We start from the raw sequence: 56,116 nt of genomic DNA, 5'->3' as shown, positions 1-56,116 counted from the left end.
GTGGCCCGGAAAAACCGGCCGGGCTGAGCCACGGCAACTTCCTGCGCCCGACGGTGCTGGCGGATGTCGACAACCGGATGCGCGTCGCGCAGGAGGAGATCTTCGGGCCGGTGGCCTGCCTGCTGCCGTTCAAATCGGAAGAAGACGGCCTGCGCATGGCCAACGACGTGGAGTACGGCCTGGCATCCTATATCTGGACGCAGGATGTGAGCAAGGTTCTGCGCCTGGCCCGCAATATTGAAGCGGGCATGGTTTTCGTCAACACCCAAAACGTACGCGATCTGCGCCAGCCGTTCGGTGGCGTGAAATCCTCCGGCACCGGCCGCGAGGGCGGCGAATACAGCTTTGAGGTGTTCGCCGAGATGAAGAACGTGTGCATTTCCATGGGGGACCACCCCATCCCGAAATGGGGCGTCTAAGCCTCAGGCCACAACAAAAACGAAAGAGATGAGAACGATGACGATAAAACTTACCACCCATGCTGTCCCTGCTCCCGACGTTGTGCGCTGTGCCTATATGGAAATTCAGGTAACGAACCTTAAAGCGGCGCGCGAATTCTACGTCGACATTCTTGGCCTGGTGGTCACCGCCGAGGATGAGAAAACCCTGTACCTGCGTTCGATGGAAGAGTTTATTCACCATAACCTGGTGCTGCGCGAAGGCCCGGTGGCCGCCGTTGCGGCCTTTGCTTTCCGCGTGCGCACGCCGGAAGACGTCGACCGCGCCGAAGCCTATTTCAACGCCTTGGGCTGCCGTACCGAGCGCCGGGTGAAGGGCTTCGTCAAAGGCATCGGCGATTCGGTGCGGGTTGAAGATCCGCTCGGCTTTCCGTACGAGTTTTTCTACGACGTGCAGCACGTCGAACGCCTGGCCTGGCGTTACGATCTCTACACGCCGGGCGCGCTGGTGCGCCTCGATCACTTTAACCAAATTACGCCCGACGTCCCGCGAGCCGTGGAATACATCCAGGGGCTGGGCTTCCGCGTGACGGAAGATATCCGCGATGAAAACGGCGTGGTTTACGCCGCCTGGATGCGCCGCAAAGCCACGGTGCATGATACCGCGATGACCGGCGGGGCCGGGCCGCGCATGCACCATATCGCCTTCGCCACCCATGAAAAGCACAACATTTTGGCCATTTGCGACAAGCTCGGCGCGCTGCGTAAATCCGATTTGATCGAACGCGGCCCCGGCCGCCACGGCGTCTCCAACGCCTTCTATCTCTATCTGCGCGATCCCGATGGACACCGGGTGGAGATCTATACCCAGGATTACTACACCGGCGATCCGGATAACCCGACCGTGACCTGGGATGTGCACGACAACCAGCGCCGCGACTGGTGGGGTAACCCGGTGGTGCCGAGCTGGTACACCGAAGGATCGCAAGTGTTGGATCTCGACGGCAGGCCGCAGCCGGTCATCGAACGCAGTGCGCCAAGCGAAATGGCCGTCACCATCGGCGCAGACGGTTTTTCCTACACCCGCGAGGGCGATACGGAAAAAGGCTTCAAGCTCGGCAACACCCTGTAACCACCGCCGCGCGGGCGGCTTGCCCGCGCAAATTCGCCGTTCGGAGATTGCTATGCCGCATTTTTATGCTGAATGCACCAACAACATCCGCGAAGAGGCCGACCTTCCCGCCCTGTTCGCCAGGGTCAATCAGGCGCTGGCGGACACCGGCATCTTCCCGCTGGCCGGGGTACGCAGCCGCGCCCTCTGGCTGGACACCTGGCAGATGGCCGACGGCAAGCAGGATTACGCCTTCGTGCATATGACGCTGAAGATCGGCCACGGCCGCAGTCTGGAAAGCCGCGAGCAGGTCGGCGAGATGCTGTTCGCGCTGATCAAGGAACACTTTGCCGCGTTGATGGCCAGCCGTTATCTGGCGCTGTCCTTCACCCTTGAAGAGCTGGATCCGGTGCTGAATTACAAGCAGAACAATGTCCATGCGCTATTTCGCAAAGAGTAAGGGGCCGTAAATGTTGGATAAAGAGCTGATTAGCCGCGCCGTGCAGCGCTTGCACCAGGCGGAGCAAAGCCGCGAACAGATCCGCGCGCTGTCGCTGGATCATCCCGAGATCACCCTTGAAGACGCTTATGCCATTCAGCGGCAGTGGGTGGCGCTGAAGATCGCCGAAGGTCGTACGCTGAAGGGCCATAAGATCGGCCTGACCTCGCGCGCCATGCAGGTCAGCTCGCAGATCACCGAACCGGATTTCGGTGCGCTGCTGGACGACATGTTCTTCAACGACGGCAGCGACATTCCTGTCGATCGTTTTATCGTGCCGCGCGTTGAGGTGGAGCTGGCGTTCGTGTTGGCCAAACCGCTGCGCGGGCCGAACTGCACGCTGTTCGACGTGTACAACGCCACCGATTACGTCATTCCGGCGCTGGAGATCATCGATGCGCGCAGCCATAACGTCGATCCGCAGACCCAGCGGCCGCGCAAGGTGTTCGACACCATTTCCGATAATGCCGCCAACGCCGGGGTGGTGATGGGCGGCCGGCCGATCAAACCGGACGCGCTGGACCTGCGTTGGATCAGTGCGTTGCTGTACCGCAACGGGGTGATCGAAGAGTCCGGGGTGGCGGCGGCGGTGCTCAATCATCCGGCCAACGGCGTCGCCTGGCTGGCCAACAAGCTGTTCCCGTATGACGTAGAGCTGGAGGCCGGCCAGGTGATCCTCGGCGGTTCCTTTACCCGGCCGGTGCCCGCGCGGCGCGGCGATACCTTCCACGTCGATTACGGCCCGATGGGTTGTATCAGCTGCCGGTTCGTTTAAGGGGGTTCAATGTTAACCAACCATTTCAAACGGGCGTTGCAGGAAAAGCGCCCGCAGATTGGCCTGTGGCTGGGTCTGTGCAGCAGCTACAGCGCGGAGCTGTTGGCCGGTGCCGATTTCGACTGGTTGCTGATCGACGGCGAACACGCGCCCAACAACGTGCAGACGGTGCTGGGCCAGTTGCAGGCGATCGCGCCTTACCCGAGCCACCCGGTGGTGCGCCCGCCGTGGAACGATGCGGTGATCATCAAACAACTGCTGGACGTCGGTGCGCAAACCCTGCTGATCCCGATGATTCAGAATGCCGAACAAGCGCGCGAGGCGGTGCGAGCCACCCGCTATCCGCCGCACGGCGTACGTGGCGTAGGCAGTGCGCTGGCGCGGGCTTCTCGCTGGAATCGGGTACCGGATTACCTGCAGCAGGCCGATGCGCAGATGTGCGTGCTGGTGCAGATCGAGACCCGCGAGGCGGTGAAAAATCTGGACGCCATTCTGCAGGTGGAAGGCGTCGATGGGGTGTTTATCGGCCCGGCGGATCTGAGCGCCGACATGGGGTTTGCCGGCAACCCGCAGCACCCCGAAGTGCAACGCACCATTGACGACGCCATCGCGCGCATCAGCGCGGCCGGCAAAGCGCCGGGTATCCTGATGGCAAATCCGCAGTTGGCGCAGCATTACCTGGCCTCCGGCGCGCTGTTTGTAGCCGTTGGGGTGGACACCACCTTGCTGGCGCGTGCGGCGGAATCCCTGGCGAGCCGTTTTAAACAGGATCTGCCGCCGGCGCAACCGCCATCCCCGGGCGTTTATTAGGCCGTATCCCTTAATTGATCGCCAGCGGCGCTCACGCAATTCAGGGGCGCAGCCTATGTTACCGGACACAACCCTATCGGAGCCACCATGAGCAACGTCGATTCGCTGCCGCCGGCCAACCCGGCGCAGCAACATAAAGCGTTAACCGCCGCCGAGCAATCGGTGATTAAAAAGCTGTTTCGGCGACTGATTATCTTCCTGTTCGTGCTGTTTGTTTTCTCTTTCCTCGACCGCATCAACATCGGTTTCGCCGGGCTGACGATGGGCAAGGATCTCGGCCTCAGTTCGACCATGTTTGGCCTGGCGGCGACGCTGTTTTACGTCACCTATGTGATCTTCGGCATTCCCAGCAATATCATGCTCGGGATCGTCGGCGCGCGGCGCTGGATCGCTACCATCATGGTGCTGTGGGGCATAGCTTCGACCTGCACGTTGTTCGCCACCGGCCCGACCAGCCTGTACGTGCTGCGCATGATCGTCGGCATCACCGAGGCCGGTTTCCTGCCCGGCATTCTGGTGTATCTCACCTACTGGTTCCCGGCGTTTTACCGCGCCCGTGCCAACGCGCTGTTTATGATCGCCATGCCGGTGACGATGGCGATCGGTTCCCTGGTATCGGGCTACATTCTGGCGCTGGACGGGGTGATGAACCTCAAGGGCTGGCAATGGCTGTTCCTGTTGGAAGGCATTCCTTCGGTGTTGCTGGGCGTGGTGGTGTGGTTCTATCTCGACGATACGCCGGCCAAGGCCAAATGGCTGACCGACGAAGAAAAAACCAGCCTGAAGGCGATGATGGACGCCGACAAGTTGCAACTGGTGCCGCCGAACGGGCCGCGCAGCCACCGGGCTATGCAGCAGCGCAGCCTGTGGCGTGAGGTGTTCACTCCGATCGTACTGATGTACACGCTGGCCTATTTTTGCCTGACCAACACCCTGAGCGCCATCAACATCTGGACGCCGCAGATCCTGCAGAGCTTCAACCAGGGCAGCAGCAATATCGTGATCGGCATTCTGGCGGCGATCCCGCAGATCTGCACCATCGCCGGCATGGTGTGGTGGAGCAAACGATCGGATCGCCTACAGGAGCGCAAGCGGCATACCGCGCTGCCCTACCTGTTTGCCGCCGCCGGCTGGTTGCTGGCTTCCGCCACCGATCACAGCCTGATTCAACTGCTCGGGATCGTCATGGCTTCGGTGGGGTCTTTCACCGCGATGGCGATCTTCTGGACCACGCCGGATCAATCCATCAGCCTGGAGGCGCGCGCGATAGGGATCGCGGTGATCAACGCCACCGGCAATATAGGATCGGCGGTCGGCCCGCTGTTGATCGGTTGGCTTAAGGATCTGACCGGCAGCTTTAACGCCGGGCTGTATTTCGTGGCGGCGCTGTTGGTCATCGGGGCGTTGATCGTCTGGCGCATTCCGATGCAGGGCTCGCGTCCGCGGGCCACGCCATAAGCCTGATAAGGCTTGAGTTTGATGACAAAGTTGTCTTTGAACCCGAGATACCCGGGCCTGGCGCACCGAGGGGCGCTCTCCCTAATAACGGGCTTTGTCAGCAGTCTGAAGCCTGATAAAAGGCTTATCACTGATCTCATCGCTGAGGGAGGATGCTGTGCAGAAAAGTACCGGCTTTATCGCCAATATCGACATCTGCAAAGAGTACGATGCGCGCTACGCCGCCGATGAGGTGCATTACGAAACCTTCGCCGGGCTGGCGGCGTTTTTTGGCCGCGACATGCAGGTGCACTGGCACGACCGTTTCTTCCAGGTACATTTCCTGGAAACCGGCAAGATTGAGCTGCAACTGGATAGCCAGCACTATTCGGTGCAGGCGCCGCTGTTTATCCTGACGCCGCCCTCGGTACCGCATGCGTTCTTCACCGAGCCGGTCAGTGATGGCCACGTGCTGACGGTGCGCCAGGAGCTGATTTGGCCGCTGCTGGAGCGGCTGTATCCCGGCAGCAATCTGGCGCTCGATATGCCGGGCATCTGTCTGTCGATGGCGGATGCCCCGCAGGAGCTGGCGGCGCTGAGCCATTACTGGGCACTGATCCGCCGTGAATTCGGCCAGCAACTGGCCGGCCGCGAGCAGACGCTGGCGCTGCTGGCGCAGGCGGTGTTTACCCTGCTGCTGCGCAATGCCGCGTTGGAAGATACCGCCACCAGCGGGGTGCGCGGCGAGCTGAAATTGTTCCAGCGCTTCAACAAAATGGTGGATGAACGCTTCCGCGATCACCTGCCGGTGCCTGAGTATGCGCGGGCGCTGGGGGTGACCGAATCACGGTTGAACGATCTGTGCCGCCGCTTCGCCAACCAGCCCCCCAAACGGCTGATCTTCGACAGGCTGCTGCGCGAGGCCAAGCGCATGCTGCTGTTCAGCGCCTGTACCGTGCATGAGACCGCCTATAGCCTGGGGTTCAAGGACCCGGCCTATTTCGCCCGTTTTTTCAATCGGCTGGAAGGCTGTTCGCCTTCGACCTATCGCGCCGCACAACATCCCCTTTCGTAACCTGGATCACAATTCGCAGCGATTGCGGCAAATCCGCCTGAAAAGTACCGGCGATTGCCGCAAAAGTCTCTTCTCGAAACCCGTTCCCGGGGCTTCAATTAAGCAACCAAAAAGAAACATTAATTTAACAAAAAACGAATCCACAGACGAGGATCACCCGATGAAACCAGAAGACTTTCGTGCCGACAGCAAACGCCCGTTCACCGGCGCCGAATACCTGAAAAGCCTGCAGGACGGCCGCGAAATCTATATCTACGGCGAGCGGGTGAAGGACGTCACCACCCACCCGGCGTTCCGCAATGCGGCGGCTTCGGTCGGTCAACTGTACGATGCGCTGCACGATCCGGTCAGCCAGGATCGCCTGTGCTGGAATACCGACACCGGCAACGGCGGCTACACCCACAAGTTCTTCCGCTACGCCCGCAGCCCGGAAGAAATGCGCCAACAGCGTGACGCCATCGCCGACTGGTCGCGCCAGACCTACGGCTGGATGGGGCGCACCCCGGATTACAAGGCGGCCTTCGGCTGCGCTTTGGGGGCTTACCCGGAGTTTTACGGTCAGTTCGCCGATAACGCCCGCCATTGGTACAAACGCATTCAGGAAACCGGCCTGTACTTTAACCACGCCATCGTCAACCCGCCGATTGACCGCCACAAACCGGTCAACGAAGTGAAAGACGTTTACATCCAGGTGGAGAAAGAGACCGACGCCGGCATTATCGTCAGCGGCGCCAAGGTGGTGGCGACCAACTCGGCGCTGACCCACTACAACTTTATCGGCTTCGGCTCCGCCCAGGTGATGGGCGATAACCCGGATTTTGCGCTGATGTTTGTGGCGCCGATGGATGCCGAAGGGGTGAAACTTATCTCCCGCGCCTCCTATGAGCTGGTGGCCGGCGCGACCGGATCGCCGTTCGATTACCCGCTCTCGAGCCGTTTTGACGAGAACGATGCGATCCTGATTATGGATCACGTATTGATCCCCTGGGAAAACGTGCTGATCTACCGCGATTTCGATCGTTGTCGCCGTTGGAGCACCCAGGGCGGTTTCGCCCGGCTGTTCCCGCTGCAGGCCTGCGTGCGCCTGGCGGTGAAGATGGACTTTATCACCGCGCTGCTGCAAAAGAGCCTGTCCTGCACCGGCGTGCTGGAGTTCCGTGGCGTGCAGGCCGATCTCGGCGAAGTGGTGGCCTGGCGCAACCTGTTCTGGTCGTTGAGCGATGCGATGTGCGCGGAGTCCACAAAATGGGAAAACGGTGCCTATCTGCCGGATTCCGCCGCGTTGCAGACCTACCGCGTGATGGCACCGATGGCCTACACCAAGGTGAAGCACATTATCGAGAAGAACGTCACCAGCGGGCTGATTTATCTGCCGTCCAGCGTGCGCGACATGAACAACCCGGAGATCGACAAATACCTGGCTCGTTATGTGCGCGGATCGGACGGTATGGATCACGTCGAACGCATCAAGATCCTCAAGCTGATGTGGGATGCGATCGGCAGCGAGTTCGGCGGCCGTCATGAGCTGTATGAGATCAACTATGCCGGCAGTCAGGATGAGATCCGCCTGCAGTGTCTGCGCCACGCGCAGGGATCCGGCACCATGGATCAGATGATGCAGATGGTCGACAAGTGCCTGTCCGATTACGATCAGCACGGCTGGAAAGTGCCGCACCTGCATAACAATGGCGATATTAATCAGCTGGATAATCTGCTGAAGTAATTCAGGAGGAGGGTTGTATGTCTCAGGAAAATGAACACCGTCTGCGGTTTCGCGACGCCATGGCCAACCTGTCTGCCGCGGTGAATATTGTGACGACCGACGGCCCGGCGGGGCGCTGCGGCATCACCGCCACGGCGGTCTGCTCGGTGACCGACACGCCGCCGACGCTGCTGGTATGCATTAACCGCAACAGCGCGATGAACCCGGTCTTCCAGGAGAATCAGCGGCTGTGCGTCAACGTGCTGAACCACGAGCAGGAGCTGATGGCACGCCATTTCGCCGGCATGACCGACGTCAGCATGGAGGAGCGCTTCCTGCTGGAGGAGTGGCAAAGCGGCCCGTTGGGCCAGCCGATCCTGCGCAATACGCTGGCCAGCCTGGAAGGGGAGATCGCGCAGATCCAGAGCATCGGCACCCATCAGGTGTATCTGGTGCAGATCCGCCAGATCCTGGTGAACGCCGCCGGTAACGGTCTGATCTACTTCAAACGCAACTTCCACCCGGTGATGCACGAAATGACCCTGGCGTGAGTGTTGGCGGGGCGAGCAGGCTCGCCCCGACATTCACTCGGCGGCGCTAGCTTTTGTTGGCCGCCAAATCCCCCACCAGCCGGTTAACCGGATCGCTCATATTGGTGAATTTGGTCAGTTCTGAACGGGTTACCACCACGAAGACGCCGATATTTTTCTGCGGGATCATCGCCATATAGGTAATAAAGCCGCCGCCGCCGCCGGTTTTCTGAATAATGCCCGGCAGGCCGTCCTTCGGTGCCATATACACCCAACCCAATCCCAACGCGCTTGCTTCACCCGGCACGTCCATGCCTTTCAGCGACACCAGATCGTTGCGCTGGAAGTACATGGTTTGTTCGCTGGCGGCCGTCGATTTGCGTGCGCCGGCGGTGTTGGAAGAGAGGAACTGTTGCATCCAGCGCTGCATGTCGCGTGGGGTGGAATAAACCCCGCCGCTGCCGCCGGCTGCGGTGGTATCGCGGCAGGCGCTTGGCCCGGCCGCCGCCACCATCAGGCGCGAGCACTGTTCGGCGCTGGGGGTAAGGGTGGTGTCGACCATGCCCAGCGGCGCGGTGATTTTTTCGCGCAGCAGAGCGCTATAAGGTTTGTTTGCCGCTCGCGACAAAGCGTCTGCCAGCAGATCATAGGCCAGGTTGGAATAGGCGGCGCGCACGCCCGGCGGCACTGTGACGTTGGCGTGTTCGAGCCACTGCCAGCGCTGTGCCTTGGTCGGCCAGGTGAACACCGGCGTTTTCGCCGGTTTTTGGCCCGGTTGTTCGCGCGGCAGCGAGCTGGTGTGAGTCGCCAGGCTCAGCAGGGTGATGGGTTGGCGCGAATTATAGGCCGGCACGGAGGCGCCCGGTGGGGCGTATTTTCGCAGCGGATCGGTCAGCTTGACCCGGCCTTCCGCCGCCATTTTGACCATCACTTCACTGGTCATCAGCTTGGTGATCGAGGCGATGCGGATCAGCGAATCCGGGCGCGGGCGCAGATCGTTGCCCGGCTTGGTATCGCCAAAGCTGCGGTTAACCACCTGATTGTTATCAATCACCACCAGCGCCATGCCGGTGGCGCCGCTGTTGAAGAAAATGTGTTCGGCATACTGGTCGACGATTTGCGAGGCCAGTTGCGGGTCGGCGGCTTGAGCGGCCAGTGGCGCGGCGCACAGGCTCAGCGCCAGCAATGAAGCGCGGAAAGAGTTCTTCAACGATCGTTATCCATGTTAAAAGGCTGCAGGGAGAGGGCCCGGACCGTGGCGTAACACGGCCTATACCCGTCGTCTTTCAAGCTGCGGCGTTGTTACCTGCGCTCGCTGCAACTTGAAAGCCATAGGGTGCAATGTGCTGCCAGTGTAATGTGCCTTGGCCCCTGCTGCATGTGGAAAAAAGAGCGGTCCGTCAAAAATTTTTACCCTTGCCCCCGCCGTACCGAAACGGCCTATTGCGCGCGGGTAAAGATGGCGATCACTTCATCCAGATGCGCTTTCATGGCCTTGCGTGCGCCGCGCACGTCACGCGCCTCGATCGCCTCCAGGATCGCCCTATGTTCCTGTTCTGAACGGTGCGGCATATCGTCCGGCGTATAGTGACGTTGCAGCACGCGGAACATGCTGCCGTAGCGGTGGCCGAGCAGGTGGCCGATAACGAACGCGTAGGCGGGGTTGCCGCTGGCCTGGGCAATGCGGATATGGAACAGCCGGTCGCCGGGGTGGGTGGCCGATCCGGCGCGGTTATCGCGGCAGTTTTGCTCATAGGCCGCCCGAATGCCCGCCAGCTCTTCGTCGGTGGCATGGCGTGCCGCCAGTGCGGCGGTTTCCGGTTCGATCAACAAACGGGTTTGCAGCAGCGAGAACGGTGGCAACTCGGCGTTAAAATCCAGCTCGATATTCAGTTCGTCATCGATTTCCGCCCATTGGTCGCGCCCAGCCTGCGCCATTACCGGTTCCTGCGAGGCCAAAATCGGCGCCTGCGCCCGAACGATTACCCCGTTACCGACTTTCACGTCGACCAGACCAATCACTTCCAGCGCAATCAGCGCCTCGCGTACCGAAGCGCGGCTGACCTGTAACTGCTGGGCCAGATCCCGCTCGGACGGCAGGCGGCTGCCCGGGGGGAATTCGTTGTTTTCGATGAGCCGCTTTAATTGATCGGCTATCTGTCTGTAAATACGAGGATTTTCCAGTCGGGTAATGGGCATGGGTTACCTTGAGCTGTTTAGCGATAAGTGATTCAGCGCACAGTTATTAGTCAACTTGCTTGAGTAATGGTTAATCAAGTGTAAAAAGTTGGTTAATCAAAAATGCTGTTTTAACTGTGTCTCATAACATTCTCACCAAACGATAACGCGTAAAGCGTCTTTTGTCATGTTAAAGGCCTGACCTTTAACCGCCTTTAATGGCCTGACCATTGGACCTTTAGGCCAAGGGAGCAAAAATGAATTTAACCGGGAAACGCGTACTGATCACCGCCGCCGGACAGGGGATCGGTTTCAGCACCGCCAGGCTGTTCGCCGAGGCGGGCGCTGAAGTGATCGCCACCGATATCAACATCGGCCAACTGCAGGGGCTGCCCGGCATCCAGGCGCTGACGCTTGACGTAACCGATCCGGCTGCGATAGCCGCTGCGGCGGAAACCCTCGGGCCCGTCGACGTGTTGTTTAACTGCGCAGGCGTGGTGCACAGCGGATCGATTTTGGAATGCAGCGAAGCGCAGTGGGCGTTCGCCAACGAGCTGAACGTGACAGCGATGTTCCGCATGATCCGCGCCTTCCTGCCCGGCATGCTGGCGCGTAAAAACGGCTCGATTATCAATATGTCTTCGGTCGCCTCAAGCGTGAAAGGGGTGCCGAACCGCTTTGCTTACAGCACCACCAAGGCGGCGGTGATTGGCCTGACGCGTTCGGTGGCGGCGGATTACGTTACCCAGGGCATTCGCTGTAACGCCATCTGCCCCGGCACGGTGGAATCGCCGTCGTTGCGCCAGCGCATTGCCGAGCAGGCGCGTGAACAGGGACGCAGCGAAGAAGAGGTGTATCAGGCGTTTGTCGCCCGCCAGCCGATTGGCCGCATCGGCACTACTGCCGAGATTGCCCAGTTGGCGCTGTATCTGGCCTCGGACGCCAGCTCTTATACCACCGGCACGGTGCAGATTATCGACGGCGGCTGGAGCAACTGATTTTTACGTTTTGCGGCGTCGACGAAGGCGCTTCTACGGAGGATTGAGGAATCTATGAAACTTTTACGCTATGGCGCACCGGGGCAAGAGCGGCCGGGGGTATTGGACAATAACGGCCAGATCCGCGACCTTTCGCAGCATATCGCCGATGTCAGCGGTGAAGCGCTGCTGCCGGCGTCACTGGAAAAGCTGCGTGCCTTGGATATCAACCAACTGCCGCTGGTCGAGGGGCAACCGCGCCTGGGGCCGTGCGTCGGCCAGATCGGCAAGTTTATCTGCATTGGCCTCAATTACGCCGATCACGCGGCGGAAACCGGTGCGGCGATCCCCGGCGAACCTGTGGTGTTCAGCAAATGGACCAGCGCGGTGGTGGGGCCAAACGACGACGTGCAAATTCCGCGCGATTCGGTCAAAACCGACTGGGAAGTGGAGCTGGGCGTGATCATCGGCCAGGGCGGGCGTTATATCAGTGAGCAGGATGCCCTGCGCCACGTCGCCGGTTATTGCGTCATTAACGACGTTTCCGAGCGTGAATTCCAGATTGAGCGTGGCGGCACCTGGGACAAGGGCAAAGGCTGCGACACCTTCGGCCCCACTGGCCCCTGGCTGGTCACCGCCGATGAAATTGCCGATCCTCACCGCCTGAACCTGTGGCTGGAGGTGGACGGCAAACGCTATCAGGACGGCAACACCGGCACCATGATCTTCCGCATTCCGCACATCATCAGCTACCTGAGTCGCTTTATGAGCCTGCAGCCGGGGGATGTGATCTCCACCGGCACGCCACCGGGCGTGGGCATGGGGCAGAAGCCGCAACCCATCTACCTGAAGGCCGGGCAGACGATGCGTCTGGGCATCGAGGGATTGGGTGAACAACGTCAAACAACCGTACAGGCCTGATGGGGAGCCGCACCATGACGACGATTACCGCACTGCGGGTTGAAGATATTCGTTTCCCCACTTCGCTGGGGCTGGACGGATCCGACGCGATGAATCCGGATCCGGACTATTCGGCGGCGTACGTGATCCTGGAAACCGACCACGCCGATCTGCGCGGCCACGGGCTGACCTTTACCATCGGCCGCGGCAACGAGATCTGCTGCGCGGCGATCCGCGCGCTGGAGCATCAGATTGTCGGCGTCCGGCTTGAGGAGATCGCCGCCGATATGGGCGCGTTTTGGCGGCGTTTTACCGGCGACAGCCAACTGCGCTGGATTGGGCCGGACAAGGGCGCGATTCACCTGGCGACCGGGGCGGTGGTGAACGCGGTATGGGATCTGTGGGCCAAATCCGTGGGCAAACCGGTGTGGCGGCTGGTGGCGGAGATGTCGCCGGAGGAACTGGTGCGCTGCATCGATTTCCGTTACATCACCGACTGCATTACGCCGCAGGAGGCGCTCAACCTGCTGAAGCAGCGGGCCGAGGGCAAAGAACAGCGCCTGGCGCGGCTGCTGGAGGACGGTTATCCGTGCTACACCACCTCCGCCGGCTGGCTGGGTTACCCGGACGACAAACTGCGTCGGCTGTGCCAGGAAGCGGTCGACGCCGGTTTCTCCTACCTGAAGCTGAAAGTGGGCCGCGACCTGGAAGACGATATCCGCCGCGTGCGTATCGCCCGCGAGGTGATCGGCCCCGATCGTCAACTGATGATCGACGCCAACCAGGTGTGGGAAGTGAACGACGCCATTCCGTGGGTGAAGCACCTGGCGTTCGCCAAACCCTGGTTTATCGAAGAACCGACCAGCCCGGACGACGTTGAGGGGCATCGCCGCATCCGTGAAGGGATCCATCCGGTCAAGGTCGCCACCGGCGAGATGTGCCAGAACCGCATTATGTTCAAGCAGTTCATCATGCGCGGGGCGATTGACGTGGTGCAGATCGACGCCTGCCGCCTTGGCGGGGTCAACGAGGTGTTGGCGGTGATGCTGATGGCGGCGAAATACAACCTGCCGGTGTGCCCGCATGCCGGTGGCGTGGGGTTGTGCGAATACGTGCAGCATCTGTCGATGATCGACTACCTGTGCATCGCCGGTACCCACGACGGGCGAGTGATCGAATACGTTGACCACCTGCATGAGCATTTTATTCATCCTTGCGACATCCGGGGCGCAGCCTACATGCCGCCGCAACACCCTGGGTATTCGATCGAGATGCATCCTGCGTCGATCGAACAGTACCGGTTTCGCGGTTGAAACGGGAGCACGGCATGCTGCGCATCGACGCTCACCAACACTATTGGCGCTACCGGCCGCAGGATTATCCGTGGATTAGCGAACAGATGGCGGTGCTGCGCCAGGACTACGGCCCGGCACAGCTCGAACCGCTGCTGGAACGCCACGGTTTCGACGGCGCGCTGGTGGTGCAGGCCCGCCAGTGCGAGCAGGAAACCCGGACGCTGCTGGCGCAGGTGCAGCAAAGCCGTGGCGTATCCGGCGTGGTGGGCTGGCTGGATATTGCTTCGCCACGGTTGCCGCAACGGCTTGATGAACTGCGCCAACAGCCGCTGCTGCGCGGCCTGCGCCATCTGGTTCAGGATGAGCCGCAACCGGCGGCCTGGCTGGAGCGGCAGGCGGTGCGGTGCGGCATGCAGGCGCTGCAGCGGCACGGTTATGTCTACGACATTCTGGTCACTCACCGGGATCTGGCGGCCGCGGCGCAGTTTGCCGCCCGGCACGACGATTACTGGCTGGTGCTGGATCATCTCGGCAAGCCGGATATCGCCCGTGGCGCGCAGCATTGGGCGCAGCAAATCAAACCGCTGGCGGCGTTGCCCCACGTGGCCTGCAAGCTGTCCGGATTGATTACCGAAGCGCCAGGCGGCGGTTGGCAGGCGCAGCAGCTGTTGCCGTTTTTTGAGGCGGCGCTGGAGGCATTCGGCCCGCAGCGGCTGATGTTCGGCTCCGATTGGCCGGTGTGTTTGCTGGCCGGCGATTACGGCCAGGTTTATCGCCTGTGCGAACAGGCCGTCGCCGCGCTGAGCCCCGCACAGCAGGCGGCAATTTGGGGCGGGACGGCCAGCCGCGTTTACAGCCTGACCAGGGGTTAGCTACGGATTAATGGAGTGAGTTATGGATTTGTATCTGAAAGAGAAAGTGGTGATCGTCACCGGCGGCGGTTCCGGCATCGGCGCGGCCATTTCCCGCCTGCTGGCGGAAGAAGGGGCGATTCCGGTGATTGTCACCAACGCGGAACCGGAGGCGGATTTCCTGACGGCACTGCGCCGGTTGCAGCCGCAGAGCGAAGTGATCATCACCGATCTCTGTGAAGAAAACGACTGCCGGCGAGCGGTGGCGCAAACCCTGGCAACCTTCGGCCGCCTCGACGGGTTGGTGAATAACGCCGGGGTGAACGACGGCGTCGGGCTGGAGGCGGGGCGAGAGGCGTTTGTCGGATCGCTGGAGAAAAACCTGATTCATTACTATCTGATGGCGCACCTGTGCCAGCAGGCGTTGCAAAGCAGCAAGGGGGCCATCGTCAACATCGCCTCCAAAACTGCGCTCAGCGGGCAGGGCGGCACCAGCGGTTATACCGCCGCCAAGGGAGCCGTACTGGCGTTGACGCGCGAGTGGGCGGTATCGCTGCGCCATGACGGGGTGCGAGTGAATGCCGTAGTTCCGGCGGAAGTGATCACGCCGCAGTATCAGCGCTGGATCAATACCTTCGAACAGCCGGAGCAGCAGCTTGAGAAAATTACCGCGCGCATTCCGTTCGAACAGCGGATGACCACGCCGCAGGAAATCGCCGACACCGTGGTGTTTTTGATCTCATCGCGGTCGTCGCACACCACCGGGCAGTGGCTGTCGGTGGACGGTGGCTACCTGCACCTTGATCGGGCGCTCACATGAACGGCTCTGCGGGTTTGCCGCGGCGCTTTTGCCAGGCGCTCGATCTGGTCGATTCACCGGCGCTGATTGAGGAGTATCAGCGCCACCACCAACGCATCTGGTCGGAAATTGCCGAACATCTGCACGAGCACGGCATCCTGGATATGGAGATTTACCGGCTGGGCACCCGGCTGTTCATGATCGTCGAGGTCAGCCCGGCGTTCGATGCCGGGCGGTTTGACGCCGCCGGTCTGAGCAATCCTCATGTGCAGCGCTGGGAAGCCCTGATGTGGAAATACCAGGTGGCCACCCCCTGGACGCCGCAGGGCGAAAAATGGGTGGCGATGGAGCGGATATTCTCTTTGCAACAGCAATAACAACATCTCACTACCCTACCCGAGGATATATCAATGCTTGCTGAAAAAAGTGCGGCCCCGCCACAGCTGGGCGTCAAGGCGACCTCCAATTTACGCTGGGCCTTTATCCTGGTCACCAGCCTGTTCTTTATGTGGGGGCTGTCGTATGGCTTGTTGGACGTATTGAATAAACACTTTCAGGAAACACTGCACGTGACCAAGGCGCAGTCGGGGTTATTGCAGGCGGCGTATTTCGGCGCTTATTTCCTGGTGGCGCTGCCCGCCGGCTATTTTATGGATAAGAAAGGCTACAAGGCCGGCATTCTGGTAGGGCTGTGTCTGTATGCGCTGGGGGCGCTGTTGTTTGTGCCGGCGGCCTCCGCCAACAGCTTCGGCGCCTTCCTGTTTGCGCTGTTTGTCATTGCCTGCGGCCTGGGTTGCCTGGAAACCGCCGCCAACCCTTACGCTACGGTGCTGGGCGATACGCAGGGCGCGGAACGGCGGCTCAACCTCGCCCAGTCTTTTAACGGCCTGGGACAGTTCATCGGGCCGATGATCGGCGGTACGCTGTTTTTCTCCGCAACCCAGGGGGCAAGCGGCGGTGACCAGAGCGCGGTGAAGGTGACTTATGTGGCGATCGCCGCGCTGGTACTGCTGATTGCCTTGCTGTTCAGCCGCACCCGATTGCCGGATATCCGTGAGGAAGAGCAGCCGGAACAGGGCGAAATCGCGCAAGGCTTGTGGCAGCACAAACACTTTGTCGGCGGGGTGATTACCCAGTTCTTCTACGTGGCGGCGCAGGTCGGCGTGGGGGCGTTCTTTATTAACTACGCCACCGAACACTGGAGCGACGTTTCCAACCAGAGCGCTTCCTACCTGCTCTCCATCGCCATGATTTGTTTTATGATTGGGCGCTTCTTCAGCACCTGGCTGATGGGCAGAGTGAAACCCGCCACGTTGCTGATGCTTTACTCGCTGATCAATATTCTGCTGTGCGGCGTGGTGATGCTCAGTATCGACGGGATCTCGGTGGTGGCGCTGATTGGCGTGTTCTTCTTTATGTCGATCATGTTCCCGACCATTTTCGCCCTGGGGGTGAAAAATATGGGCAAACACACCAAGCGCGCCAGTTCCTTTATGATCATGGCGATCGTCGGCGGTGCCATCATGCCTTACTTTATGGGGGCGCTGGCGGACAGGTACAGCACGGCGCTGTCGTACCTGCTGCCGTTGCTGTGTTTTGCCGTGGTGTTTGTCTACGGCATGCAGCAGCGCCGCCGCTAGACCCACGGCCCGCCGGCTCGGGCAGCGGCGGGCCGCAGGGTGCCATCAGGCTGCAGGTTCAGCCCTGATTTTTACCCTCGCGATAACCACCAATGCCAGACCTGTGGTGGCGCCGGCCATCAGGGCGTTGGTTACCAGACCATATTTATCGACAAGTTGCCCTCCTGTTACGGCGCCGAGAGAAATACCGATATTAAAGGTGGCGATATAGAGAGAGGTGGCGACCTCGATTGATCGGGGGGATGCGATCATCATCCAGGTCATCAGCGATACGGAAACCCCGCCATAGGCAAGCCCCCACAGCAGGGTAATAAGACCGCCGCTTACGGCGGTTGCTCCCCACCAGGAAAACAGGATGACGGCGGCAGTTAGCCCGAGGGCGATCAGCGCCAGCGTCGGGCGAAGGTGTTTTGCCGCTGCGCTGCCGGCAAGAAAATTTCCGGCAATGCCGGCGAGGCCGTAGGCGAACAGCAGCGGGCCAATCCAGTTGTCGTCAAAATGGGATACCCTCTGCAGCAGCGGTCGAATAAAGGTGAAAGCCATGAAATGGCCGGCGACCAACAAGGCTGTGACCAGGAGCCCCGCAAGCAGCTTTGGGTTTGCCAGTTGTTCGGCGAATTGCCCTAAAGTGACAGCGTGTTCCGCAGGCACCGATGGGAACGATCTGATGAGCAAGATTAGCGCCAGCAGAGCTAAAAGAGCCATCGCCAGAAAGGCGGTACGCCAGCCGAATGCATCACCTATAAATGCCCCTAAGGGCACGCCTAATACCGAAGCGGCCGCGACGCCGCCAAAAATTATCGATATTGCCAGACCTATGGAAGCTTGCGGTACCAACCGCCCCGCAATGCCCCCGGCAATGGCCCAAATTCCGCCCATGCAGAAACCGACGACGACGCGAGCGGCCAACAGCCCGTTCAGGCTGGCTGCCGTGGCCGAAGCAATATTAGCCGCAATCAGCAACACGAGAAGCCAGCGGAGGATCGTCCTGCGGTTAATCCCTCCGGAGGCGAGAACAACCAGTGGAGCAAAAAAGGCGGCCAGTAGGGCCGGCAATGAAATCATCAGGCCCGCCCGGCCAACCGTGGCGTTTAGCGTATCCGCAATGGGATTCAACAGGCCGACGGGTAACATTTCGGTGGTGACGACGGAAAATGTGGCGAGCCCGATTGAAAATACCGCCAACCAGGGGTTTGGGACGCTTGCCGGTTGCCCGGCGGCCTGGTGAGATGTGCTCATTAAATGTCCTCGTTTACTGGGTTTGATAGGGGGGCATGGGTGGACAGAACACAGTGTATACGCGCACTATCGGGTGATAAACTGGCCTTAATGAGCAACATTGGGGACAAAACGTGGCTAATTTAATGGCGATGCCGCTTGATAACCTGTCCGATCTGCTGGTGTTTGTGCGGGTCGCTGATGCGCGTAGTTTTACTCTGGCGGCCGAGAGGCTCGGCATATCCCGCTCGTCGGCGGGGAAAAGCGTTAATCGGCTGGAAGAGCGGTTGGCCACCCGGCTTCTGCACCGGACGACGCGCAGCGTGAGCCTGACCGAAGAAGGTCTGGTGTTTTATGAACATGCGCTGCGGATTCTGGCGGAGGTCGACGAAGCGGAAACGGCGATAAACCAGCGGCATCAAACGCCCAGAGGACGCTTGCGTATCGATCTTCCCGTCGCCTTTGGCCGTTTGCATATTTTACCGATTTTGAGGGATTTCCTGCTCCAATGGCCGGAAGTGGATGTAGAAGTGACGTTCTCCGATGACTACAGCGATCTGGTGCGCGAGGGGATCGATTTGGCTATCCGCATTGGCGGTAACGATGACAGCCGGCTGGTGCGTAAAGTCCTCGCACCGCACCGGTTGATAACCTGTGCTTCACCGCACTATTTGGCGAACCATGGCGTGCCTCAGACGCCGGACGATCTGGTTGATCACCATCGGTTGGTGTTCTCGCACCAGGGAATGCCGGTTCCCTGGCGCTATCAGGTAAATGGACAACATCGCGACGAACCTGTCGGCGGAAGAATGCGTTTCAACAACACCGAAGCATTGCGGGATTCGGCACTTGCAGGTTTGGGTTTGTGCCAACTCGGCGCTTTTCTGGTTGGTGAACAACTCTCGGCCGGCACGCTTGTGCCGGTACTGGAGAAATATTGCCGGGCTGAAGCGCCCATATGCGCCGTTTATCCCACCCGGCGCTATCTGTCGCCTAAAGTGAAACGATTCGTGGGGGCGATAGAAAGCCGATGGGGCGGCAAGGCCATTTGGGAACTGGCCTGACGCCAGCCGGCCATTTCCCGTCAGGCCGCATGCACGGATTTTTGCAGCAGACGGTAACCGCCGACGGCGACCAGCAATACCACCAGGCCGGCAGATATCGTAATGATGAACCCGGCTTTTACCCCGGCTTCATCGACAACCCATCCCGCCAGAGCGGCGCCGAGCGCTACGCCAATCCCCAGCCCGGTGATCATCCAGGTTAACCCTTCCGTTAACCGGGAGGGCGGAACGATATTTTCAACCAACCCCATCGCAATGATCATGGTCGGGGCAAAGAACAGGCCTGCGACAAATACCGTGGCTGCCAGGGTGAAAATATCCTCAACCAGCAGCAAGGGCAATGCGGTCATCGCCGTGGCCAGAGCGGCGTATAAAAACAGGCGGGGCAGAGGAACCGGGATTTTCATGGCGCCGAAAACCAACCCGGCCAGGCAAGAACCGATGGCGTAAACCGACAGCACCAGGCTGGCTGCGGCAGGTTGCCCAAGCTGTTCGGCAAAGGCGACGCTGATGACGTCGACGGTGCCGACAATGGTGCCCAACGCGACTAACGTCAGCACCAGTATCTGCATCGGCACCTGCTTGATGACGGAACCGCGAACCGTGCCGTCGTCAGGATAAACCGGCGGTTCGGAGCCTGTTTGCCAGACAAAGGCCGTGACGCCCATCGTCAGTAAAATGGCGGCGGCCAATGGCCCCGCCTCTGGAAAGATCGCTACGCTGAGGCCTACTGAAATGGGGGGGCCGATAATAAAACAGACTTCATCGAGCACGGACTCAAACGAAAATGCGGTGTGCAAGCGGGGTGTGCCACGCAAGATCTCAGTCCAGCGGGCTCTGACCATGGCCGGCATGCTGGGCATGCAGCCGGACACCGCCGCAAAGACGAACAGCGTCCAGTCGGGTGCCTGATAATGCGTACACAGCAGCAATGACAGCACGCCGACTACGCTGAGCGCGGTGACGCAGGGCAGCACGCGGCGCTGCCCCAGGCGATCAACCGCGCGTGAGATATGCGGCGCCAGCAGCGCCATGGAAAACGCAAAAGTCGCCGCTACGGCGCCGGCCAGCCAATAAGACCCCCGCAACTGTGCGAGCATGGTGATGATGCCGATCCCGAGCATGGAGAGAGGCAGGCGTGCGATGAGCCCGGCAAGGGAAAATGCCTTGGTGCCCGGCGTGCTGAAAAGCTCGAGGTAAGGGTTGGCCATAAAAACTCCAGAGTATTGATGGGTATATTTGGCCTCATTGACATACAAGGCGTATGTAAACCTAATTGACATACGCTACGTATGTCAATTATAACGTCATGACCCTAAGCCCGGAGCGTCAAAATGGCACGTAAAGCACGAACGGAAATGATTGAGGAAACGCGCAAAAAGCTGGTTGCGACCGCGCGTCAGCAATTTGGCCGCGTTGGGTATGCCGACACGGTGATGGATGAACTCACGGCGCAAGCCGGCATGACGCGCGGCGCGCTGTATCACCACTTTGGCGATAAAAAGGGGCTGTTTCTTGCCGTGGCGCAGGAAATCGATGCAGAAATGGACGCGCGCCTGGCCGATATTTCCGCCCATGCACCGGATAACTGGAGTGCATTCAAAGGGCGCTGCCGGGCTTATCTTGAGATGACGATGGCGCCGGAAGTGCAGCGTATTTTGCTGCGCGATTCGCCGTCGGTACTTGGTGCGGAGTATTTGCAGGCCGGCAAGTTGCAATGCGTTGCTTCGATGACCCGCATGCTGAAGACGTTGATGGAAGAAAAACATATTGCGCCGACCTCGCCCGAAGTGCTGGCGCATCTGATTAATGGCGGTTTGATGGACGCGGCTTTTTGGATCGCCAATCGCCCTGAGGACAAGCAAGCGCTGGCGCAGGCACTGGATGGGGTGGAACTGCTGCTGAACGGGTTGAAACCTTTGCGCACTCCGACGACGAGCGCATGAGGTTTCTCGCTTCCCCCCGCAAGTGATTACGGAGGGCTGCGGTCAGCTTGTCATGGGGTCACCGCGGCCTGCACGTTTTCCGCCAGTTGAATATTGTTGCGGCCGTTGTTTTTAGCCAGATACAGCGCCGCATCGGCCGCGCGGATCGCCGAGGCCACGTCAAGCTTGTCCAGCATGGCGATGCCGGCGCTGAGCGTGACGTTGGTCATCTCTAACTGGTTAAAACGGTGGGGGATTTTCAATTCCTGCACGCGCTGGCGCACTCGTTCAGCCAGTTGCGCGGCGTAATCTTCTCTGACGTTGGTCAGCAGCACCAGAAACTCTTCCCCGCCGTAGCGCACCACAATATCGCGCGAACGCACCGAGTCGCGGATGGCGATAGCCACTTGCACCAGCGCCTGATCGCCCATGGTGTGGCCATAGTTATCGTTATAGGCTTTGAAGTGGTCAATATCGAGCAACAGAACAAAATGGCGACCCGATTGGGACTCCGGCAACATATTGATCTTGTTCTCCAGGCCACGCCGATTATAAAGGCCGGTTAACGGATCGATCATGCTTAAATTACTGAACCTGTCTCGTTCGTTATACAGGTTAGCCACCAGCGTCTTGGTAAAGGCTTCGCTGCGCTTGAGCATGAGGTGATGGATTGAGAAAGCAATAATGGGCAGTACCGTGGTGAAAACTATCCGCACGGTATTGTGCATACCATCCAGAAATAGAATGACCAGCGCGGACGGAACGGCATGCAGACAAAAAGCGATAAAGTTATCGGTTAAGGCAATGGCGCTGATAAAGAACATACTGAACAGGCTAAGTAATAAGAAGCCTTGGTTATTCGGCGCATAATACTGACTTTTAATGTAAATATGCGCCGCCCACAGCAGGCCAATAACGCATGAAAACAGATTAAGCTTTTTGACGAATTGCTGCATGGATTGCAGGGTAAATAACAATGCAACCAGACAAAATAGCGGTATGGCTAATAAAGGTAGGGTAAATGCGGGTTTGCCCTGAAACGGAACCAATATTGTAAATATAGAAGAGGCCGCGTTCATCAATAAAAACAAAAACAATGATAAGCGGTGCTTGCTAGTCAGCAGTTCCTGATAAGAACGCGCGTTCATACGGAGTTCACTCTTTACAATATCGATCTGTCGAAAAATTAAGGTTAGAAAGATTCTTTCAGCGTGAATTAAACACCTGTATTACATGGTTTTTAATTGTAATTATTAGCACGCTACGGCGACTAAGAATTTTCTTATCGCAAACTATCATTTTTTCGCCGTTCTGTCATCCGCGTTTGGCCGCAGCGGTGAAAATGATGCGCGTTGAAAAAAAGTGTTATATGATATTGGTTATCATTATCACTTAAAGAGTAGGGTTATCATGATTGCAGCCATGATTACCGCATGTGGTTTGTGGGGCGTTAGCTGGTGCCTGGGCAACCGTTTGGCCAGCGCCTGGGGCGTTCTGTTGCCCTGCGCCTTGATGCCGTTACTGGCGTTGATCGACCTGGATATGATGCAATTGCGCACGCTAATCGTGATCGCCATGTTAGCGACGTTGGTGATGCTGTTTAACAGCCGCTGGCGTCACTATTTGCTGCTGCCTTCCTGCATGGCGCTGGCCGGTGGATTGGCGGCGGTCAGCCTGAATTTCAGCTTCGGTTAGAAACGCAAAAAGCCGCTTGAGCGGAGAGTCTTTGGTGCTATTTTTTTGGGGAACTTCAGAGGAACTGCGGGAGGGAACTCATCAATTGGTGCGAAGAGAGGGACTTGAACCCTCACGTCCGTAAGGACACTAACACCTGAAGCTAGCGCGTCTACCAATTCCGCCACCTTCGCACAGTCGATGTTGTTACTTTTAGATTTATATTACGTCGCCAGCTTGGTGCGAAGAGAGGGACTTGAACCCTCACGTCCGTAAGAACACTAACACCTGAAGCTAGCGCGTCTACCAATTCCGCCACCTTCGCATCGATGCTGCGTGCAATATAAATCATGTGGTTATTTGGTGCGAAGAGAGGGACTTGAACCCTCACGTCCGTAAGGACACTAACACCTGAAGCTAGCGCGTCTACCAATTCCGCCACCTTCGCATACCAGAAACATTACCGGAGTAACGTTACCACGGAGGCGAATTCTAGAGATTTTGGCGGGTACGTCAATAGTTATTTCCCTTGTTTGCGGGCGTTTGCTGGAAAAACAGCCATATCGCTGCTTTTAGGGTTTTCAAACAGCCCAATCAGCCAGTCAATCAATACTCTGACCCGTGGCGCGAGAAATCGGCCGGGCGGATACATGATGTAAATCGGCATCGGCGGCGGTGGTGTTTCCGCCAGCACTTCCACCAACTCCCCGTTTTCCAGCCACGGTGCCAACGAATAGTGCGCCGCCTGTATCAACCCCATGCCGGCGCGACAGCCGCTGGTGTAAGCATCGGCGCCGCTGACGCTCAGCCTGGCGGGCAGTTCGCGCCGTTCCACTTTCCCGTTGCGGCAAAATTCCAGCGGGTAATCACGGTTGTTGGCGAGGGAAAAATACCCCACCGCGCGGTGTTGCCGCAGGTCGTCAATGGACTGCGGAACGCCGAACGCCGCCAGGTAACCGGGAGAGGCGCAGGTTAACTGCGGCAGCATGGCGATGCGTCGCGCCACCAGGCTGTCGTCTTCGGTTTCCCAAGCGCGCAGCACGCAGTCCACGCCTTCACGCAGCAGATCCACGTGAGTGTCATTGGCGCCTAACGCCAGCGTAATGTCCGGATAGCGCTGATAAAAATCGTCCAGCGCCGGGATAACGATTTCACGTGCCAGCGAATGCGGCATATCGATACGCACCTTGCCGGAAGGTTGCAGCTTATGGCGGCTGAACAGCGTATCCGCTTCTTCCAGCGCGCCCAGTAGCTGTATGCAACGCTGATAATAGAGCGTGCCTTCGCTGGTCACCTGCACCTGACGGGTGGTGCGGATCAGCAGCCGTACGCCGAGGCGCTGCTCCAGCCGCTTCAGCACGTTGCTGACCGTGGCGCGCGGCAGTTGCAAGCGCTCGGCCGCCCGGCTGAAACTGCCCAGCTCGACGATACGGGTGAAAATACGCATGGCCTGAACCTGATCCATTTTACCGTCCGTGATTGTTAGCGATTTTTGAACAGTGATGAGTAATCTGCATTATTTATCTTTACAGGGTAAACAACCAGACTTTGTTGCGACACCACTCCGGTTTAAAAAAACAGCAAGAGGGCAGCACAATGCAACAGCGCACATTAGGGTTTAACGGGCCGGCCGTTTCCGCTCTGGGTTTGGGATGCATGGGAATGAGTGACTTTTATTCGACTGATTCCGATGAAAAAGAAGCCATTGCCACTTTGCATCGGGCACTGGAGCTGGGGGTAACCCTGCTGGATACCGCCGATATGTACGGGCCGCATACCAATGAGCAACTGATTGGCAAAGCGATCAAGGGCAAACGGGATCAGGTCTTTCTGGCCACTAAATTCGGCATTTTGCGCGATCCTACCGATCCCGCCGCACGGGGCGTCAGCAGCCGGCCGGAATATATTCGCCGCTCGGTGGAGGGCAGCCTGCAGCGGCTTGGGGTGGATGTGATCGATCTTTACTACCAGCATCGCGTGGATCCTGAGGTGCCGATTGAAGAGGTGGTGGGCACCATGGCGGACCTGATTAGCGAAGGTAAAATTCGTTATATCGGGCTGAGCGAGGCTTCGGTCGCCACGCTGGAGCGTGCGCACAAGGTGCACCCGATTACCGCATTGCAAACCGAATATTCGCTGTGGACGCGCGATGCCGAGCAGGGAACGTTGGCGGCCTGCTCGCGGCTGGGCATCGGCTTTGTGCCTTATAGCCCGCTGGGACGCGGTTTCCTGACCGGGGCGATCCAGAGGCCGGAGGATCTGGACGCCGACGATTTCCGCCGCAGTAATCCGCGCTTCCAGGGCGAGAACTTTGCCCGCAATCTGGCGCTGGTGGAAAAGGTCGCTGAGCTGGCGAACCGTAAAGGCGTCGCACCGTCACAGCTGGCGCTGGCCTGGGTATTGGCGCAGGGCGAACACATTGTGCCGATCCCGGGCACCAAGCGTCGCCGTTATCTGGAGGAGAATATCGCGGCGGCTGAGCTGACGCTGAGCGAGGCAGAACTGGCGGCGATTGAGGCGGTGTTCCCGTTCCAGGCGGCGTCGGGCCCGCGTTATGGCGCCGAGTCGATGACCTACATCAACGGCTAAAAAAAAGCGCAGCGTGAAAACGCTGCGCTTTTGGTCATGATATTCGGCGGGTAACCGTTACTTCTTTTTCTTCGCATCGCGCGGCGCGCGGGCGACGGTGGCTTGATACACCTTGAAGCGGCCGTTTTGCGCCAGCACTTCGTGGCTGCCGAAGGTGGCGTCCAAAATGTCCGGGTACGGCAGGAAGGCGTTGGCCACGATGCGCAGACGGCCGCCTATCGGCAGGTGTTTCAACGCACCGCGGATCAGGGTTTCGGCTGCGGTCAGGCTGGTTTGCAGGCCATCGTGGAACGGCGGGTTGGAGATGATCATGTCGAAACGGCCGGTAATGTCGGAATAGACGTTACTGACGATCACTTCGCCCTCGATACCGTTGGCGGCCAGCGTAGCGCGGCTGGATTCCACCGCGGCGGCGTTGACGTCGCTGAGCGTCAGCTTCACCTTAGGCGACAGCTTAGACAGCACCGAGGCCATGACGCCGGCGCCACAGCCCAGATCCAACACTTTGCCCTTCATGTGTTTTTCCAGGGTCGACAGCAGCAGTGAGCTGCCTACGTCCAACCCATCGCGGCTGAACACGCCCGGCAGGGTTTTCACTTCCAGATCGTGCAGCGGGTAGCTTTCCCACCAGTCGTCCAAATCAAATTCGGTTTGGGTATCCAGGCGACCGTGATACAGGCCACAGCGACGGGCGCTGTCGATTTTTACCAAGGTGGCGTAGTCTTCCATTATCTGTTCCGCACTGCGCACGCCGCTGCGGTTCTCGCCGACCACGAACACTTCTGCACCTACCGGCAGCAACGCCAGAATGTTGCACAGCTGGAACTGCGCTTCCTGTTTGCTCTTCGGCCAGTAGTAGATCAGCGTATCGCATTCGGCGACAAACTCGGCATCTACGGTCAGACCGAACTGCACGTTGTCACCCATCGCCCGGTTCAGTAACTGCCAGTGATGGTATTGTTGGGTATGGACACGTACATCCGCGGCTTCGAATTGGGCCGGCAGGCTGTCCTGCAGGTCACCGGCGAACAGAACGCGGCGTTCAATAAACTCATCACTGTGGCGCAGCATGACTTCACTGGCGGGGGTTAATGCAGACATCGGTTTTTTGCTCCTGGAAATTAAGCTGGGGATTATAGAGCTTTGTGGCGATATGTTCGACGGGTTTGTTGGCGCAGGCCGCGCGGGTTTGTTAGCATAGCGCGGCGCATGGCAGGCATGGCGCACCACAACGGGTAGCTCCTGACAGGAATCGGCATGGCATCAAAACGCGACTGGCTGTTACAACAACTGGGTATTACGCAGTGGACATTGCGCCGCCCGGGCGTGTTGCAGGGCGAAGTAGCGGTCAGCCTGCCGCCCGATGTGCGTTTGCTGGTGGTGGCGCAGCCACTGCCTGAGCATAACGATCCGCTGTTTTGCGACGTGTTGCGCAGCCTGGGGCTGACCCCGGCGCAAACCTACGGCCTGACGCCGGACCAGGTAGCGATGCTGCCTGAGGATACCGAATGCAACAGTTGGCGGCTGGGCGTCGCGGAGCCGCTCGCGGTGGCCGGCGCACAACTACACAGCCCGGCACTGGCCGAGCTTTCCCTCGACGCGAGTGCCAAGCGCGCACTCTGGCAGCAGATTTGTCATCATGAACACTATTTCTACCCTGACGGCGGCCGATCTGGCCACGGCCTTCAAGATTGAGCAGGCCAGCCACGCCTTTCCCTGGACGCAAGCCACTTTTAGCAGCAATCAGGGCGATCGTTACCTTAACCTGAAACTGGATGCCGAAGGGCAGATGGCGGGCTTCGCCATTACCCAGATCGTGCTCGACGAAGCGACGTTGTTCAATATCGCGATTCATCCCGACTGGCAGCGTCGCGGTTTCGGCCGTTTTCTGCTGGAAGCGCTGATTGCGCAGTTGGAAGCCCGTGGCGTCGTCACGCTGTGGCTTGAAGTGCGCGCCTCTAACCGTGCGGCCATTGCGCTGTACGAAGATCTCGGTTTTAACGAAGTGACTCTCCGCCGTAATTACTATCCGAGCGCCAACGGGCGTGAAGATGCGATAGTGATGGCGCTGCCGCTGGCCTAGCGGGTGTACCGAGCCTATCTTTCTCGCCGGGAAAAGCATTGATTGTCACCGGTTGACAAATCAGCGAAAATGCCCGGCTATTATCTTTTATTCACCGCTTTGCCTGGCGCCGTGCGCGGCGCGTTCTGATGATGTCGCAGGGCGGACTAACCGTAGAATCTGAAAAACATGTCTCCTAGTGAATTTGCCCGCGAAGTCTCGAAAAGAAGAACTTTCGCCATCATCTCGCACCCCGATGCCGGTAAAACTACCATTACCGAAAAGGTATTGCTGTTCGGACAGGCTATCCAGACCGCCGGTACGGTAAAAGGCCGTGGCTCGAACCAGCATGCCAAATCCGACTGGATGGAGATGGAAAAGCAGCGTGGTATCTCGATCACCACCTCGGTGATGCAGTTCCCGTACCGCGAATGTCTGGTTAACCTGCTTGACACCCCGGGGCACGAAGACTTCTCCGAAGATACTTACCGTACCCTGACCGCCGTGGACTGCTGTCTGATGGTGATTGACGCCGCGAAAGGCGTTGAAGATCGTACCCGCAAGCTGATGGAAGTCACCCGTCTGCGTGATACGCCGATCCTGACCTTTATGAACAAATTGGACCGTGATATCCGCGATCCGATGGAAGTGATGGATGAGGTTGAGCGTGAACTGAAAATCGCTTGCTCGCCAATCACCTGGCCTATCGGCTGCGGCAAGCTGTTTAAAGGGGTTTATCATCTGTACAAGGATGAAACCTACCTTTACCAGAGCGGCAAAGGCCACACCATTCAGGAAGTGCGCATCGTCAAAGGGTTGGACAACCCGGAACTGGACGTCGCGGTAGGCGAAGATCTGGCCGCGCAGTTGCGTGAAGAGCTGGAGCTGGTGAAAGGGGCCTCCCACGAGTTCGATCACGACGCTTTCATGAGCGGTGATTTGACGCCGGTATTCTTCGGTACCGCTTTGGGCAACTTCGGTGTGGACCACATGCTCGACGGCCTGGTGGCCTGGGCACCGGCGCCGATGTCGCGTCAAAGCAGCACCCGTGAAGTGGTGGCGGCGGAAGATAAATTCACCGGCTTCGTGTTCAAGATCCAGGCCAACATGGACCCTAAACACCGTGACCGCGTGGCCTTTATGCGTGTGGTTTCCGGCCGCTACGAGAAAGGCATGAAGCTGCGTCAGGTGCGCACCGGTAAAGACGTGGTGATCTCCGACGCCCTGACCTTTATGGCGGGTGACCGTTCGCACGTGGAAGAAGCCTATCCGGGCGATATCATTGGTTTGCACAACCACGGCACCATTCAGATCGGCGATACCTTCACTCAGGGTGAAGACATGAAGTTCACCGGTATTCCGAACTTCGCGCCGGAGCTGTTCCGCCGCATTCGTCTGCGCGATCCGCTGAAGCAAAAGCAGCTGCTGAAAGGTCTGGTGCAACTGTCCGAAGAAGGGGCGGTGCAGGTGTTCCGACCGATAGCCAACAACGATCTGATCGTTGGCGCGGTCGGTGTGCTGCAGTTCGAGGTAGTCGTCGCGCGCTTGAAAAGCGAATACAACGTGGAAGCCTTGTACGAGTCGGTCAACGTCTCGACTGCCCGTTGGGTTGAATGCAGTGACGTGAAAAAATTCGAAGAGTTCAAGCGCAAGTGTGAGCTTAACCTGGCGTTGGACGGCGGCGACAATCTGTCGTACATCGCGCCAACCATGGTTAACCTGAATATCACACAGGAACGCTACCCGGAAGTGGTGTTCCGCAAAACGCGCGAACATTGATAGAATAGCAGGGCGCCTTAGGGCGCCCTGTGTTATGTTGCCCGACCCTACTTCTGCTAATTAATAAATCCCCCTAATAATTTCCCTTTCCCCCGCTGCCGCCAGGATTTCATCGGTATTTCCTACGTTTTTCGCCCTATAGTCTATATTTAACAGGGGAGGGCGTATCCAATAAGCTTAATTCACTGCTTTTTACTTTTTAGGTAGAGAGTTATTCGGTGTTGTTGCCAATTGGAGACAGCTCGATCTGTTAAAGATCAGTGAGATAGCTAAAGTGTTGTTTTTACAGGTTGTCATTGTCGCTGATTGGCGACATATTTTAGGTTAAACAATGAGCTATTTTTTATTTATAATTGATTTTTAACGACATTTTAAGGTTGGCACAGGTGTTGCAATAATTCTTGTGTGACAGCAATCGTTTTAGCGTGAACGTTTGATCGTATAGAAGTCGTGAAGTATTTACTGAGTGGGCCGCATCATGGCGGCTGAAGGATCCGCAATCATTTGGATCCGCAACCAAAGGAAGAGATCGATGAAAAATACCAAATTTGCACAATCACTGATGGCTGTTGTTTTGGGTTCCGTACTGGTTAGTGGCAGCGCGCTGGCTGAAGATACGCTGCTCAATAAAGCGTCAAGTGCCGCCGACAGCGCGGGTGCCAAAATCGATAGCTCCATGAAAAAAGTCGACGGCTACATGGATGACAGCGCAACAACGGCTAAAGTTAAAAGTGCGCTGGTCGACGATAAAACTATCAAAAGCACCGACATCTCCGTGAAAACGGAAAAAGGCACCGTGACCCTGAGCGGTTTTGTCGGCAGCCAGGCGCAGGCCGAGCACGCGGTTGAAGTGGCCGGCAAAGTAGAAGGCGTCAAATCCGTCAGCGACAAGCTGCACGTGAAAGATGAAGCCAAACAGTCGGTGAAGGCTTACGCCGGTGACACCGCAACCACCAGCGAACTGAAAGCCAAACTGCTGGCTGATGACATCGTGCCTTCGCGCAACGTGAAAGTAGAGACCACCGACGGCGTGGTGCAGCTTTCCGGCGAAGTGAAAACCCAGGCGCAGGCTGAACGCGCAGAGAGCATCGCCAAGGCTATCGACGGCGTGAAAAGCGTCAAGAACGACCTGGTCGTGAAGCCTTAATTGAAGCAACGGTAGAACCAAGCTCTACAGGTAGGGGTTCAGCATGCTGAACCCATTGATTCTTTGGGTCATCACGGGCGCAACCTATTGCGCCCCTACGTAAGGAGAGGCTTATGTTTCGTTGGGGCATTATCTTTTTAGTCATTGCATTGATTGCTGCGGCGTTAGGTTTCGGGACGCTGGCGGGTACCGCAGCATGGGCCGCGAAAATCGTTTTCGTCGTGGGGATTATCCTGTTCCTGGTCAGCCTGTTTACCGGCCGCCGGCGTCTTTAGTTTTTCTCAAAGTGTAACAAAGCTTCATTCCTTTTCTTGCAGTAGGGAGGTGCGTCATGAACAGCGACATCATCCTCGGACGCTGGAAACAGCTGAAGGGTCAGGTATGTCAGGCCGTGGCGGAATGGTCCGGTAGTGACTGCATTTGGCTGATGGGAAGCAATGACTGCCTCTCTGGCGTACTGCAAGAGGATTACGGAAGAGAGCAAGACGAGGTATCCTCGGAAAAAACGTCTCACTGAGGATACAGGGTTGGGATACAGAATACCCATCACGCTCGGCAACATAGAACCGCTGGCGTATAAACCGTACCGGCCCGGTAAAATGGCGTTGGTATGTGAAGGGGGCGGGCAGCGCGGCATCTTTACCGCCGGCGTGCTGGACGAGTTTCAGCGTGCCCGCTTTAACCCTTTTGAGCTGATGATCGGCACTTCTGCCGGCGCGCAGAATCTCTCGGCCTTTATTTGCGGCCAGATGGGCTATGCACGGCGGGTCATCACCCGCTACACCACCACCGCTGACTTCTTTAATCCGCTGCGCTTTGTGCGCGGTGGGCACCTGATTGACCTCGACTGGCTGATCGACACGACTTCGCAGCAATTGCCGCTGGCGATGGACGTGGCGGAAAAGCACCTGATCGATGGCCGTGAATTCCTGATGTGCGCCTGCCGCAGCGATGACTTCGAACCGATTTACCTGCCGGCGCTGCGCGACAGTTGGCTGCCGGCGATCAAAGCCTCCAGCGCCATCCCCGGCTTTTACCGCATGGGCGTAGAGTTGGACGGCGTCAGCTATCAGGACGGCGGCATCAGCGACGCTATCCCGGTCGAAGAGGCCTACCGCCGCGGTGCCGATACCATTGTGGTGATCCGCACCGTGCCTTCTCAGATGTATTACACGCCGCAGTGGATGAAGCGCATGGAGCACTGGCTGAGCGAAAGCAGCCTGCAGCAGATGGTGCGCATCCTGCAACACCATGAGCAAAGCTATCACCGCATCCAGCAGTTTATTGAGAAACCGCCGGGCAAGCTGCGCATCTTTGAGATTTTCCCGCCCAAACCGCTGGCCAGCAATGCGTTGGGCAGTCGCTTGACGTCGCTGAATCAGGATTATCATCTGGGCCGCCGCTGCGGGCGCTACTTCCTGGCGACCGTCGGCCATTGGCTGATGCAACAAGAAGAACGGGACGGCGTCAAAGTGAAAAAGGCGCTGTCGCGGCGTCTGCTCCAGCCGGAAAATGTCAGAATGCCATCGCCGATCATTACCGATGTCAATCATCCGCATGGCCTTACTGCGCAACCGGAGGCCAACCTGGCCGCACCGAAAATTATCCTGCCGGGCGACGTGCCGCCAGGTGAAGGAGGCGCGCTGTGAGTCACGATTTTACCGACACCCACTGCCATTTCGATTTTCCACCCTTCAGCGGCCATGAGAGCGAGAGCCTGGCGCTGGCGGAACAGGCGGGGGTGCAGCGAATTATCGTGCCGACGGTGACTGCCGATCGTTTTGCGCGGGTGTTGAAGCTGGCGCGCGAGCATCAGCCGCTGTATGCCGCGCTGGGGTTGCACCCGCTGTATATTGCTCAGCATCAGGAGCCGCAGCTTGAGCAGTTGGCCGGGTTCCTGGCCAGTCGGCCGCCGAAGCTGGTGGCGGTCGGGGAGATAGGCCTCGATCTGTACATGGAAAATCCGCAGTTTGAGCGGCAGCAGCGGCTGTTGATTGCCCAGTTGAAGCTGGCGAAACAGCATGATCTGCCGGTGATCCTGCATTCCCGCCGCACGCACGATCAGCTGGCCGCCGCGCTGCGCCGCGTGCCGTTGCCGCGCCGTGGCGTGGTCCACGGTTTTGCCGGCAGCCTGTCTCAGGCGCAGGCGTTTATTCGTCTGGGCTATTACATTGGCGTCGGCGGCACCATCAGCTATGAGCGAGCGCAGAAAACCCGCAGCGTGATGGCCCAGTTGCCGCTGACCTCCCTGTTGCTGGAAACCGATGCGCCGGATATGCCGCTTTCCGGTTACCAGGGGCAACCTAACCGGCCTGAACGTGCCGCAGAGGTGTTCCGGATATTGTGCCAACTGCGCCCGGAATCCCCTGATGACATTGCCGCCCACCTGCAACACAACACCCGCGCCCTGTTTCGCTTCTGAACGATAAATGAGTTAAAAAACGTGACTCATGTCACGTTATAAGATTTTCATTTGCTTCCTGTTGTATATATTTGTGACATAAATCGGTGCGGGTGCTGCCCCGCTCCGTATAATCGCACCCCGAAATCACTCTTCAGCGGCCCTCTCGTTTCTACCGGGTAGGGATGCATTTCTTTTTCGCAACAGGGATACTTTGCATGCAACTCATCATGAGCCTGGTAGGAATGGCGGCACTGATCGCCATCGCCGTGCTGCTCTCCAGCAACCGTCGCGCCATCAAATTGCGCACCGTTGTCTGGGCATTCATCATTCAGGTGGCCATTGGCGCGTTGGTGCTGTACGTGCCGGTGGGCCGCAGCATTCTCGGCGGCATGTCGGCCGGCGTGGCTAACGTGATCGCCTACGGCAACCAGGGGATATCCTTTATCTTCGGCGGGCTGGTGTCCGACAAGATGTTCGAGGTGTTCGGTGGCGGCGGTTTCGTCTTCGCTCTGCGCGTGTTGCCGGTGATCGTGTTCTTCTCCTCGTTGATTGCCGTACTGTATTACCTGGGCATCATGCAACTGGTGATCCGCGTATTGGGTGGCGGTTTGCACAAACTGCTGGGCACCTCACGCACCGAATCGCTGTCGGCGACCGCCAATATTTTCGTCGGCCAGACCGAAGCCCCGCTGGTGGTGCGTCCGTATATTGCCACCATGACCCAGTCAGAACTTTTCGCCGTCATGTGCGGTGGTCTGGCCTCGGTGGCAGGTTCGGTGCTGGCCGGCTATGCCCAGATGGGCGTACCGCTGGAATACCTGATTGCGGCGTCGTTTATGGCTGCGCCGGGCGGGTTGTTGTTCGCCAAGCTGATGGTGCCGGAAACCGAACAAACCCACGATAAAGATGATGCGACGAAACTGATCGCCGAAGATGACCGCCCGGCCAACGTGATCGATGCGGCGGCGTCCGGCGCGGCATCCGGTATGCAGTTGGCGTTGAACGTCGGCGCCATGTTGCTGGCGTTTATCGCGCTGATCGCCTTGCTGAACGGCATTCTCGGCGGTATCGGCGGTTGGTTCGACTACCCGCAGCTGTCGCTGGAGTTGATGCTCGGTTGGGTCTTCTCGCCGATCGCCTTCCTGATTGGTGTCCCCTGGCATGAGGCGATGACCGCCGGTTCGTTTATCGGCCAGAAGATTATCGTCAACGAATTTGTCGCTTACATGAACTTCGGCGCCTATTTGCGTCCGGACGACGTGGTGGCGGCGGAAGGCTTGCAGGTGCTGTCGACACATACCAAGGCGATCATCTCCTTTGCGCTGTGCGGCTTTGCCAACCTGTCATCGGTGGCGATCCTGCTCGGCGGCCTGGGCAGCATGGCGCCGAACCGTCGTCACGATATCGCGCGCTTCGGCCTGAAGGCGGTCGCGGCCGGCACGCTCTCCAACCTGATGAGCGCCACCATCGCCGGGTTCTTTTTGGCGCTGTAAGCCAGGCAAGGTTCCGCAATGGCGCGCCAAGCCCTATTGCGGGACACCGCCTATACTCTAAGACGGGCACGCGATGTCGTGCTCGTCGTCTGCATCCGTTTCTTTAGCGAATTTGTGAACGATATCGCGTTATTTTGTGATGTTCTTCACATATAATTCCGGCCTGTTACAGTGTTATTTCATATAGTGTGACTCTGAGCGCGAATTGCCCCGGGCGATCGTGTTCAAATAGCTATTACTGACCCTGCACGATATGCAGGGCCAAGTGCGGTGAGAAGGATCTCAGTTGCCGCCGTGGGAACCCGTTCCCCAGCGCTATCTTCAAGGAACCAAGTCCGCTCGCCAACACCCAGGTTCGCAGTTGGAGAGTTTTATGACCGAATTAACCGCAGCAGCGCAACGTGCGCTGGCCCTGATGGATTTAACCACGCTGAACGATGACGACACCGATGAGAAAGTGATCGCGCTGTGTCGTCAGGCCAACAGCCCGGCTGGCCATACGGCGGCCATCTGCATTTATCCGCGCTTTATTCCGGTGGCGCGCAAGACTCTGCGTGAGCAAGGGACGCCGGACATCCGCATCGCAACCGTCACCAACTTTCCGCATGGCAACGACGATATCGACATCGCGCTGGCGGAAACCCGTGCGGCTATCGCCTATGGCGCCGATGAAGTTGACGTGGTGTTCCCGTACCGCGCATTGATCGCCGGTAATGAGCAGGTCGGTTTTGAACTGGTGAAGCAGTGCAAACAAGCCTGCCAGGCGGCCAATGTGCTGCTGAAAGTGATCATTGAAACCGGCGAGTTGAAGCAGGCTCATCTGATCCGCAAGGCATCGGAAATTGCCATCGACGCCGGTGCCGATTTTATCAAAACCTCTACCGGTAAAGTGCCGGTCAACGCCACGCTGGAAAGCGCAGAGCTGATGATGTCGGCGATCCACGATCTGGGCGTCGCCAAAACGGTGGGGTTCAAACCGGCCGGCGGTGTGCGCACGGCAGAAGATGCGCTGCATTATCTGCAACTTGCCGATCGTATTCTGGGTGAAGGCTGGGCGGATGCGCGTCATTTCCGTTTCGGTGCTTCCAGTCTGTTAGCCAGCCTGCTGACGACGCTGGGCCACAGCACCGCAGCGCCTGGCAGCGGTTACTGATCGATAACGTCGGCAAGGCGCGATGCAGCGCCTGCCTGCACCCTACATTCGCTCAATCAGGGGGATGCTTTGTTCCTGGCACAAGAAATTATTCGTAAAAAACGTGACGGTCAGCCGTTGACCGAGGCGGAAATCCGCTTTTTCATCAATGGGATCCGTGACAATGTGGTTTCCGAAGGTCAGATCGCCGCGCTGGCGATGACCATTTATTTCCACGATATGACCATGCCGGAGCGCGTGGCGCTTACCATGGCGATGCGTGATTCCGGCACCGTGCTGGATTGGAAAAGCCTGTCGTTGAACGGGCCCTTGGTCGACAAGCACTCCACCGGCGGCGTGGGCGATGTCACTTCGCTGATGCTCGGCCCGATGGTGGCCGCCTGCGGTGGCTACGTGCCGATGATTTCCGGCCGCGGTTTGGGCCATACCGGCGGTACGCTGGACAAGCTTGAGGCGATCCCGGGTTTTAACATTTTCCCGGACGACAACGCCTTCCGCAAAATTATTCAGGACGTTGGCGTGGCGATTATCGGCCAGACCAGCTCGTTGGCACCGGCGGACAAGCGTTTCTACGCCACCCGCGACATCACCGCCACCGTGGATTCGATCCCGCTGATTACCGCTTCTATTCTGGCGAAGAAGCTGGCGGAAGGGCTGGACGCGCTGGTAATGGACGTTAAAGTCGGCTCCGGCGCCTTTATGCCGACCTATGCGCTGTCGGCCGATCTGGCGCAGGCGATCGTCGGCGTGGCCAACGGCGCAGGATGCAAAACTACTGCGCTGCTGACCGACATGAATCAGGTGCTGGCCTCCAGTGCCGGCAATGCGGTGGAAGTGCGCGAAGCGGTGCGTTTCCTGACCGGCGAATACCGCAATCCGCGCCTGCTGGAAGTGACGATGGCGCTGTGCGTGGAAATGCTGCTTTCCGGCGGTCTGGCGAAAGATGACGCCGACGCGCGCGCCAAGCTGCAGGCGGTGCTGGACAATGGCAAAGCGGCAGAGGTGTTTGGCCGCATGGTGGCGGCGCAGCAGGGCCCGACCGATTTCGTTGAGCGCTACGACAGCTATCTGCCGGCCGCGACCCTGAGCAAGCCGGTTTACGCCGAAAAACAGGGCATTATCAGCGCGATGGACACCCGTGCGCTGGGCATGGCGGTGGTATCGCTGGGCGGCGGTCGTCGCCGCGCGACCGACAGTATCGATTACAGCGTCGGCCTGACCGGCATGGCGCGCCTGGGCGATAAAGTGGATACCCAGCAGCCGCTGGCGGTGATCCACTCCAACGACGAAGAGAGTTGGCAACAGGCGGCCGAAGCGGTACGCAGCGCTATGGTGCTGAGCGACAAAGCGCCGGAAGAAACGCCAGTGGTGTATAAGCGCATCACGGAATAATTAACGAATCAGGAGCGGCAGCGGCCTTTTCGCTGTCGCCCACAGCGTGAGAACACGCAGGAGAGCACAGATGAAACGCACATTTATTATGGTTCTAGACTCATTCGGCATTGGCGCAAGCGAAGACGCCGAGCGTTTTGGCGACAAGGGTTCCGATACTCTGGGCCACATTGCCGAGGTTTGCGCGCGCGGTGAAGCCAACGTTGGCCGTCAGGGCCCGCTGACCCTGCCTAACCTGAGCCGTCTGGGTCTGGGGAAAGCGGCGGAAGAATCCACCGGCACCTTCCCGCAGGGGCTGGACAGCAATGCGGATATTATCGGTGCCTACGCGCATGCGAGCGAACTGTCTTCCGGTAAAGATACGCCGTCAGGCCACTGGGAAATCGCCGGCGTGCCGGTCTTGTTCGATTGGGGTTATTTCAGCGACGAACACAACAGCTTCCCGCAGGAACTGCTGGACAAGCTGGTCGAGCGCGCCAATCTGCCGGGTTACCTCGGTAACTGTCACTCCTCCGGCACCGTGATCCTCGATCAACTCGGCGAAGAGCACATGAAAACCGGCAAGCCGATTTTCTATACCTCTGCCGACTCGGTGTTCCAGATTGCCTGTCACGAAGAGACCTTCGGCCTGGAGCGTCTGTATGAGCTGTGTGAAATCGCCCGTGAAGAATTGACCGAAGGCGGTTACAACATCGGCCGCGTGATCGCGCGCCCGTTCCTCGGCAACAAGCCGGGTGAGTTCCAGCGTACCGGCAACCGTCACGATTTGGCGGTAGAGCCGCCGGCACCTACCGTGCTGAAAAAACTGGTGGACGAGAAGGGCGGCGAAGTGGTGTCGATCGGTAAAATCGCCGATATCTACGCTAACGTCGGCATCACCAAAAAGGTGAAAGCCACCGGCATCGACGCACTGTTTGACGCGACCCTGATCGAAATGGAAAAAGCCGGTGACAACACCATCGTGTTCACCAACTTTGTTGATTTTGACTCCTCTTACGGCCACCGCCGCGACGTGGCGGGTTATGCCGCCGCGCTGGAGCTGTTCGACCGCCGCCTGCCGGAGCTGCTGAAATTGGTGAAAGACGAAGACATCATTATCTTCACCGCCGACCACGGCTGCGACCCGACCTGGCCGGGCACCGACCACACCCGTGAGCACATTCCGGTATTGGTTTACGGCCCGAAAGTGAAACCGGGCTCGCTGGGCCACCGTGAAACCTTTGCCGACATCGGCCAGACCGTTGCCAGTTACTTTGGCCTGTCACCGATGGATTACGGTAAGTCCATGTTCTAAGCCTTGTCTTTCGAGCCGCAGTCTTGTTGGCTGCGACTCGACATCCAAAGGCTTATACGTTTAACGTTTTTATTTAATACGATTTGAAGGAAGAGAATTATGGCTACGCCGCATATTAATGCTGAAATGGGTGATTTCGCTGACGTAGTACTGATGCCGGGCGATCCGCTGCGTGCAAAATACATCGCGGAAACCTTCCTGGAAAACGCGGTGGAAGTGAACAACGTGCGTGGCATGCTGGGCTTCACCGGGACCTATAAAGGCCGCAAAATCTCCGTAATGGGCCACGGTATGGGTATCCCGTCCTGCTCCATTTACGCGCGTGAACTGATTGCCGAGTTCGGCGTGAAGAAAATCATCCGCGTGGGTTCTTGCGGCGCAGTGCGCGACGATATCAAACTGCGCGACGTAGTGATCGGCATGGGCGCCTGCACCGATTCCAAAGTGAACCGCATGCGTTTTAAAGATCATGACTATGCGGCGATTGCCGACTTTGACATGGTGCGTAACGCGGTAGACGCTGCGGCGGCGCAAGGTATCCCGGCGCGCGTGGGCAACATCTTCTCCGCTGATCTGTTCTATACGCCGGATCCGGACATGTTCCAGGTGATGAAGAAGTACGGCATCCTGGGTGTAGAAATGGAAGCGGCCGGCATCTACGGCGTGGCGGCTGAGCTGTATGAAGAGTTCGGTTGTAAGGCGCTGACCATCTGTACCGTTTCCGACCACATTCTGCGTCACGAAGCCACCACCGCCGCAGAGCGCCAAACCACCTTTAACGAGATGATCGTTATCGCGCTGGAATCCGTGCTGTTGGGCGACAAAGAGTAACAATACTGCGGGCGCAGCATCCTGTTGCGCCCCTGTGCCAATCTATTCATCCTCCGCAAGGATTCTCTTCGAATGCTTTACCGTACAGGTAGTTGGCACCAGTAATCTATTCACCGATCTATTCACACATGAATAATGGCGAGCAAGTTATGCGCCTGGCTTAAGGGCGTTTCGTTTCTTCTTTATCCTGTGGCTTGTCGTCATCGTCGTCTTCCACCGTATTACCTTCTTCCAGCGGCGTATTGGCGGTCAGCAGATACGGCGATTGCTGCCAGCGGCTGCGGCGATGTTGCAGCAGAGTACGCGCCAGAATAATGCCGATGGCCAGCGCCAGCAGGATCATCAGACGCAGCAGGTTGGTGGTGTTATCCACCTGTTTGGATTCGGTCGCCAGCACGTGGGTGTCCAGCGTAATGCGGATAAAGCCTATCGGGCCGTCTTTACCCTGAATGGATTCCACCAACTGGTGATTGAAATAGCTGCCGGCACGTTTGCCGTCAAGTGACAGGCGATCGCGTATACTGATCTGTTCACCGGCGTGGGAAACCAGCGTGCCGTCCAACTGATAGACGCTGGCGTCCAGAATGCGGCTGTGGTCGGTAAGCTGTTTGAGGATGGCGTCTACGCGCTGGTTGTCGACGTCGCTGTCGTCATCGAGCAAAGGCGCCAGGCTGGAGGCCACCTGTTTGGTCAGCGTTTGCGCCAGTTCTTCCACCTGTTCGGATCGCGCCAACTGGTGACTCAGGCTAAAATAGGACGCGCCCTGCATCAATAGCACCAGCAAAGCCAGGCAAATCAGGATAATAGCGGTGCGGTGCAGGCGGAATTTCAGTTTAGCGCGAGCCATTCAGGTTCCTTGGGCATCTTGGACACTTTATGTTGCCAGAACCAATGGCGATAGGATAGCTTGATGCGTCGTTTTATCATGCAGCGTTTTTTCAGGAGTTAATGATGTCGAATAGTCTGACCTATTGCGATCTCCCGGCAGAGATCTCTCAATGGCCGGGTCTTCCCCTTTCGCTGAGCGGCGACGAAGTGATGCCGCTGGACTATCGGGCGGGCCATACCGGTTGGCTATTATATGGCAGGGAACTGGATAAAACGCGCATTACTCATTTCCAGCGCAAGCTGGGCGCGGCGATGGTGATCGTCACCGCCTGGTGCGTAGAGGATTATCAGGTCGTGCGTCTGGCGGGCACCCTCACGGCGCGCGCCAAAATACTGGCGGCGGAGAGCGGGCTGGACGTAGCGCCACTCGGCAAGATCCCTCATTTACGCACCCCTGGGCTGCTGGTGATGGACATGGACTCCACCGCGATCGAGATTGAATGCATCGACGAAATCGCCAAGCTGGCGGGTGTGGGTGATGAGGTGGCGGAAGTGACCGAACGCGCAATGCGCGGCGAGCTGGATTTTACCGCCAGCCTGCGTCAGCGCGTTGGCAAGCTGAAAGGCGCCGATGCCAATATCCTCAAACAGGTACGCGATGAACTGCCGCTGATGCCCGGGTTGATCAACCTGGTGCGCAAGCTGCAGGCGATGGACTGGCATGTGGCGATCGCTTCCGGCGGCTTCACATACTATGCCGAGTACCTGCGCGACAAACTGAAGCTGGTGGCGGTGGCGGCCAACGAGCTGGGGATCCGCGATGGCAAGCTGACCGGCGAAGTGCTGGGGCCGGTGGTTGACGCACAGTTCAAGGCCGATACGCTGGTCGCGCTGGCGGAAAAGCTGGGCATCCCGCCGCAGCAGACCGTGGCTATCGGCGACGGTGCCAACGATTTGAAAATGATACAGGTGGCCGGGCTGGGTATTGCCTACCATGCCAAACCGAAAGTGTATGACAAGGCGCAGGTGTCCATTCGCCATGCGGACCTGATGGGCGTGCTGTGCGTACTGACCGGCAGCCTGAAACACGAAGTTCGCTAAATATATCGACTAAGAGGTAATACGTGGCAAAAGCAGCAAAACGGGCGTTTGTATGTAATGAGTGCGGCGCAGATTATCCGCGCTGGCAGGGACAGTGCAGCGCTTGTCACGCCTGGAACAGCATTACAGAAGTTCGTCTGGCTGCGGTGTCCTCTTCTTCTCGCTCCGAGCGTTTAAGCGGCTATGCCGGCGATGCCGGCATCAGCAAAGTGCAAAAACTGTCGGACATCAGCCTGGACGAGTTGCCGCGTTTTTCTACCGGCTTTCTTGAGTTTGACCGCGTACTGGGCGGCGGCGTGGTGCCGGGCAGCGCGATCCTGATCGGCGGCAACCCCGGCGCCGGTAAAAGTACTCTGCTGTTGCAGGTGTTGTGCAAGCTGTCCGAGCAGATGAAAACCCTGTACGTCACCGGCGAGGAATCGCTGCAACAGGTGGCGATGCGCGCTCACCGCCTCGGGTTGCCGACCGGCAACCTGAACATGCTGTCGGAAACCAGTATCGAGCAGATTTGCCTGATCGCCGAACAAGAGCAGCCGAAGCTGATGGTGATCGACTCGATCCAGGTGATGCACATGGCGGATATCCAGTCTTCGCCGGGCAGTGTGGCGCAGGTGCGGGAAACCGCCGCCTACCTGACGCGCTTCGCCAAAACGCGCGGCGTGGCGATTGTCATGGTCGGCCACGTCACCAAAGACGGCTCGCTGGCCGGGCCGAAGGTGCTGGAACACTGTATCGACTGTTCGGTACTGCTGGACGGCGATGCCGATTCGCGTTTTCGTACGCTGCGCAGCCACAAAAACCGCTTCGGTGCGGTGAACGAGCTGGGCGTGTTCGCCATGACCGAGCAGGGCCTGCGAGAAGTCAGCAACCCGTCCGCCATCTTTCTCAGCCGTGGCGATGAAGTCACCTCCGGCAGTTCGGTGATGGTGGTTTGGGAAGGAACCCGGCCGCTGCTGGTTGAGATCCAGGCGTTGGTGGATCATTCGATGATGTCTAATCCGCGCCGGGTCGCGGTCGGCCTGGAGCAGAACCGGCTGGCGATCCTGTTGGCGGTGCTGCACCGCCACGGCGGGTTGCAGATGTCGGATCAGGATGTGTTTGTGAACGTGGTCGGCGGGGTGAAAGTCAGCGAAACCAGCGCCGATCTGGCGTTGCTGATGTCGCTGGTGTCGAGCCTGCGCGATCGCCCGCTGCCGAACGATCTGGTGGTGTTCGGTGAAGTGGGGTTGGCGGGGGAGATCCGTCCGGTGCCGAGTGGGCAGGAGCGCATTTCCGAGGCGGCGAAGCACGGCTTCAAGCGCGCTATCGTGCCGCACGCCAACGTACCGAAAAAACCGCCGGCGAATATGCAGGTGTTCGGCGTGAAGAAACTGGCGGACGCCCTGGATGTGCTGGAACAATTCTATTAATTGCCATGTGATGCGCAGAATATGCTATTTTGTTTAGCATATTAAACGGAGGGGCTATGCGGCAATTCGATTACCTGAAAGCATCTATTAAGCAGAAGAACTGTACCCTGCAGCAGGTGGCGGATGCCAGCGGCATGACCAAAGGCTACCTTAGCCAGCTGTTGAACGACAAAATCAAAAGCCCGAGCGCCCAGAAACTCGAAGCGTTACACCGTTTTCTTGGCCTGGAGTTCCCGCGCCGCGAGAAAAAAGTCGGTGTGGTGTTTGGTAAATTTTACCCACTGCACACCGGCCACATTTACCTGATCCAGCGCGCCTGTAGCCAGGTGGATGAGCTGCACGTGATTTTGTGTCACGACGAACCGCGTGACCGGGAACTGTTCGAGAACAGTTCGATGTCGCAACAGCCCACGGTCAGCGACCGTCTGCGCTGGCTTCTGCAAACCTTCAAATACCAGAAAAACATTCATATTCATTCGTTCGACGAGCAGGGCATCGAACCCTATCCGCACGGCTGGAACGTTTGGAGCGACGGGATGAAAGCCTTCATGGAACAGAAGGGCATCGTGCCGAGTTTTATCTATTCCAGCGAAACGCAGGACGCCCCGCGTTATCGCGAACACCTGGCGACGGAAACCATTCTGATCGATCCCGAACGCTCATTCATGAATATCAGCGGCCGCCAAATCCGTCAGGATCCTTTCCGCTATTGGGATTACATTCCGACCGAAGTGAAGCCGTTCTTTGTACGCACCGTGGCGATCCTCGGCGGTGAGTCGAGCGGCAAATCGACGCTGGTGAACAAGTTGGCGAACATTTTTAACACCACCAGCGCCTGGGAATACGGCCGCGACTATGTGTTCTCGCACCTGGGCGGCGATGAGATGGCATTGCAGTATTCCGACTACGACAAGATTGCTTTGGGGCAGGCGCAGTACGTTGACTTTGCAGTGAAATACGCCAACAAAGTGGCGTTTATCGATACCGATTTCGTCACTACCCAGGCGTTCTGCAAAAAGTACGAAGGGCGCGAACACCCCTTCGTGCAGGCGCTGATCGACGAGTACCGGTTTGATCTGGTGATCCTGCTGGAAAATAACACCCCGTGGGTGGCGGATGGCCTGCGCAGCCTCGGTGCGCCGACCGATCGCAAGGTATTCCAGCACCTGCTGGAAGAGATGCTGCGTGCCAACAATATCGAGTATGCGCACGTGGAGTCCAGCGACTATGAGGAGCGCTTCCTGCGCTGCGTCGAACTGGTAAAACAGTTGTTGGCAGCCGATGCCAGCCGACTGGTGGGCGCCACGACGGAATAAGCCGGAGGCGCAGCGTGCTGCGCCTCTCTTGCCTCAGTAAACAATCACCAGTTTGCCCTGCATATGCCCGTCGAGCAGCTTTTTATGTGCGGCGGTCAGGGTCTCGACCGTCAGCCCCTGCAGCGTTTCGCTCAGTGTGGTGCTCAACTTTCCTTCGTCCAGCAACTGCGCTACCTGCCCCAGGATTTCACCCTGCTGAGCGATGTCCGGCGTGGTGAACATGCTGCGGGTAAACATCAATTCCCAATGCAGTGCGGCGCTTTTCAGCTTCAACGCGTTTTGATCGAGCGGCTGCTGGTTTTCCACGATGGTGCAGATGTGGCCCAGCGGCGCAATCAGATCCGAGATCGCTTTCCAGTGGCCATCGGTATCGTTCAGGCAAAGAATATAATCCACGTTTTCAATGCCCTGCTGCGCCAGATTCCCTTTAAGATCGCGGTAATCCACCACCAGATCGGCGCCGCGCTCCCGGCACCAGGCTGCCGACTCGGGGCGCGAAGCGGTGGCAATCACCTTCACCTTGCTCAACTGGGCGGCGAACGGGATCGCCAGCGAACCCACGCCACCGGCACCGCCGATAATCAGCAGGGTTTTCCCTTCCGCCGCGTCCTGGATTTTCAGGTGCTCGAACAGCGCTTCCCAGGCTGTCAGCGCGGTCAACGGCATGGCGGCGGATTCCGCCCAGTTCAGGCTGCTCGGCTTATGTGACACGATGCGCGAATCAATCAACTGCTGAGTGCTGTTGCTGCCCGGCCGAGTGATATCACCGGCGTACCAGACTTCATCACCGGCTTTGAAACCTTTGACGCCGCTGCCCACCTCAAGCACCACGCCGCTGGCGTCCCAGCCGAGGATGCGCGGCTGTTGCAGGCCGCTTTTTTGCAGACCGGCGTGGACTTTGGTATCCACCGGATTGACCGACGCCGCTTTGACCTCCACCAGCAGATCGTATTGGCCTGGGGCCGGTTTTTCCGGGCTGATTTCAATGAAACCGGCGGGGTTTTTCGGGTCTACGGCAATGGCTTTAATTGGCATGATTGTGCTCCTTTAGAATGAATACCCTCAGTGTAGACCTCTCAGAGGAGAGTGATAAGATGGACAATAGCTAACTAAGTGTTCGTTTGAGGTGAACAATGATGTTTAAACAGCTGCAGGATATGGCGTTGTTCGCGCTGGTGGCCGAGTGCGGCAGCTTTACCGCCGCCGCCAACCGCGCCGGTTTGCCTAAATCCAGCGTCAGCCAGCGCATCAGCCAACTGGAACAAACGCTGGGTTTGCGGCTGCTCAACCGCACCACCCGTCAGCTCAATCTGACCTTCGCCGGCGAACGCTATCTGGTGCACTGTCAGGAGATGTTGTCCGCCGCCGAACGGGCCGATCTGGCGCTGCAGCGGCTGCGTGACAACCCCAGCGGCCGGTTGCGCATCTCGACGCCCGCCGGGCTGGGGGCGACGCTGGTGGCGCGGCTGGCGGCGGATTTTCAGCGCCAGTACCCGGACGTTACGCTGGAGGTTTCGGTGTCTGATGCGATGGTGGATCTGGTACAAGAGGGCTATGACGCCGCGTTCCGCACCGGTAAACCGCAGGACTCCTCGCTGATTGGCCGCCGCCTGGGGCATGCCCCGCGTTATCTGCTGGCGGCGCCGGCCTATCTGGCGCAGTTCCCGCCGCTCCTGCATCCCCAGCAGTTGCAGCAGCACCGCTGCATTGCGCACCGCGCCTGGACGGCCTGGAGCCTGCGCCGCGGTGACGAGTATTACCGCTGGCAACTGCCGATGCTGCATATCACTGACAATCTGTTGTACGCGCGTGAATGCGCGATTTCCGGTGCCGGTATCACTCTGCTGCCGGCCTTTCTCAGCCGCGAGGTGGTGGCGCAGAAACAGCTGGTGGAGGTCCTGCCGGAATGGCGGGCGGAAGGGAATGAACTGTATTTGGTTTACCCCAGCCGCAAGCTTAACTCACCGGCGCTGGCCTGTTTTATCGATGTGGTGTTGCAGCATCCGGTATTTGTGGACTATGCACAGGCACTGGATTGGGGATAATAAAAAGCCCGCAAGATGCGGGCTTGAGAGCATAGATAGCCAACCTGATGTTACTTGGTGACTTTCTTATACTTGATACGACGAGGTTCCAGTGCATCGGCACCCAGAGTACGCTTTTTGTACTCTTCGTATTCGGTAAAGTTACCTTCGAAGAACTCCACCTTGCCTTCATCCTGATAGTCCAGAATGTGGGTGGCAATACGGTCAAGGAACCAGCGGTCATGCGAGATCACCATGGCGCAGCCAGGGAATTCCAGCAGGGCGTTTTCCAGCGCGCGCAGGGTTTCGATATCCAGGTCGTTGGTCGGTTCATCGAGCAGCAGCACGTTGCCGCCAACCTGCAGCAGCTTGGCCAGATGCAGACGGCCACGCTCACCACCGGACAGTTCGCCCACGCGTTTGCCCTGATCGACGCCCTTGAAGTTGAAGCGGCCGACGTAGGCACGGCTTGGCATTTCGGTGTTGCCCACGCGCATGATGTCCTGACCGCCGGACACTTCTTCCCACACGGTTTTGGCGTTGTCCATGCTGTCGCGGAACTGATCGACAGAAGCCAGTTTGACGGTATCGCCCAGCGCGATGCTGCCGGAATCAGGCTGTTCCTGACCGGACATCATGCGGAACAGCGTGGATTTACCCGCGCCGTTCGGGCCGATAATGCCGACAATCGCGCCCTTGGGCACGGCGAATGACAGATCGTCAATCAGCAGGCGGTCGCCGTAGGATTTACGCAGGTTGCTGACTTCAACCACTTTATCGCCCAGGCGTGCGCCAGGTGGAATAAACAGTTCGTTGGTTTCGTTACGTTTCTGGTATTCGGTGCTGTTGAGTTCTTCAAAGCGGGCCAGACGGGCCTTGCCTTTAGACTGACGGCCCTTGGCACCCTGGCGTACCCACTCCAGCTCTTTCTCGATCGACTTGCGGCGAGCGGCTTCGGTTGAGGCTTCCTGCGCCAGACGCGCGTCTTTCTGTTCCAACCAGGAAGAGTAGTTGCCTTCCCACGGAATGCCTTCGCCACGGTCCAGCTCGAGGATCCAGCCGGCCACGTTATCAAGGAAGTAACGGTCGTGGGTGATCGCCACCACGGTGCCTTCGAAGTCGTGCAGGAAGCGTTCCAGCCAGGCCACGGACTCGGCGTCCAGGTGGTTGGTCGGTTCGTCCAGCAACAGCATGTCCGGTTTTTCCAGCAGCAGGCGGCACAGCGCTACGCGGCGGCGCTCACCACCGGAAAGGTTGGCGATTTTGGCGTCCCATTCCGGCAGGCGCAGCGCATCGGCGGCGCGCTCCAATTGGGTGTTGAGGTTGTGACCATCATGGGCCTGAATGATCTCTTCCAGGCGGCCCTGTTCAGCGGCCAGCTTGTCGAAGTCGGCGCCTTCTTCAGCGTACAGCGCGTACACTTCGTCAAGGCGTTTCAGGGCACCGACGACTTCGGCCATCGCTTCTTCAACCGATTCGCGAACGGTGTGTTCCAGGTTGAGTTGCGGTTCCTGCGGCAGATAGCCGATTTTAATCCCCGGTTGCGGGCGCGCTTCGCCTTCGATATCGGTATCGATACCGGCCATAATGCGCAGCAGGGTGGATTTACCGGAACCGTTCAAGCCCAGCACGCCAATTTTGGCGCCAGGGAAGAAGCTCAGGGAGATATTTTTCAGGATGTGACGCTTCGGCGGAACCACTTTGCCGACGCGATGCATGGTATAGACGTATTGAGCCACGTTGCTCTAAGCCTCTCTATATCAGTTTTTATAGGATGTCTGGCTGCGGAGTGTAGCCCGTTTCGAACACGGATCCCAGACATCATCAGCGATCGCTAAGTATAACCCTTTATGCGCCTTTAACAGGCGCATCTCGACAGATTAAGGTGTGACGACGATTGCGACGCGGCGGTTTTCCGCGCGGCCGCTGGAGGTGCGATTATCGGCGACCGGATCGCGCTTGCCCATGCCGCGAGTTTCGATATTGGCGCGCGGGATGCCTACGCTGGCCAGCAAATCGGCCACTGCGTTGGCGCGGCGCAGCGAAAGCTGGTCGTTATAGCTGTCTTCACCGTAGTTGTCCGTATGACCATCCAGACGGAACTTGGTGATACCTACGCTCATCAGCGCACGGCCCATTTTTTGGACGGTTTCGGTGCTTTCCGGATTCAGTTTGCCGATGTTGTTGCCAAACAACACCTTGTCGGAGAGGCCGAATTCCCAGCCGTTATCCGTCAGTTTGAACCCTTGAGACTGCAACAACGCGACCTGCTCGGGCGTCAGGCCCTGAGGTTTGCTCTGACACCCGGCAAGGGCGAGCAGGGCGACAAACATCATCGCCAGCAGTGAGAAACGGTTTTTCAGTGTTTGCTGTATCATAATCAAATCCCTGGTTTTAATTTTATAGCTGGGGCTTTATTTCTGTATTGCCAGCCGCCAGCCTCCGTTATAACGATGCTTTGCCTGATACATCGCATCGTCAGCTTCGTGCAAAAGACCCTGAGGCGTTACTGCATGTTCAGGGTAAAGTGCAATACCGATACTCAGAGAGGTCGTCACCGCCTCGTCGTTCGGTAAAATTATCGGTTGGGTCATGCAGTCGATAATGTTGTCGGCAATTTGCAGCACATCTTCCGTATTGTGAACCGGCGCCAACAGCACGGCGAACTCATCGCCGCCTAAACGCGCGACCAGGTCACTTTCACGCAGTTGCGCGCGAATCCGCCCGGCAATGGTGGTCAGCACCGCATCACCGGCCGCGTGACCGTAACTGTCATTCACTTCCTTGAAGCGATCGCCGTCGATAAACAACACCGCAAGTTTTTCTGTCGGCTCGATATCGCCCAGCGCGCGGCTCAGCCGGCCTTCAAAAAAGGCGCGGTTCGGTAATCCGGTCAAGCTGTCATGGGTCGCCCGGTGGGTCAGTGAATCATTTTCCTGCTTCAGGTGTGCCTGCCAGGCCTCCAGCTCATCGAGCAGGCCGTTGAAGTCGTTGCTCAGTTCGTGCAGTTCGGCAATGGGTGCCGACGGTACTCGCAGCCCAAAGGTGCGATCGCGTCGCACCACATGGGCCACCTTGGCGATATCATCCAGCGAACTGACAATGCCCAGCAGCATACGGCGGGAAAGCACCAGTGCGCACAGGGTACTGAGCACCAGGCAGGCGATCATGCCCAGCATACCCCGCAGCAGGAAACGCAGCAGGCTGCCGCCGTTGCCGCTTAGCCAGACTTTGCCGACCTGTTTGCCTTCGTGGGAGATCGGCAAGACCACCGGTTCCGGCAGCGCCCAGCGAGCGACAATCTGCTCCAGACCGTGCAGCGGACCGTCCTTGGGACGATGCCAACTGACCAGCACGTTGCCGCCGTTGTCCAGAATTTTGGCTTCCGACACCTCTTCTTTGGAAGCGATCAGCACCATCGCCTCTCGAATGTAGGGGCGATCCCCAAACACCACGGCGGCCTCGACGGTATAGCTGATGGAGCGCGCAATCAGATGCAGGTTGTGGTTGGCGTAAGCGCGCAGCGCGAACAGCGCTACCAACGTCAGGAATATCCCGGCGGTGCCGACGGCAATCAGCGCCAGCCCAAGATTTGCCCGTTGCAGCACCCGACCCAGCGTGGGCCGCGAATGCCCGGAACGGTTCTTGCGCAGCCATATCATAGCGGCGGCGCCTGTTTGCGCGCCAGCTGCAGCACGTTAGGGTGAACGCGTACGCCGCTGCGCGCCAGAGCGTCCAGATTTACTTTGAAACTGGCCTGGTCACCGTCAATCTGCAGGCAAAACGCGCTGCCGGCAGAGCATTCACCGTCGTTCTCGCTGATACTGAGAATGGAATGACCCTGAATGCGCTGTATAAAGTTTTGTTTCTGTCCGGCGTTGATATTACCCAAATAAATCACGTCACATCCGGTGTTCAGCAAAGGGCTGTCAAAGGGCACTCGCTCGGTTTTGATCGGCCGGGGAGCGCTCAGCAAAATAGGGTCGAACAGGCCTTCGGCATATTGGGTCGGCGCCGTTACGCACAGACGGATGGGGTTGGGCTCGCTGGGCCAGCGGGCATAGCTGATAATGCCGACCACGACGGTGGTGACGGCATGGGTGCGGCTGCCCGTCTCGGGACGAGCCAGCCCGGGAAACGCCAGCAACAGGACCAGAATGAAGGGGAGCAGGCGGCCGTCGTCAAGACGTGCGCAAATGAAGCTCGTGAGTGAGCTTTTTGCGCTGGCTGCTAACATCACGGCATTTTTTGCCATCTTCATCTGCCATTCCTGCCAACGTCCGCAGTACGGTAGCGGTGATCCAACAATGAGAAACCTGACCCGACCGAGGGGATAATCGTAATGCTAAGAACTGTTAATCGCACTGTGTGATGAACACTATCTAACCCATAATTGGCGCGGATTGTATTATAAGATATCTCTGTTGCGCGCTTTATGTGCCGTTTTCTCAGATTTATCCTATCTTTTTTTAACAGTATAAAACGCCTCGGGGAGTTGGCCAGGCGTTTTCTGCAAAGAAAACGGCATTGGGTCGGCAGTACGGCGATTTGCGCCATGCCTGTAGTTAATTTGTCAGCCAGGGTAAACGTTTTTTACCTGACGCCCCCCATGACGATAAACTTCTTCTTCTACAGTAGTGAATGGATAGGCGATTGCGCTGTCTATGATAGATGCCTGAGCTTATCGCTCTGCACACCTTTTTGCCCTGGCGTGTATTCCACTTCAGGGCGCGAAATACTCGAAGAACCGGTTTCTCCGGGCCTTGACCGTTGGCGTAACGCGGCAAGGGGGAGGGGTTCTGGCAACACAACCAGCGAGGAAAGAGTAAGTATGGTCAAGGTAGACAAATGGCGGCTGTTGGCGGTGGGGTTGTGCCTGACGGCATTCTCGGGCGCTGCCCTGGCGGACTCTCTCGACGCACAGCGTCAGCGTTACCTGCAAATCAAGCAGGCGTGGGACAGCAATCAGATGGATGTCGTGGCGCAACTGATGCCGACGCTGCGTGATTACCCGCTTTACCCTTATCTGGAATACCGCGAACTGACGCAGGATCTCAGCCAGGCCGGTTTCTCCGAGGTGAATGACTTTATCAAGCAGCACCCGACGCTGCCGCCCGCCAAGTCGCTGGCGCCTCGTTTTGTCAATGAATTGGCGCGCCGTGAGGACTGGCGCACTTTGCTGGCTTTCAGCCCGCAGGCCCCCAAACCGATAGCCGCACGCTGTAATTATTACTACGCCAAATGGGCCAGCGGCGATCAGCAGGCGGCCTGGAGCGGCGCGGACGATCTCTGGATGAGCGGTAAAACGCTGCCGGGCACCTGCGACAAACTGTTCAACGTCTGGCAGGGGGCCGGCAAGCAAACGCCGCTGAATACCCTGGCGCGCATGAAGCTGGCGTTAAAAGAGGGCAACAGCGGCCTGGTTAACAGCCTTTACCGCCAGTTGCCGTCCGAATATCAGACCATGGGTGACGCGCTGGTGCGCCTGCAGAACGATCCCGCCACCGTAGAGGCTTTCGCCCGCAGCGTTGGCCCGACTGACTTTACCCGGGCGGCGACCGGCATCGCTTTCGAGCGGCTGGCTCGTCAGGATGCGGAAAACGCCCGTGCGATGATCCCGAGTATCGCCCGCCTGCAGAAAATGAGCGACAGCGAGCGGTTGGGGCTGGAAGAAGCGGTGGCGTGGCGCCTGATGGGCAGCGATGCGACCTTCGAGCAGACCCAGTGGCGCGATAAGGTGATCCTGCGTAGCCAGTCTCCGACGCTGCTGGAACGCCGTGTGCGCATGGCGCTGGGCAACGGCGATCGTCAGGGCGTGGCGACCTGGCTTGCGCGCCTGCCGGCAGAATCGCGCAATAAAGACGAATGGCGTTACTGGCGTGCGAGCATCTTGCTGGACGAAGGCAAACGCGGCGAGGGTGAAGAGATCCTGCGCAGCCTGATGAACGAACGTGGCTTCTACCCGATGGTGGCGGCGCAGAAACTGAATACGCCTTATCCGGTTATGGTGGCGGTGGCGGCCAAACCCCGCGCTTCGCTGGTGGACGGGCCGGAAATCGCCCGCGTACGTGAACTGATGTACTGGAACATGGATAACCTGGCGCGCAACGAGTGGAGTTCGTTCGTTGCCAGTCGCAGCCGGCCTGAACAGGAAGCGCTGGCGCGTTTCGCATTCGAGCAGAATTGGGCCGATCTCAGCGTGCAGGCAACCATCGTCGGCAAGCTGTGGGATCACCTCGAGGAGCGCTTCCCGGTGGCCTGGTCGCAAGAGTTCCGCAGCGCTACCGATGACAAGGGGATCACGCCGAGCTACGCCATGGCGATTGCCCGTCAGGAAAGCGCCTGGAACCCGAAAGCGCAGTCACCGGTGGGGGCCAGCGGCCTGATGCAGGTGATGCCGCGGACCGCGCAACATACCGTGCAAATGTACAATATTCCCGGCTACTCAAGCCCGAGCCAGCTGCTTGATCCGAAAACCAATATTACTATCGGTACCAGCTACCTGGAGTACGTTTACCAGCAGTTTGGCCGTAACCGCATCCTGTCGTCGGCGGCTTATAACGCCGGCCCATCGCGGGTGAATACCTGGTTGGGGAACAGCGAAGGGCGCGTTGATGCGGTGGCGTTTGTTGAAAGCATCCCGTTCTCGGAGACCCGTTCTTACGTGAAGAACGTGTTGGCTTACGACGCGTTTTACCGCTATTTGATGCACCGCCCGGCCAAAGTGTTGACCGATGCCGAATGGCAGAGACGTTATTGATTTTGACGGCGCTATGGTATGCTGCTGTACTAGTTAAATAGTATGGTGGCTTGCCATGACGCAATTATCGCTTAACGATCCGGCTCTTTCAGAACAAGGCAATGAGGATTGGCTGCGCTTTGTCGCGCTGCTGCAAAATTCGTTCGCTCAGGAGCTGCACCAGCCCTTGATGCAACTGTTGCTGACGCCGGATGAGCGCACGGCCTTAGGCACGCGGGTACGGATTATTCAGGAACTGATGCGCGGTGAGATGAGCCAACGGGAACTGAAGAACGAACTGGGGGCGGGAATTGCCACCATCACTCGCGGTTCGAACAGCCTGAAAGCGGCGACGCCGGCGTTGAAACAGTGGCTGGAGCAGCAGTTGCTGGGCGATGCGCAGTAGCGCCGCGCCCGGAATGGGTTATTTATTCGGCGTGCCGTTGTGGCTTTGGTAGACAGGATTGTGAAATGGCACCAGCGCCAGCAGCAGAGCCTGATGATAAACGCTGGTGCGGCTCAATCGCCCATCGGTAAAGATGCCGATAGCGCCACCCTGGCGCTTCACGTCGACATTGCCGGTGATGGCCGCCATCTCCGTGCCCAATTCGCGGCCGGCGCGAATTCCCTGTAAAATTATCTCCGGCAGCATCAGGCTGGCTGAGCGCGATTCGCCGCGAGTATGCGGGCTTTCCACCGTCATCCAGGCGAAGGTCATATTCTCTTCGATGCCTGCTTCCACGCCGACCCAAAAGTCGGCCTCCGGGCGAACCTGACGGGCTTCCATTACGCGCTGGCGTGCGCCGGTGCGGGTCTCGTGATTGCCTATCGGTTGCAGTGAGACGCCGCTGGCGACGTCGACAGATTCAATGCGACATTGGCCCGCGCCAAAGGTGTCATCAAAGGCCAACTGAATAGCCTTGATCTTTGCCGGGTTGGTAGTTGCAGCGACAACATGATACATAACGGGTTTGGCATCCTTAAGCTAAGAGCCTATTCACTGCGTCAGAGGCTTGCGTAAGCCGCTTCTGACGAAGATAAACTCAGGTTTCACGCAGTATAACGGAAAAGCAAAATGTTACAGGTATACCTCGTTCGCCACGGCGAAACGGAATGGAATGCGGCTCGCCGTATCCAGGGCCAGTCCGACAGCCCGTTAACCGCCAAGGGTGAACATCAGGCGCATCTGGTTGCCCGGCGTGTCAGCAAAGAGGGCATCACGCACGTTATCACCAGCGATCTGGGGCGTACCCGTCGCACTGCGCAAATCATCGCGGAAGCTTGCGGCTGCGAGGTGATTAACGATCCACGTTTGCGTGAACTGCATATGGGGGTGCTGGAAGAACGCCTGATCGACAGCCTGACGCCGCAGGAAGAGCAGTGGCGTAAACAGATGGTCGATGGCACTGCTGACGGCCGCATCCCTCAAGGTGAATCCATGAACGAGCTGGGCGAACGGATGCGTGCCTCGCTGGAAAGTTGCCTGATGTTGCCTGAAGGCAGTAAACCGCTGATTGTCAGCCACGGTATTGCCCTGGGCTGCCTGATCAGCACCGTGCTCGGGTTGCCGGCCTATGCCGAGCGCCGCCTGCGTTTGCGTAACTGTTCGTTGTCGCGTGTTGATCATCAACAGAGCCCATGGTTGGCTTCCGGCTGGATCGTGGAAACGGCGGGCGATGTCACGCATCTGGACATGCCCGCGCTGGACGAACTGCAGCGTTAACGGCGGATCGGGATCAGGTAGTCGCAGTTGATCTCGGTCGGCGGTTGGGGTGGCCGACGGTCACCCTTGGGGTAAAAGCGCTCGATGTCGTGCCCTTTACGGCGCGTCAGTTTGAGCGCCGGCAGGCAGGTGCCATACAGCGTCAGGATAAAGTCCTGCAAACCGGAAGCCGGCCCTTCATAGCTGAACATCGCATATTCACCGCCCTGCAACACCAGCGGCTGGCCTTCCTGAACTTTATCCGGCACGTGGTGCGGCTCCAGTGCCGTGGTGTACAGCACTTCCTGTTCGTCGTCTTTTTCCTGGCTCGGGCGTGAATGGTGCAACCCGTAGAGTACCGGTGGCAGCGTCTCGGCTTCGCCCAGATATTGGCGCCAGAACTGTGAACGCAGCTCGGTACGGAAGTTGGAGATTTGCTCCAGCGTGCAAGAATAGCTTTGCGTCAGGCCAATCAGGTGCTGTTCCGGCAATGTGACGAATTCAGGCTGAGGCAGGGTGAAGGCACCTAGGCGGATTGGCGGACAGATGCCGAACGCGTTCCAGTCTTCGGCACGGCGATACAACGCCGGCGTTTGCGCAAACTGTTTTTTAAACGCGCGAGTGAAGGTCTGCTGCGAGTCGAAGCGATACTGCAAGGCGATATCCAAAATCGGTCGGCTGGTTAAACGCAGCGCCACCGCAGCTTTAGACAGTCTCCTTGCCCGGATATATGCGCCGATGGCGTTACCGGTAATATCTTTGAACATCCGTTGCAGATGCCATTTAGAGTAGCCCGCTTTTGCCGCCACGTTGTCCAGCGACAAGGGTTGGTCCAAATGGCTTTCCAGCCAGCTAAGCAGATCACGAATGATACCGGCTTGATCCATAGATCTTCCTCGTAGAGCTTTAGGGTAGGAACCCGAACTGTTTATTCATTACGCAGGTGCTTGCGCTATCAGACCAATCCATGAGCCATTTTGCGTAGCACTCTTTGCTTCTTGCAGCACGTTGCGCAAGAGTTGGACAGGGGCACACCTTAAACGGGCGCAAAGAAATAACGACGCCGCATAATAGCAATTTTTTTCCTCCGAGACTCTCAAAGATTTTTTTCACGCTCTGTGCTAGAAAGAGGAGTGCGGACCAGAAAAATCCCGATTCTGTGACCTAAGACATAAACAATATTGATCGCTGAGCCTGTTTTTCCAGGTGGTAGCTCTTGGAGTTAAGTGAATGAAAAAAGGATGGATATTTTTGTTTGGTTTAGTTTGCGCAACGGTAAACAGCGCGCAGGCTGAACAAGTAGGGTCGGTCGATACGGTATTTAAACTCTTTGGTCCGGACCACAAAATTGTGGTGGAAGCGTTCGACGATCCGGATGTTAAAAATGTAACTTGTTATATCAGTCGGGCAAAAACCGGTGGCATCAAAGGCGGCCTGGGATTAGCGGAAGATACGGCGGATGCGGCTATTTCCTGTCAACAGGTGGGGCCGATTACCCTGAACGATAAAATCAAAAACGGCAAGGCGGAAGGGACGGTGGTGTTCCAGAAAAGGACGTCGCTGGTATTCAAAAAGCTGCAGGTGGTGCGTTTCTACGACGCTACCCGCAATGCGCTGATTTATCTGAGCTATTCAGACCGTGTGGTGGATGGTTCACCGAAAAATGCGCTGAGCGCGGTGCCTATCATCCCTTGGGGTGAGACGAAATAAAATCAGGGGTTCAAATGAACCCCTGACGTTTTTAACGCGGGAGAGATTACTCTTCCAGATCGCCGCAGAAACGGTAGCCTTCACCGTGAATGGTGGCGATGATTTCAGGCGTATCCGGCGTTGATTCGAAGTGCTTGCGAATGCGGCGAATGGTTACGTCTACGGTACGGTCGTGCGGTTTCAGCTCACGGCCGGTCATTTTCTTCAGCAGCTCGCCACGGGATTGGATCTTGCCCGGGTTTTCGCAGAAGTGCAGCATGGCGCGGAATTCGCTGCGCGGCAGCT

At 58.3% G+C, this 56,116-nt stretch carries 57 protein-coding genes and 3 tRNA genes (2 of these 60 only partly in view); 41 read left to right on the top strand and 19 right to left on the bottom strand.

Going from position 1 to position 56,116, the window contains the following annotated elements; translation table 11 throughout:
- From hpaE to hpaC, 9 genes are all read left to right on the top strand, one after another.
- Positions 1-419, top strand: the 3' end of a protein-coding gene (hpaE, locus tag ACUTSW_RS15955) for a 5-carboxymethyl-2-hydroxymuconate semialdehyde dehydrogenase (protein WP_062869523.1). Its footprint begins 1,036 nt before the window's first position; only the last 419 of its 1,455 coding nucleotides appear in the window; its start codon lies beyond the left edge, outside the window; the stop codon is at positions 417-419.
- A gap of 37 nt (positions 420-456) precedes the next feature.
- Positions 457-1,530, top strand: a complete 1,074-nt coding sequence (gene hpaD, locus ACUTSW_RS15950; RefSeq protein WP_153034565.1) for a 3,4-dihydroxyphenylacetate 2,3-dioxygenase — start codon at positions 457-459, stop codon at positions 1,528-1,530.
- A gap of 52 nt (positions 1,531-1,582) precedes the next feature.
- On the top strand, positions 1,583-1,969 hold the full coding sequence (locus tag ACUTSW_RS15945) for a 5-carboxymethyl-2-hydroxymuconate Delta-isomerase (protein WP_013811394.1): 387 nt from the start codon (positions 1,583-1,585) through the stop codon (positions 1,967-1,969).
- A 10-nt stretch (positions 1,970-1,979) separates the two neighbouring features.
- Positions 1,980-2,783: a 2-oxo-hept-4-ene-1,7-dioate hydratase gene (gene hpaH, locus ACUTSW_RS15940; protein ID WP_004949866.1), complete on the top strand. Its 804-nt coding sequence runs from the start codon at positions 1,980-1,982 to the stop codon at positions 2,781-2,783.
- Between the two features lie 9 nt (positions 2,784-2,792).
- Positions 2,793-3,593, top strand: a complete 801-nt coding sequence (gene hpaI / locus ACUTSW_RS15935; protein ID WP_445584836.1) for a 4-hydroxy-2-oxoheptanedioate aldolase — start codon at positions 2,793-2,795, stop codon at positions 3,591-3,593.
- Positions 3,594-3,680: 87 nt separating this feature from the next.
- On the top strand, positions 3,681-5,051 hold the full coding sequence (gene hpaX / locus ACUTSW_RS15930; protein WP_445584835.1) for a 4-hydroxyphenylacetate permease: 1,371 nt from the start codon (positions 3,681-3,683) through the stop codon (positions 5,049-5,051).
- A gap of 157 nt (positions 5,052-5,208) precedes the next feature.
- Entirely contained in the window at positions 5,209-6,105 is an 897-nt protein-coding gene (hpaA, locus tag ACUTSW_RS15925; protein ID WP_197928710.1) for a 4-hydroxyphenylacetate catabolism regulatory protein HpaA, read from the top strand.
- A 160-nt stretch (positions 6,106-6,265) separates the two neighbouring features.
- Positions 6,266-7,828, top strand: coding sequence for a 4-hydroxyphenylacetate 3-monooxygenase, oxygenase component (gene hpaB / locus ACUTSW_RS15920; RefSeq protein WP_004949871.1), 1,563 nt, complete (start codon positions 6,266-6,268; stop codon positions 7,826-7,828).
- A 17-nt stretch (positions 7,829-7,845) separates the two neighbouring features.
- Positions 7,846-8,358 (top strand): 4-hydroxyphenylacetate 3-monooxygenase, reductase component, encoded by a 513-nt coding sequence (gene hpaC / locus ACUTSW_RS15915; RefSeq protein ID WP_445584834.1) that lies wholly within the window; start codon positions 7,846-7,848, stop codon positions 8,356-8,358.
- Between the two features lie 46 nt (positions 8,359-8,404).
- Here hpaC and ampH read toward each other — a convergent pair whose 3' ends face one another.
- Both ampH and ACUTSW_RS15905 read right to left on the bottom strand, forming a co-directional pair.
- A complete protein-coding gene (ampH, locus tag ACUTSW_RS15910; protein ID WP_062869539.1) occupies positions 8,405-9,547 on the bottom strand; it encodes a D-alanyl-D-alanine-carboxypeptidase/endopeptidase AmpH in 1,143 nt (380 codons plus the stop codon).
- Between the two features lie 230 nt (positions 9,548-9,777).
- Complete coding sequence (locus ACUTSW_RS15905; RefSeq protein ID WP_004949875.1) at positions 9,778-10,536, bottom strand: FadR/GntR family transcriptional regulator; 759 nt, start codon at positions 10,534-10,536, stop codon at positions 9,778-9,780.
- Positions 10,537-10,772: 236 nt separating this feature from the next.
- Between ACUTSW_RS15905 and ACUTSW_RS15900 the strand changes: the two genes are divergently transcribed.
- The 7 genes from ACUTSW_RS15900 to fucP are packed head-to-tail and all read left to right on the top strand — an operon-like array spanning position 10,773 to position 16,977.
- The gene (locus tag ACUTSW_RS15900) at positions 10,773-11,513 is read left to right on the top strand and encodes an SDR family oxidoreductase (RefSeq protein ID WP_062869541.1); all 741 of its coding nucleotides are present in this window, start codon (positions 10,773-10,775) and stop codon (positions 11,511-11,513) included.
- 54 nt (positions 11,514-11,567) lie between these two features.
- Positions 11,568-12,413 carry a fumarylacetoacetate hydrolase family protein gene (locus ACUTSW_RS15895; RefSeq protein WP_006323476.1) on the top strand — a complete coding sequence of 282 codons (846 nt, stop codon included), beginning with the start codon at positions 11,568-11,570 and terminating at the stop codon, positions 12,411-12,413.
- A gap of 14 nt (positions 12,414-12,427) precedes the next feature.
- On the top strand, positions 12,428-13,705 hold the full coding sequence (locus tag ACUTSW_RS15890) for an L-fuconate dehydratase (protein WP_445584833.1): 1,278 nt from the start codon (positions 12,428-12,430) through the stop codon (positions 13,703-13,705).
- 14 nt (positions 13,706-13,719) lie between these two features.
- Positions 13,720-14,559, top strand: coding sequence for an amidohydrolase family protein (locus tag ACUTSW_RS15885; protein WP_445584832.1), 840 nt, complete (start codon positions 13,720-13,722; stop codon positions 14,557-14,559).
- A 22-nt stretch (positions 14,560-14,581) separates the two neighbouring features.
- Positions 14,582-15,358, top strand: a complete 777-nt coding sequence (locus tag ACUTSW_RS15880; protein ID WP_006323479.1) for an SDR family oxidoreductase — start codon at positions 14,582-14,584, stop codon at positions 15,356-15,358.
- Positions 15,355-15,714, top strand: a complete 360-nt coding sequence (locus ACUTSW_RS15875; RefSeq protein WP_445584831.1) for an L-rhamnose mutarotase — start codon at positions 15,355-15,357, stop codon at positions 15,712-15,714. The genes ACUTSW_RS15880 and ACUTSW_RS15875 overlap by 4 nt, the downstream gene beginning before the upstream one ends.
- Before the next feature lie 33 nt (positions 15,715-15,747).
- The gene (gene fucP, locus ACUTSW_RS15870) at positions 15,748-16,977 is read left to right on the top strand and encodes an L-fucose:H+ symporter permease (RefSeq protein WP_241921320.1); all 1,230 of its coding nucleotides are present in this window, start codon (positions 15,748-15,750) and stop codon (positions 16,975-16,977) included.
- A 45-nt stretch (positions 16,978-17,022) separates the two neighbouring features.
- Here fucP and ACUTSW_RS15865 read toward each other — a convergent pair whose 3' ends face one another.
- Positions 17,023-18,216 (bottom strand): MFS transporter, encoded by a 1,194-nt coding sequence (locus ACUTSW_RS15865; RefSeq protein ID WP_445584830.1) that lies wholly within the window; start codon positions 18,214-18,216, stop codon positions 17,023-17,025.
- Positions 18,217-18,341: 125 nt separating this feature from the next.
- Here ACUTSW_RS15865 and ACUTSW_RS15860 point away from each other — a divergent pair, with 125 nt between their 5' ends.
- The gene (locus ACUTSW_RS15860; RefSeq protein ID WP_445584952.1) at positions 18,342-19,259 is read left to right on the top strand and encodes a LysR family transcriptional regulator; all 918 of its coding nucleotides are present in this window, start codon (positions 18,342-18,344) and stop codon (positions 19,257-19,259) included.
- Between the two features lie 20 nt (positions 19,260-19,279).
- On the opposite strand, the gene ACUTSW_RS15855 is transcribed toward ACUTSW_RS15860, so the two are convergent.
- Complete coding sequence (locus ACUTSW_RS15855) at positions 19,280-20,470, bottom strand: MFS transporter (protein WP_445584829.1); 1,191 nt, start codon at positions 20,468-20,470, stop codon at positions 19,280-19,282.
- A 123-nt stretch (positions 20,471-20,593) separates the two neighbouring features.
- Between ACUTSW_RS15855 and ACUTSW_RS15850 the strand changes: the two genes are divergently transcribed.
- Entirely contained in the window at positions 20,594-21,205 is a 612-nt protein-coding gene (locus ACUTSW_RS15850; RefSeq protein WP_063202248.1) for a TetR/AcrR family transcriptional regulator, read from the top strand.
- A 50-nt stretch (positions 21,206-21,255) separates the two neighbouring features.
- Here the strand turns inward: ACUTSW_RS15850 and ACUTSW_RS15845 are convergent, their stop codons facing one another.
- A complete protein-coding gene (locus tag ACUTSW_RS15845) occupies positions 21,256-22,332 on the bottom strand; it encodes a GGDEF domain-containing protein (RefSeq protein ID WP_445584828.1) in 1,077 nt (358 codons plus the stop codon).
- 262 nt (positions 22,333-22,594) lie between these two features.
- Here ACUTSW_RS15845 and ACUTSW_RS15840 point away from each other — a divergent pair, with 262 nt between their 5' ends.
- Positions 22,595-22,879 (top strand): DUF1435 domain-containing protein, encoded by a 285-nt coding sequence (locus ACUTSW_RS15840; protein WP_004949902.1) that lies wholly within the window; start codon positions 22,595-22,597, stop codon positions 22,877-22,879.
- Positions 22,880-22,965: 86 nt separating this feature from the next.
- On the opposite strand, the gene ACUTSW_RS15835 is transcribed toward ACUTSW_RS15840, so the two are convergent.
- The 4 genes from ACUTSW_RS15835 to ACUTSW_RS15820 form a co-directional block, all read right to left on the bottom strand.
- Positions 22,966-23,052 (bottom strand) — tRNA-Leu (locus ACUTSW_RS15835).
- A 44-nt stretch (positions 23,053-23,096) separates the two neighbouring features.
- Positions 23,097-23,183 (bottom strand) — tRNA-Leu (locus ACUTSW_RS15830).
- 36 nt (positions 23,184-23,219) lie between these two features.
- Positions 23,220-23,306 (bottom strand) — tRNA-Leu (locus ACUTSW_RS15825).
- A 72-nt stretch (positions 23,307-23,378) separates the two neighbouring features.
- Entirely contained in the window at positions 23,379-24,323 is a 945-nt protein-coding gene (locus ACUTSW_RS15820; protein WP_445584827.1) for a LysR family transcriptional regulator, read from the bottom strand.
- A 131-nt stretch (positions 24,324-24,454) separates the two neighbouring features.
- Between ACUTSW_RS15820 and ACUTSW_RS15815 the strand changes: the two genes are divergently transcribed.
- A complete protein-coding gene (locus ACUTSW_RS15815; protein ID WP_445584826.1) occupies positions 24,455-25,447 on the top strand; it encodes an aldo/keto reductase in 993 nt (330 codons plus the stop codon).
- A 57-nt stretch (positions 25,448-25,504) separates the two neighbouring features.
- Here ACUTSW_RS15815 and rsmC read toward each other — a convergent pair whose 3' ends face one another.
- Positions 25,505-26,548 carry a 16S rRNA (guanine(1207)-N(2))-methyltransferase RsmC gene (rsmC, locus tag ACUTSW_RS15810; protein ID WP_004949908.1) on the bottom strand — a complete coding sequence of 348 codons (1,044 nt, stop codon included), beginning with the start codon at positions 26,546-26,548 and terminating at the stop codon, positions 25,505-25,507.
- A 156-nt stretch (positions 26,549-26,704) separates the two neighbouring features.
- On the opposite strand from rsmC, the gene ACUTSW_RS15805 reads away from it, so the two are divergent.
- The 13 genes from ACUTSW_RS15805 (at position 26,705) to deoD (ending at position 39,002) form a co-directional block, all read left to right on the top strand.
- Positions 26,705-27,142 carry a DNA polymerase III subunit psi gene (locus ACUTSW_RS15805; protein ID WP_241921315.1) on the top strand — a complete coding sequence of 146 codons (438 nt, stop codon included), beginning with the start codon at positions 26,705-26,707 and terminating at the stop codon, positions 27,140-27,142.
- Entirely contained in the window at positions 27,087-27,530 is a 444-nt protein-coding gene (rimI, locus tag ACUTSW_RS15800) for a ribosomal protein S18-alanine N-acetyltransferase (protein WP_445584825.1), read from the top strand. The genes ACUTSW_RS15805 and rimI overlap by 56 nt, the downstream gene beginning before the upstream one ends.
- A gap of 168 nt (positions 27,531-27,698) precedes the next feature.
- The gene (gene prfC / locus ACUTSW_RS15795) at positions 27,699-29,288 is read left to right on the top strand and encodes a peptide chain release factor 3 (protein ID WP_063198615.1); all 1,590 of its coding nucleotides are present in this window, start codon (positions 27,699-27,701) and stop codon (positions 29,286-29,288) included.
- A gap of 532 nt (positions 29,289-29,820) precedes the next feature.
- On the top strand, positions 29,821-30,435 hold the full coding sequence (osmY, locus tag ACUTSW_RS15790) for a molecular chaperone OsmY (RefSeq protein WP_004949915.1): 615 nt from the start codon (positions 29,821-29,823) through the stop codon (positions 30,433-30,435).
- A 113-nt stretch (positions 30,436-30,548) separates the two neighbouring features.
- Positions 30,549-30,710, top strand: coding sequence for a DUF1328 domain-containing protein (locus ACUTSW_RS15785; protein WP_004949916.1), 162 nt, complete (start codon positions 30,549-30,551; stop codon positions 30,708-30,710).
- Positions 30,711-30,766: 56 nt separating this feature from the next.
- Positions 30,767-30,952, top strand: a complete 186-nt coding sequence (locus tag ACUTSW_RS15780) for a CsbD family protein (protein WP_445584824.1) — start codon at positions 30,767-30,769, stop codon at positions 30,950-30,952.
- A gap of 10 nt (positions 30,953-30,962) precedes the next feature.
- Positions 30,963-32,084 (top strand): patatin-like phospholipase family protein, encoded by a 1,122-nt coding sequence (locus ACUTSW_RS15775; RefSeq protein WP_445584823.1) that lies wholly within the window; start codon positions 30,963-30,965, stop codon positions 32,082-32,084.
- A complete protein-coding gene (locus ACUTSW_RS15770; RefSeq protein ID WP_062869577.1) occupies positions 32,081-32,857 on the top strand; it encodes a TatD family hydrolase in 777 nt (258 codons plus the stop codon). Before ACUTSW_RS15775 ends, ACUTSW_RS15770 begins: the two co-directional genes overlap by 4 nt.
- 209 nt (positions 32,858-33,066) lie before the next feature.
- Positions 33,067-34,332, top strand: a complete 1,266-nt coding sequence (locus ACUTSW_RS15765) for a NupC/NupG family nucleoside CNT transporter (RefSeq protein ID WP_325987350.1) — start codon at positions 33,067-33,069, stop codon at positions 34,330-34,332.
- Between the two features lie 373 nt (positions 34,333-34,705).
- Complete coding sequence (gene deoC, locus ACUTSW_RS15760; RefSeq protein ID WP_445584822.1) at positions 34,706-35,485, top strand: deoxyribose-phosphate aldolase; 780 nt, start codon at positions 34,706-34,708, stop codon at positions 35,483-35,485.
- Positions 35,486-35,554: 69 nt separating this feature from the next.
- A complete protein-coding gene (gene deoA / locus ACUTSW_RS15755; protein ID WP_445584821.1) occupies positions 35,555-36,877 on the top strand; it encodes a thymidine phosphorylase in 1,323 nt (440 codons plus the stop codon).
- Positions 36,878-36,947: 70 nt separating this feature from the next.
- Positions 36,948-38,171 carry a phosphopentomutase gene (deoB, locus tag ACUTSW_RS15750; protein ID WP_445584820.1) on the top strand — a complete coding sequence of 408 codons (1,224 nt, stop codon included), beginning with the start codon at positions 36,948-36,950 and terminating at the stop codon, positions 38,169-38,171.
- Positions 38,172-38,270: 99 nt separating this feature from the next.
- Positions 38,271-39,002 (top strand): purine-nucleoside phosphorylase, encoded by a 732-nt coding sequence (gene deoD, locus ACUTSW_RS15745; RefSeq protein WP_062869582.1) that lies wholly within the window; start codon positions 38,271-38,273, stop codon positions 39,000-39,002.
- 160 nt (positions 39,003-39,162) lie between these two features.
- Here the strand turns inward: deoD and ACUTSW_RS15740 are convergent, their stop codons facing one another.
- Positions 39,163-39,849, bottom strand: a complete 687-nt coding sequence (locus ACUTSW_RS15740; protein ID WP_062869583.1) for a YtjB family periplasmic protein — start codon at positions 39,847-39,849, stop codon at positions 39,163-39,165.
- Between the two features lie 104 nt (positions 39,850-39,953).
- Between ACUTSW_RS15740 and serB the strand changes: the two genes are divergently transcribed.
- The 3 genes from serB to nadR are packed head-to-tail and all read left to right on the top strand — an operon-like array spanning position 39,954 to position 43,656.
- A complete protein-coding gene (serB, locus tag ACUTSW_RS15735; protein ID WP_013811426.1) occupies positions 39,954-40,931 on the top strand; it encodes a phosphoserine phosphatase in 978 nt (325 codons plus the stop codon).
- 23 nt (positions 40,932-40,954) lie between these two features.
- Positions 40,955-42,340 (top strand): DNA repair protein RadA, encoded by a 1,386-nt coding sequence (gene radA / locus ACUTSW_RS15730; protein WP_004949941.1) that lies wholly within the window; start codon positions 40,955-40,957, stop codon positions 42,338-42,340.
- A gap of 56 nt (positions 42,341-42,396) precedes the next feature.
- Positions 42,397-43,656, top strand: a complete 1,260-nt coding sequence (nadR, locus tag ACUTSW_RS15725; protein WP_445584819.1) for a multifunctional transcriptional regulator/nicotinamide-nucleotide adenylyltransferase/ribosylnicotinamide kinase NadR — start codon at positions 42,397-42,399, stop codon at positions 43,654-43,656.
- Positions 43,657-43,689: 33 nt separating this feature from the next.
- Here the strand turns inward: nadR and ACUTSW_RS15720 are convergent, their stop codons facing one another.
- Positions 43,690-44,691, bottom strand: coding sequence for a zinc-binding alcohol dehydrogenase family protein (locus tag ACUTSW_RS15720; RefSeq protein WP_445584818.1), 1,002 nt, complete (start codon positions 44,689-44,691; stop codon positions 43,690-43,692).
- A gap of 98 nt (positions 44,692-44,789) precedes the next feature.
- On the opposite strand from ACUTSW_RS15720, the gene ACUTSW_RS15715 reads away from it, so the two are divergent.
- The gene (locus ACUTSW_RS15715) at positions 44,790-45,701 is read left to right on the top strand and encodes a LysR family transcriptional regulator (protein WP_062869585.1); all 912 of its coding nucleotides are present in this window, start codon (positions 44,790-44,792) and stop codon (positions 45,699-45,701) included.
- A 50-nt stretch (positions 45,702-45,751) separates the two neighbouring features.
- Here ACUTSW_RS15715 and ettA read toward each other — a convergent pair whose 3' ends face one another.
- The 4 genes from ettA to ACUTSW_RS15695 form a co-directional block, all read right to left on the bottom strand.
- A complete protein-coding gene (gene ettA, locus ACUTSW_RS15710) occupies positions 45,752-47,419 on the bottom strand; it encodes an energy-dependent translational throttle protein EttA (protein WP_004949967.1) in 1,668 nt (555 codons plus the stop codon).
- A gap of 141 nt (positions 47,420-47,560) precedes the next feature.
- The gene (locus ACUTSW_RS15705; protein ID WP_004949970.1) at positions 47,561-48,058 is read right to left on the bottom strand and encodes an OmpA family protein; all 498 of its coding nucleotides are present in this window, start codon (positions 48,056-48,058) and stop codon (positions 47,561-47,563) included.
- A 36-nt stretch (positions 48,059-48,094) separates the two neighbouring features.
- Positions 48,095-49,342 carry a diguanylate cyclase domain-containing protein gene (locus ACUTSW_RS15700; RefSeq protein ID WP_445584817.1) on the bottom strand — a complete coding sequence of 416 codons (1,248 nt, stop codon included), beginning with the start codon at positions 49,340-49,342 and terminating at the stop codon, positions 48,095-48,097.
- Positions 49,339-49,941, bottom strand: coding sequence for a YfiR family protein (locus ACUTSW_RS15695; protein WP_445584816.1), 603 nt, complete (start codon positions 49,939-49,941; stop codon positions 49,339-49,341). Before ACUTSW_RS15695 ends, ACUTSW_RS15700 begins: the two co-directional genes overlap by 4 nt.
- A 570-nt stretch (positions 49,942-50,511) precedes the next feature.
- Between ACUTSW_RS15695 and sltY the strand changes: the two genes are divergently transcribed.
- Positions 50,512-52,440, top strand: a complete 1,929-nt coding sequence (gene sltY / locus ACUTSW_RS15690) for a murein transglycosylase (protein WP_445584815.1) — start codon at positions 50,512-50,514, stop codon at positions 52,438-52,440.
- A 55-nt stretch (positions 52,441-52,495) separates the two neighbouring features.
- Positions 52,496-52,825, top strand: coding sequence for a trp operon repressor (gene trpR / locus ACUTSW_RS15685; RefSeq protein WP_004949979.1), 330 nt, complete (start codon positions 52,496-52,498; stop codon positions 52,823-52,825).
- Positions 52,826-52,843: 18 nt separating this feature from the next.
- On the opposite strand, the gene yjjX is transcribed toward trpR, so the two are convergent.
- On the bottom strand, positions 52,844-53,383 hold the full coding sequence (gene yjjX / locus ACUTSW_RS15680; RefSeq protein WP_004949980.1) for an inosine/xanthosine triphosphatase: 540 nt from the start codon (positions 53,381-53,383) through the stop codon (positions 52,844-52,846).
- 111 nt (positions 53,384-53,494) lie between these two features.
- On the opposite strand from yjjX, the gene gpmB reads away from it, so the two are divergent.
- A complete protein-coding gene (gene gpmB / locus ACUTSW_RS15675) occupies positions 53,495-54,142 on the top strand; it encodes a 2,3-diphosphoglycerate-dependent phosphoglycerate mutase GpmB (RefSeq protein WP_013811434.1) in 648 nt (215 codons plus the stop codon).
- Here the strand turns inward: gpmB and robA are convergent.
- Positions 54,139-55,008 (bottom strand): MDR efflux pump AcrAB transcriptional activator RobA, encoded by an 870-nt coding sequence (gene robA, locus ACUTSW_RS15670; RefSeq protein WP_004949984.1) that lies wholly within the window; start codon positions 55,006-55,008, stop codon positions 54,139-54,141. The two genes, gpmB and robA, sit on opposite strands and share 4 nt — an antisense overlap.
- A gap of 343 nt (positions 55,009-55,351) precedes the next feature.
- Between robA and creA the strand changes: the two genes are divergently transcribed.
- Positions 55,352-55,831: a protein CreA gene (creA, locus tag ACUTSW_RS15665; protein ID WP_004949986.1), complete on the top strand. Its 480-nt coding sequence runs from the start codon at positions 55,352-55,354 to the stop codon at positions 55,829-55,831.
- Between the two features lie 46 nt (positions 55,832-55,877).
- On the opposite strand, the gene arcA is transcribed toward creA, so the two are convergent.
- Positions 55,878-56,116, bottom strand: partial view of a two-component system response regulator ArcA gene (arcA, locus tag ACUTSW_RS15660; RefSeq protein ID WP_004949989.1) — the 3' portion only. Its footprint extends 478 nt past the window's final position; 239 of the gene's 717 nt are visible here — the last part of the coding sequence; the start codon falls outside the window, past its right edge; its stop codon occupies positions 55,878-55,880.

The sequence above is a fragment of the Serratia sp. TSA_198.1 genome, assembly GCF_052686505.1.
This window is presented reverse-complemented; position numbering and strand designations above follow the sequence as displayed.

Excerpts from the sequence above, each read along its gene's own strand:
- ACUTSW_RS15765 (WP_325987350.1), top strand. The coding sequence starts at position 33,067 with ATGAGCCTGGTAGGAATGGCGGCACTGATCGCCATCGCCGTGCTGCTC.
- rsmC (WP_004949908.1), bottom strand. The coding sequence starts at position 26,548 with ATGTCTGCATTAACCCCCGCCAGTGAAGTCATGCTGCGCCACAGTGAT.
- ACUTSW_RS15885 (WP_445584832.1), top strand. The coding sequence starts at position 13,720 with ATGCTGCGCATCGACGCTCACCAACACTATTGGCGCTACCGGCCGCAG.
- hpaB (WP_004949871.1), top strand. The coding sequence starts at position 6,266 with ATGAAACCAGAAGACTTTCGTGCCGACAGCAAACGCCCGTTCACCGGC.
- deoB (WP_445584820.1), top strand. The coding sequence starts at position 36,948 with ATGAAACGCACATTTATTATGGTTCTAGACTCATTCGGCATTGGCGCA.
- ACUTSW_RS15785 (WP_004949916.1), top strand. The coding sequence starts at position 30,549 with ATGTTTCGTTGGGGCATTATCTTTTTAGTCATTGCATTGATTGCTGCG.
- hpaX (WP_445584835.1), top strand. The coding sequence starts at position 3,681 with ATGAGCAACGTCGATTCGCTGCCGCCGGCCAACCCGGCGCAGCAACAT.
- fucP (WP_241921320.1), top strand. The coding sequence starts at position 15,748 with ATGCTTGCTGAAAAAAGTGCGGCCCCGCCACAGCTGGGCGTCAAGGCG.
- ACUTSW_RS15850 (WP_063202248.1), top strand. The coding sequence starts at position 20,594 with ATGGCACGTAAAGCACGAACGGAAATGATTGAGGAAACGCGCAAAAAG.
- ACUTSW_RS15880 (WP_006323479.1), top strand. The coding sequence starts at position 14,582 with ATGGATTTGTATCTGAAAGAGAAAGTGGTGATCGTCACCGGCGGCGGT.
- ACUTSW_RS15695 (WP_445584816.1), bottom strand. The coding sequence starts at position 49,941 with ATGAAGATGGCAAAAAATGCCGTGATGTTAGCAGCCAGCGCAAAAAGC.
- nadR (WP_445584819.1), top strand. The coding sequence starts at position 42,397 with ATGCGGCAATTCGATTACCTGAAAGCATCTATTAAGCAGAAGAACTGT.
- ACUTSW_RS15845 (WP_445584828.1), bottom strand. The coding sequence starts at position 22,332 with ATGAACGCGCGTTCTTATCAGGAACTGCTGACTAGCAAGCACCGCTTA.
- ACUTSW_RS15890 (WP_445584833.1), top strand. The coding sequence starts at position 12,428 with ATGACGACGATTACCGCACTGCGGGTTGAAGATATTCGTTTCCCCACT.
- ACUTSW_RS15705 (WP_004949970.1), bottom strand. The coding sequence starts at position 48,058 with ATGATACAGCAAACACTGAAAAACCGTTTCTCACTGCTGGCGATGATG.
- hpaD (WP_153034565.1), top strand. The coding sequence starts at position 457 with ATGACGATAAAACTTACCACCCATGCTGTCCCTGCTCCCGACGTTGTG.
- ACUTSW_RS15855 (WP_445584829.1), bottom strand. The coding sequence starts at position 20,470 with ATGGCCAACCCTTACCTCGAGCTTTTCAGCACGCCGGGCACCAAGGCA.
- sltY (WP_445584815.1), top strand. The coding sequence starts at position 50,512 with ATGGTCAAGGTAGACAAATGGCGGCTGTTGGCGGTGGGGTTGTGCCTG.
- ACUTSW_RS15720 (WP_445584818.1), bottom strand. The coding sequence starts at position 44,691 with ATGCCAATTAAAGCCATTGCCGTAGACCCGAAAAACCCCGCCGGTTTC.
- ACUTSW_RS15805 (WP_241921315.1), top strand. The coding sequence starts at position 26,705 with ATGGCATCAAAACGCGACTGGCTGTTACAACAACTGGGTATTACGCAG.
- serB (WP_013811426.1), top strand. The coding sequence starts at position 39,954 with ATGTCGAATAGTCTGACCTATTGCGATCTCCCGGCAGAGATCTCTCAA.
- ACUTSW_RS15865 (WP_445584830.1), bottom strand. The coding sequence starts at position 18,216 with ATGAGCACATCTCACCAGGCCGCCGGGCAACCGGCAAGCGTCCCAAAC.
- ACUTSW_RS15700 (WP_445584817.1), bottom strand. The coding sequence starts at position 49,342 with ATGATATGGCTGCGCAAGAACCGTTCCGGGCATTCGCGGCCCACGCTG.
- osmY (WP_004949915.1), top strand. The coding sequence starts at position 29,821 with ATGAAAAATACCAAATTTGCACAATCACTGATGGCTGTTGTTTTGGGT.
- ACUTSW_RS15895 (WP_006323476.1), top strand. The coding sequence starts at position 11,568 with ATGAAACTTTTACGCTATGGCGCACCGGGGCAAGAGCGGCCGGGGGTA.
- trpR (WP_004949979.1), top strand. The coding sequence starts at position 52,496 with ATGACGCAATTATCGCTTAACGATCCGGCTCTTTCAGAACAAGGCAAT.
- hpaI (WP_445584836.1), top strand. The coding sequence starts at position 2,793 with ATGTTAACCAACCATTTCAAACGGGCGTTGCAGGAAAAGCGCCCGCAG.
- deoC (WP_445584822.1), top strand. The coding sequence starts at position 34,706 with ATGACCGAATTAACCGCAGCAGCGCAACGTGCGCTGGCCCTGATGGAT.
- ACUTSW_RS15945 (WP_013811394.1), top strand. The coding sequence starts at position 1,583 with ATGCCGCATTTTTATGCTGAATGCACCAACAACATCCGCGAAGAGGCC.
- deoD (WP_062869582.1), top strand. The coding sequence starts at position 38,271 with ATGGCTACGCCGCATATTAATGCTGAAATGGGTGATTTCGCTGACGTA.
- ACUTSW_RS15820 (WP_445584827.1), bottom strand. The coding sequence starts at position 24,323 with ATGGATCAGGTTCAGGCCATGCGTATTTTCACCCGTATCGTCGAGCTG.
- yjjX (WP_004949980.1), bottom strand. The coding sequence starts at position 53,383 with ATGTATCATGTTGTCGCTGCAACTACCAACCCGGCAAAGATCAAGGCT.
- hpaH (WP_004949866.1), top strand. The coding sequence starts at position 1,980 with ATGTTGGATAAAGAGCTGATTAGCCGCGCCGTGCAGCGCTTGCACCAG.
- ACUTSW_RS15905 (WP_004949875.1), bottom strand. The coding sequence starts at position 10,536 with ATGCCCATTACCCGACTGGAAAATCCTCGTATTTACAGACAGATAGCC.
- ACUTSW_RS15840 (WP_004949902.1), top strand. The coding sequence starts at position 22,595 with ATGATTGCAGCCATGATTACCGCATGTGGTTTGTGGGGCGTTAGCTGG.
- rimI (WP_445584825.1), top strand. The coding sequence starts at position 27,087 with ATGAACACTATTTCTACCCTGACGGCGGCCGATCTGGCCACGGCCTTC.
- ACUTSW_RS15875 (WP_445584831.1), top strand. The coding sequence starts at position 15,355 with ATGAACGGCTCTGCGGGTTTGCCGCGGCGCTTTTGCCAGGCGCTCGAT.
- hpaC (WP_445584834.1), top strand. The coding sequence starts at position 7,846 with ATGTCTCAGGAAAATGAACACCGTCTGCGGTTTCGCGACGCCATGGCC.
- robA (WP_004949984.1), bottom strand. The coding sequence starts at position 55,008 with ATGGATCAAGCCGGTATCATTCGTGATCTGCTTAGCTGGCTGGAAAGC.
- creA (WP_004949986.1), top strand. The coding sequence starts at position 55,352 with ATGAAAAAAGGATGGATATTTTTGTTTGGTTTAGTTTGCGCAACGGTA.
- ACUTSW_RS15715 (WP_062869585.1), top strand. The coding sequence starts at position 44,790 with ATGATGTTTAAACAGCTGCAGGATATGGCGTTGTTCGCGCTGGTGGCC.
- ACUTSW_RS15740 (WP_062869583.1), bottom strand. The coding sequence starts at position 39,849 with ATGGCTCGCGCTAAACTGAAATTCCGCCTGCACCGCACCGCTATTATC.
- prfC (WP_063198615.1), top strand. The coding sequence starts at position 27,699 with ATGTCTCCTAGTGAATTTGCCCGCGAAGTCTCGAAAAGAAGAACTTTC.
- ACUTSW_RS15780 (WP_445584824.1), top strand. The coding sequence starts at position 30,767 with ATGAACAGCGACATCATCCTCGGACGCTGGAAACAGCTGAAGGGTCAG.
- ACUTSW_RS15815 (WP_445584826.1), top strand. The coding sequence starts at position 24,455 with ATGCAACAGCGCACATTAGGGTTTAACGGGCCGGCCGTTTCCGCTCTG.
- gpmB (WP_013811434.1), top strand. The coding sequence starts at position 53,495 with ATGTTACAGGTATACCTCGTTCGCCACGGCGAAACGGAATGGAATGCG.
- ACUTSW_RS15860 (WP_445584952.1), top strand. The coding sequence starts at position 18,342 with ATGGCGATGCCGCTTGATAACCTGTCCGATCTGCTGGTGTTTGTGCGG.
- ACUTSW_RS15900 (WP_062869541.1), top strand. The coding sequence starts at position 10,773 with ATGAATTTAACCGGGAAACGCGTACTGATCACCGCCGCCGGACAGGGG.